At 35.4% G+C, this 57671-nt stretch carries 60 protein-coding genes and 3 other annotated features (2 of these 63 running past the window's edge); of the genes, 25 read left to right on the forward strand and 35 right to left on the reverse strand.

Annotation, left to right across the window (positions count from 1 at the left end):
- On the reverse strand, positions 1–811 hold the beginning of the coding sequence (locus MHB70_RS23600) for a methyl-accepting chemotaxis protein (protein WP_061530582.1). It extends 1190 nt beyond the left edge of the window; only the first 811 of its 2001 coding nucleotides appear in the window; it begins with the start codon at positions 809–811; the stop codon falls past the left edge of the window.
- A gap of 185 nt (positions 812–996) precedes the next feature.
- On the opposite strand from MHB70_RS23600, the gene MHB70_RS23605 reads away from it, so the two are divergent.
- Complete coding sequence (locus MHB70_RS23605) at positions 997–1755, forward strand: TrmB family transcriptional regulator (protein ID WP_000939466.1); 759 nt, start codon at positions 997–999, stop codon at positions 1753–1755.
- Between the two features lie 27 nt (positions 1756–1782).
- Here the strand turns inward: MHB70_RS23605 and MHB70_RS23610 are convergent, their stop codons facing one another.
- The 3 genes from MHB70_RS23610 to MHB70_RS23620 all read right to left on the reverse strand — a co-directional run bounded on the left by MHB70_RS23610 (position 1783) and on the right by MHB70_RS23620 (position 4647).
- Entirely contained in the window at positions 1783–1965 is a 183-nt protein-coding gene (locus MHB70_RS23610; protein WP_000287384.1) for a hypothetical protein, read from the reverse strand.
- Between the two features lie 79 nt (positions 1966–2044).
- A complete protein-coding gene (locus MHB70_RS23615) occupies positions 2045–3229 on the reverse strand; it encodes an MFS transporter (protein ID WP_154698718.1) in 1185 nt (394 codons plus the stop codon).
- Positions 3230–3336: 107 nt separating this feature from the next.
- Positions 3337–4647 carry an APC family permease gene (locus MHB70_RS23620; protein WP_000546326.1) on the reverse strand — a complete coding sequence of 437 codons (1311 nt, stop codon included), beginning with the start codon at positions 4645–4647 and terminating at the stop codon, positions 3337–3339.
- A gap of 65 nt (positions 4648–4712) precedes the next feature.
- Positions 4713–4949 (reverse strand) — a binding site (T-box leader).
- A gap of 165 nt (positions 4950–5114) precedes the next feature.
- On the opposite strand from MHB70_RS23620, the gene MHB70_RS23625 reads away from it, so the two are divergent.
- The gene (locus tag MHB70_RS23625) at positions 5115–5342 is read left to right on the forward strand and encodes a hypothetical protein (protein ID WP_000562240.1); all 228 of its coding nucleotides are present in this window, start codon (positions 5115–5117) and stop codon (positions 5340–5342) included.
- 78 nt (positions 5343–5420) lie between these two features.
- Here the strand turns inward: MHB70_RS23625 and MHB70_RS23630 are convergent, their stop codons facing one another.
- The 3 genes from MHB70_RS23630 to MHB70_RS23640 form a co-directional block, all read right to left on the reverse strand.
- Complete coding sequence (locus MHB70_RS23630) at positions 5421–6236, reverse strand: hypothetical protein (protein ID WP_000730876.1); 816 nt, start codon at positions 6234–6236, stop codon at positions 5421–5423.
- 129 nt (positions 6237–6365) lie between these two features.
- Positions 6366–7148: a membrane protein insertase YidC gene (yidC, locus tag MHB70_RS23635; RefSeq protein WP_000920530.1), complete on the reverse strand. Its 783-nt coding sequence runs from the start codon at positions 7146–7148 to the stop codon at positions 6366–6368.
- Positions 7149–7176: 28 nt separating this feature from the next.
- Positions 7177–7461 carry a hypothetical protein gene (locus tag MHB70_RS23640; protein WP_000394928.1) on the reverse strand — a complete coding sequence of 95 codons (285 nt, stop codon included), beginning with the start codon at positions 7459–7461 and terminating at the stop codon, positions 7177–7179.
- A gap of 277 nt (positions 7462–7738) precedes the next feature.
- Between MHB70_RS23640 and MHB70_RS23645 the strand changes: the two genes are divergently transcribed.
- Together MHB70_RS23645 and MHB70_RS23650 are read left to right on the forward strand one after the other, a co-directional pair.
- Positions 7739–8632 (forward strand): YitT family protein, encoded by an 894-nt coding sequence (locus tag MHB70_RS23645; protein ID WP_000530041.1) that lies wholly within the window; start codon positions 7739–7741, stop codon positions 8630–8632.
- 339 nt (positions 8633–8971) lie between these two features.
- Complete coding sequence (locus MHB70_RS23650; RefSeq protein ID WP_001077779.1) at positions 8972–9358, forward strand: DUF3938 domain-containing protein; 387 nt, start codon at positions 8972–8974, stop codon at positions 9356–9358.
- Positions 9359–9615: 257 nt separating this feature from the next.
- Here the strand turns inward: MHB70_RS23650 and MHB70_RS23655 are convergent, their stop codons facing one another.
- The 4 genes from MHB70_RS23655 to MHB70_RS23670 form a co-directional block, all read right to left on the reverse strand.
- Positions 9616–9756, reverse strand: a complete 141-nt coding sequence (locus MHB70_RS23655) for a DUF3985 family protein (protein ID WP_000404759.1) — start codon at positions 9754–9756, stop codon at positions 9616–9618.
- A 96-nt stretch (positions 9757–9852) separates the two neighbouring features.
- The gene (locus MHB70_RS23660) at positions 9853–10905 is read right to left on the reverse strand and encodes a site-2 protease family protein (RefSeq protein ID WP_002093078.1); all 1053 of its coding nucleotides are present in this window, start codon (positions 10903–10905) and stop codon (positions 9853–9855) included.
- 42 nt (positions 10906–10947) lie between these two features.
- Complete coding sequence (locus MHB70_RS23665) at positions 10948–11655, reverse strand: DUF3169 family protein (protein ID WP_061530583.1); 708 nt, start codon at positions 11653–11655, stop codon at positions 10948–10950.
- The gene (locus MHB70_RS23670) at positions 11645–11866 is read right to left on the reverse strand and encodes a helix-turn-helix transcriptional regulator (RefSeq protein ID WP_000776159.1); all 222 of its coding nucleotides are present in this window, start codon (positions 11864–11866) and stop codon (positions 11645–11647) included. Before MHB70_RS23670 ends, MHB70_RS23665 begins: the two co-directional genes overlap by 11 nt.
- Positions 11867–12030: 164 nt before the next feature.
- On the opposite strand from MHB70_RS23670, the gene MHB70_RS23675 reads away from it, so the two are divergent.
- A complete protein-coding gene (locus MHB70_RS23675; RefSeq protein WP_001044580.1) occupies positions 12031–12825 on the forward strand; it encodes a hypothetical protein in 795 nt (264 codons plus the stop codon).
- 154 nt (positions 12826–12979) lie between these two features.
- Here MHB70_RS23675 and MHB70_RS23680 read toward each other — a convergent pair whose 3' ends face one another.
- Positions 12980–13594: a DedA family protein gene (locus tag MHB70_RS23680; RefSeq protein ID WP_000455364.1), complete on the reverse strand. Its 615-nt coding sequence runs from the start codon at positions 13592–13594 to the stop codon at positions 12980–12982.
- A 414-nt stretch (positions 13595–14008) separates the two neighbouring features.
- Here MHB70_RS23680 and MHB70_RS23685 point away from each other — a divergent pair, with 414 nt between their 5' ends.
- From MHB70_RS23685 to MHB70_RS23705, 5 genes are all read left to right on the forward strand, one after another.
- Entirely contained in the window at positions 14009–14452 is a 444-nt protein-coding gene (locus MHB70_RS23685; protein ID WP_000388765.1) for a DUF3978 family protein, read from the forward strand.
- A gap of 30 nt (positions 14453–14482) precedes the next feature.
- A complete protein-coding gene (locus MHB70_RS23690) occupies positions 14483–14944 on the forward strand; it encodes a L,D-transpeptidase (RefSeq protein WP_000735064.1) in 462 nt (153 codons plus the stop codon).
- 364 nt (positions 14945–15308) lie between these two features.
- A complete protein-coding gene (locus tag MHB70_RS23695) occupies positions 15309–15974 on the forward strand; it encodes a response regulator transcription factor (RefSeq protein ID WP_000148831.1) in 666 nt (221 codons plus the stop codon).
- Positions 15952–17391: a sensor histidine kinase gene (locus tag MHB70_RS23700; RefSeq protein ID WP_000201947.1), complete on the forward strand. Its 1440-nt coding sequence runs from the start codon at positions 15952–15954 to the stop codon at positions 17389–17391. The genes MHB70_RS23695 and MHB70_RS23700 overlap by 23 nt, the downstream gene beginning before the upstream one ends.
- Before the next feature lie 136 nt (positions 17392–17527).
- Positions 17528–18430 carry an EamA family transporter gene (locus MHB70_RS23705; protein ID WP_000410523.1) on the forward strand — a complete coding sequence of 301 codons (903 nt, stop codon included), beginning with the start codon at positions 17528–17530 and terminating at the stop codon, positions 18428–18430.
- Between the two features lie 42 nt (positions 18431–18472).
- Here the strand turns inward: MHB70_RS23705 and metG are convergent, their stop codons facing one another.
- Complete coding sequence (gene metG / locus MHB70_RS23710; protein WP_000021595.1) at positions 18473–20107, reverse strand: methionine--tRNA ligase; 1635 nt, start codon at positions 20105–20107, stop codon at positions 18473–18475.
- A 50-nt stretch (positions 20108–20157) separates the two neighbouring features.
- Positions 20158–20428: a binding site (T-box leader), on the reverse strand.
- Between metG and MHB70_RS23715 the strand changes: the two genes are divergently transcribed.
- The 4 genes from MHB70_RS23715 to MHB70_RS23730 all read left to right on the forward strand — a co-directional run bounded on the left by MHB70_RS23715 (position 20392) and on the right by MHB70_RS23730 (position 25818).
- Positions 20392–21360: a class I SAM-dependent methyltransferase gene (locus MHB70_RS23715; protein WP_002049370.1), complete on the forward strand. Its 969-nt coding sequence runs from the start codon at positions 20392–20394 to the stop codon at positions 21358–21360. (Overlaps the previous feature by 37 nt.)
- A 412-nt stretch (positions 21361–21772) precedes the next feature.
- Positions 21773–23467 (forward strand): methyl-accepting chemotaxis protein, encoded by a 1695-nt coding sequence (locus MHB70_RS23720; RefSeq protein ID WP_000878427.1) that lies wholly within the window; start codon positions 21773–21775, stop codon positions 23465–23467.
- A gap of 225 nt (positions 23468–23692) precedes the next feature.
- A complete protein-coding gene (locus tag MHB70_RS23725; protein WP_001009246.1) occupies positions 23693–25384 on the forward strand; it encodes a methyl-accepting chemotaxis protein in 1692 nt (563 codons plus the stop codon).
- Positions 25385–25500: 116 nt separating this feature from the next.
- A complete protein-coding gene (locus MHB70_RS23730; RefSeq protein ID WP_000082520.1) occupies positions 25501–25818 on the forward strand; it encodes a metal-sulfur cluster assembly factor in 318 nt (105 codons plus the stop codon).
- An 88-nt stretch (positions 25819–25906) separates the two neighbouring features.
- Here MHB70_RS23730 and nprB read toward each other — a convergent pair whose 3' ends face one another.
- The 7 genes from nprB to MHB70_RS23765 form a co-directional block, all read right to left on the reverse strand.
- Entirely contained in the window at positions 25907–27556 is a 1650-nt protein-coding gene (gene nprB, locus MHB70_RS23735; protein WP_033657331.1) for a neutral protease NprB, read from the reverse strand.
- 158 nt (positions 27557–27714) lie between these two features.
- Positions 27715–28410, reverse strand: a complete 696-nt coding sequence (locus MHB70_RS23740; protein WP_053446237.1) for a pirin family protein — start codon at positions 28408–28410, stop codon at positions 27715–27717.
- A 51-nt stretch (positions 28411–28461) separates the two neighbouring features.
- Entirely contained in the window at positions 28462–28872 is a 411-nt protein-coding gene (locus MHB70_RS23745) for a MarR family winged helix-turn-helix transcriptional regulator (protein ID WP_000845485.1), read from the reverse strand.
- A 111-nt stretch (positions 28873–28983) separates the two neighbouring features.
- Complete coding sequence (locus MHB70_RS23750) at positions 28984–29418, reverse strand: DUF3920 family protein (RefSeq protein WP_000422813.1); 435 nt, start codon at positions 29416–29418, stop codon at positions 28984–28986.
- Positions 29419–29552: 134 nt separating this feature from the next.
- A complete protein-coding gene (locus tag MHB70_RS23755; protein WP_000900210.1) occupies positions 29553–30146 on the reverse strand; it encodes a DedA family protein in 594 nt (197 codons plus the stop codon).
- A gap of 80 nt (positions 30147–30226) precedes the next feature.
- Positions 30227–31426: a cation:proton antiporter gene (locus MHB70_RS23760; RefSeq protein ID WP_000380223.1), complete on the reverse strand. Its 1200-nt coding sequence runs from the start codon at positions 31424–31426 to the stop codon at positions 30227–30229.
- A complete protein-coding gene (locus tag MHB70_RS23765) occupies positions 31427–31924 on the reverse strand; it encodes a cation:proton antiporter regulatory subunit (RefSeq protein ID WP_001026079.1) in 498 nt (165 codons plus the stop codon).
- A 409-nt stretch (positions 31925–32333) separates the two neighbouring features.
- Between MHB70_RS23765 and MHB70_RS23770 the strand changes: the two genes are divergently transcribed.
- From MHB70_RS23770 to MHB70_RS23785, 4 genes are all read left to right on the forward strand, one after another.
- A complete protein-coding gene (locus MHB70_RS23770) occupies positions 32334–33767 on the forward strand; it encodes an alanine/glycine:cation symporter family protein (protein WP_000227598.1) in 1434 nt (477 codons plus the stop codon).
- Between the two features lie 169 nt (positions 33768–33936).
- The gene (locus MHB70_RS23775) at positions 33937–34377 is read left to right on the forward strand and encodes a Dps family protein (RefSeq protein ID WP_001041895.1); all 441 of its coding nucleotides are present in this window, start codon (positions 33937–33939) and stop codon (positions 34375–34377) included.
- On the forward strand, positions 34347–34712 hold the full coding sequence (locus MHB70_RS23780) for a hypothetical protein (protein WP_097927499.1): 366 nt from the start codon (positions 34347–34349) through the stop codon (positions 34710–34712). The genes MHB70_RS23775 and MHB70_RS23780 overlap by 31 nt, the downstream gene beginning before the upstream one ends.
- A 137-nt stretch (positions 34713–34849) precedes the next feature.
- Entirely contained in the window at positions 34850–35047 is a 198-nt protein-coding gene (locus MHB70_RS23785; protein WP_000656329.1) for a hypothetical protein, read from the forward strand.
- Positions 35048–35063: 16 nt separating this feature from the next.
- On the opposite strand, the gene MHB70_RS23790 is transcribed toward MHB70_RS23785, so the two are convergent.
- Positions 35064–35345, reverse strand: a complete 282-nt coding sequence (locus MHB70_RS23790; RefSeq protein WP_000390904.1) for a hypothetical protein — start codon at positions 35343–35345, stop codon at positions 35064–35066.
- A 119-nt stretch (positions 35346–35464) separates the two neighbouring features.
- Entirely contained in the window at positions 35465–36043 is a 579-nt protein-coding gene (locus MHB70_RS23795; RefSeq protein WP_061530584.1) for an LOG family protein, read from the reverse strand.
- Between the two features lie 73 nt (positions 36044–36116).
- On the opposite strand from MHB70_RS23795, the gene MHB70_RS23800 reads away from it, so the two are divergent.
- From MHB70_RS23800 to MHB70_RS23810, 3 genes are all read left to right on the forward strand, one after another.
- Positions 36117–36440, forward strand: a complete 324-nt coding sequence (locus MHB70_RS23800; RefSeq protein ID WP_000355745.1) for a MazG nucleotide pyrophosphohydrolase domain-containing protein — start codon at positions 36117–36119, stop codon at positions 36438–36440.
- 53 nt (positions 36441–36493) lie between these two features.
- Entirely contained in the window at positions 36494–37000 is a 507-nt protein-coding gene (locus MHB70_RS23805; protein WP_000949400.1) for a ferritin, read from the forward strand.
- 299 nt (positions 37001–37299) lie between these two features.
- A complete protein-coding gene (locus tag MHB70_RS23810; RefSeq protein ID WP_001076342.1) occupies positions 37300–38469 on the forward strand; it encodes a DUF418 domain-containing protein in 1170 nt (389 codons plus the stop codon).
- A gap of 44 nt (positions 38470–38513) precedes the next feature.
- Here MHB70_RS23810 and MHB70_RS23815 read toward each other — a convergent pair whose 3' ends face one another.
- The 4 genes from MHB70_RS23815 to MHB70_RS23830 all read right to left on the reverse strand — a co-directional run bounded on the left by MHB70_RS23815 (position 38514) and on the right by MHB70_RS23830 (position 44930).
- Positions 38514–39695, reverse strand: coding sequence for a NupC/NupG family nucleoside CNT transporter (locus tag MHB70_RS23815; protein WP_000706852.1), 1182 nt, complete (start codon positions 39693–39695; stop codon positions 38514–38516).
- A 492-nt stretch (positions 39696–40187) separates the two neighbouring features.
- Complete coding sequence (locus tag MHB70_RS23820; RefSeq protein ID WP_000673857.1) at positions 40188–41369, reverse strand: NupC/NupG family nucleoside CNT transporter; 1182 nt, start codon at positions 41367–41369, stop codon at positions 40188–40190.
- A 354-nt stretch (positions 41370–41723) separates the two neighbouring features.
- The gene (locus MHB70_RS23825) at positions 41724–43166 is read right to left on the reverse strand and encodes an alanine/glycine:cation symporter family protein (RefSeq protein WP_000346394.1); all 1443 of its coding nucleotides are present in this window, start codon (positions 43164–43166) and stop codon (positions 41724–41726) included.
- A 333-nt stretch (positions 43167–43499) separates the two neighbouring features.
- On the reverse strand, positions 43500–44930 hold the full coding sequence (locus MHB70_RS23830; protein ID WP_001022880.1) for an alanine/glycine:cation symporter family protein: 1431 nt from the start codon (positions 44928–44930) through the stop codon (positions 43500–43502).
- Positions 44931–45237: 307 nt separating this feature from the next.
- On the opposite strand from MHB70_RS23830, the gene MHB70_RS23835 reads away from it, so the two are divergent.
- Positions 45238–45876 carry an NAD(P)-dependent oxidoreductase gene (locus tag MHB70_RS23835; RefSeq protein ID WP_000689915.1) on the forward strand — a complete coding sequence of 213 codons (639 nt, stop codon included), beginning with the start codon at positions 45238–45240 and terminating at the stop codon, positions 45874–45876.
- 47 nt (positions 45877–45923) lie between these two features.
- Here MHB70_RS23835 and MHB70_RS23840 read toward each other — a convergent pair whose 3' ends face one another.
- The 4 genes from MHB70_RS23840 to MHB70_RS23855 all read right to left on the reverse strand — a co-directional run bounded on the left by MHB70_RS23840 (position 45924) and on the right by MHB70_RS23855 (position 49325).
- Positions 45924–46055, reverse strand: coding sequence for a hypothetical protein (locus tag MHB70_RS23840; protein WP_002093070.1), 132 nt, complete (start codon positions 46053–46055; stop codon positions 45924–45926).
- A 53-nt stretch (positions 46056–46108) separates the two neighbouring features.
- Positions 46109–47032 (reverse strand): thioester domain-containing protein, encoded by a 924-nt coding sequence (locus MHB70_RS23845; protein ID WP_061530585.1) that lies wholly within the window; start codon positions 47030–47032, stop codon positions 46109–46111.
- Positions 47033–47156: 124 nt separating this feature from the next.
- Positions 47157–47996 (reverse strand): aldo/keto reductase, encoded by an 840-nt coding sequence (locus MHB70_RS23850; RefSeq protein ID WP_000793554.1) that lies wholly within the window; start codon positions 47994–47996, stop codon positions 47157–47159.
- Positions 47997–48161: 165 nt separating this feature from the next.
- Positions 48162–49325: an MFS transporter gene (locus MHB70_RS23855; RefSeq protein WP_002049375.1), complete on the reverse strand. Its 1164-nt coding sequence runs from the start codon at positions 49323–49325 to the stop codon at positions 48162–48164.
- Positions 49326–49698: 373 nt separating this feature from the next.
- On the opposite strand from MHB70_RS23855, the gene MHB70_RS23860 reads away from it, so the two are divergent.
- From MHB70_RS23860 to MHB70_RS23870, 3 genes are all read left to right on the forward strand, one after another.
- On the forward strand, positions 49699–50043 hold the full coding sequence (locus MHB70_RS23860) for a winged helix-turn-helix transcriptional regulator (protein WP_000760481.1): 345 nt from the start codon (positions 49699–49701) through the stop codon (positions 50041–50043).
- A 435-nt stretch (positions 50044–50478) separates the two neighbouring features.
- Positions 50479–50919, forward strand: coding sequence for a DUF1641 domain-containing protein (locus tag MHB70_RS23865; protein WP_001115309.1), 441 nt, complete (start codon positions 50479–50481; stop codon positions 50917–50919).
- Between the two features lie 44 nt (positions 50920–50963).
- A complete protein-coding gene (locus MHB70_RS23870; RefSeq protein WP_000043190.1) occupies positions 50964–52142 on the forward strand; it encodes an NAD(P)/FAD-dependent oxidoreductase in 1179 nt (392 codons plus the stop codon).
- 196 nt (positions 52143–52338) lie between these two features.
- On the opposite strand, the gene tyrS is transcribed toward MHB70_RS23870, so the two are convergent.
- From tyrS to MHB70_RS23895, 5 genes are all read right to left on the reverse strand, one after another.
- Positions 52339–53598: a tyrosine--tRNA ligase gene (tyrS, locus tag MHB70_RS23875; RefSeq protein ID WP_001021114.1), complete on the reverse strand. Its 1260-nt coding sequence runs from the start codon at positions 53596–53598 to the stop codon at positions 52339–52341.
- 52 nt (positions 53599–53650) lie between these two features.
- Positions 53651–53867, reverse strand: a binding site (T-box leader).
- A 105-nt stretch (positions 53868–53972) separates the two neighbouring features.
- The gene (gene murB, locus MHB70_RS23880) at positions 53973–54890 is read right to left on the reverse strand and encodes a UDP-N-acetylmuramate dehydrogenase (protein WP_001057110.1); all 918 of its coding nucleotides are present in this window, start codon (positions 54888–54890) and stop codon (positions 53973–53975) included.
- A gap of 386 nt (positions 54891–55276) precedes the next feature.
- Positions 55277–55672 carry an SET domain-containing protein gene (locus MHB70_RS23885; RefSeq protein WP_000573656.1) on the reverse strand — a complete coding sequence of 132 codons (396 nt, stop codon included), beginning with the start codon at positions 55670–55672 and terminating at the stop codon, positions 55277–55279.
- A gap of 195 nt (positions 55673–55867) precedes the next feature.
- Positions 55868–57370: a DUF4077 domain-containing protein gene (locus tag MHB70_RS23890; RefSeq protein ID WP_000455098.1), complete on the reverse strand. Its 1503-nt coding sequence runs from the start codon at positions 57368–57370 to the stop codon at positions 55868–55870.
- A gap of 31 nt (positions 57371–57401) precedes the next feature.
- A protein-coding gene (locus MHB70_RS23895) for an endonuclease/exonuclease/phosphatase family protein (protein WP_061530586.1) crosses the window boundary here: on the reverse strand, positions 57402–57671 show its end. Its footprint extends 789 nt past the window's final position; 270 of the gene's 1059 nt are visible here — the last part of the coding sequence; its start codon lies beyond the right edge, outside the window; the stop codon is at positions 57402–57404.

The raw sequence follows: 57671 nt of genomic DNA on the forward strand, positions 1-57671 counted from the left end.
AAAAAATTCCTATCTTCCATTTCATCGCATCAAATAACTGACTATAGACAACTACATCTTCACCTTTTAATGTAGTTTCAGCATATTTTGTGACATCTTTATTTAAACTCTTCAGCAATGGCTCTTTAGAAATATCTTTCCCTATCTTTTCTGGGTAAACAAGAGCTATATTTTTATCATTTATAATAAACATTTCTCCGTCATTATTGTATTGAATATTATGAAGTAACTTCTGAATTGTTCCGAGCGATACATCCATCGCAACAACGCCTAATACAGATCCATCTTCAGACGTAATAGCTTTAGAAACCCCTACACTTAACTTTCCTGTCGCGATTTCATATGAAGGTTGTCCCCAATGAACCTTTTTCACATCAGCCTCTGAATCTTTATACCATGGTCTTGTCGTTGGATCATATCCTTCCGGCACTTTTCCACCTTCAGCAAGATTGGCACTTAATGTTTTTTTATCTCTCGTACCAATATATAAATCTAAAATACCAGGATGGTTCTTTTTATACTCCAAAAACTCTTTCGTCAAAAACGCTTCCTCTTCTGGAGTAATTCCATCTTGAATCATATTACGAATCATCTCACTGTTCGCATAATACCCCATATCTTCATCAGTTCTTTGAACAAATGTCGTAAGTTGCTCTGTCACAAGATCCATCGTATTTTGAGAATACTGGTCTAAGGAACTTACTTCTTTCTCTTTCTGTAATTGATACATAGCTGTACCCAATATTACGAACATCATAGAAATAAGAACTGAAAACACTACCGCAATTTTTAAACGTAAACTTCTTAACATCTTCCCCCAAGCATCCCCTTATCGTTGTATTGTAATAATATTAATCACTATATTAAGTATAATGGATAAAATTAAAAAATTGAAATTAATTCTCACCCCATTCACATAGGAATACTCCTAACACTTGTGCAAAAACAAATAGTTCATTATCCTTAAAATATAATCTCATTCGTTCGGAGGGAACTATGTTACAAAAATTCGGTTTCTCACAATATGAAAGCCAAGCTTATGAAGTTGTCGTATCAAGCAATGAACCGTTAGATGCTACAACAATTGTGAAGCACTCTGGTGTTCCAAAAGCAAAAATATATGAAGTGCTAGCACGCCTGATAGATAAAGGAATGGTAATGGATTCTGTTTCAGAAAAGAAAAAGTTGTATACAGCATTACCACTAAAACTAGCAATTGAAAAATTAACGACAGAATTCCAAGCAAATATTCAAGACTTAGAAACGAATATATCAAAAAAATCATTTACGGATGACCGTGTGTGGAGCTTAAAGATGCAATCTTCTATTCGAGTTCAAAGTAAAGAGCTCATTGAAAGTGCAAAAGAATCGATTCGTATTTCAGCTTGGAATGACACTCTTTCAGAATACCTTCCTTTACTAGAACAAAAAGCAAAACAAGGCGTCCAAATTGAGTCCCTTATAGTTGGAAAAGTAGAAACAGATTTAGAAAACATGCATTTTCTAATCCCAGCTGAAGAACCTAATGCATTAGAGCGCTACTTACTACTCATCGTTGACGACCGTGAAATTTTATTTGCTGGTGTAGAACAAGAGTCATGGCAAGCAATGAAAACAATGTCACAACCTTTCGTGAAGTTCTTTACAGAATTCTTCTATCATGACGTTGCACTTGCGAAAATTACCCAGAAACACCATGATCTCTTTATGGAAGATGAGGAAATTAAAAGTTTGTTGATGAAATTAAGATACTAATTAAATAATAAAAAGGAGTCTAGTTGTTCACTTAGACTCCTTTTCATTTTGTTCCTTTATATCCATCAACAGCTCAATGATTTTCTCATTTTGCTCCACTTGTTTCTCTGAATTTTGATAAATGAAACGAACCCATCTAAAGAGAAAAATTACAAGAAAGAATGGTATGATCGTAAATAAAAAACCAATGATTGAAAAACTTGAATACATATACTATCACCTCGCTATATATAACTTCTTCATTTTCCTACTAACCCCTTCCATTTTTTACAAATAAAAAAAGAACCTATCAAACGATAGATTCTTCTTTCACAAACTGAGTAGAACGTCCTCTCGTAATGGAGAAAATCGCACAAAGCAGTGCTAATATAATAAAGCCACCGCCTACCCAAGAGTTATATATAACAGATGATTTTTCAATAACAACTCCGCCTACTGTTGAACCGAGCGCAATTCCTAAGTGAAGGGCAGAGTTATTTAAACTTTGCTGAATACCAGCTGATTCTGGTGCAATTTCAATTAAGTAATTTTGTTGTGCTGGTGAAATAGCCCAGCTCAGCATACTCCAAAGTCCCATCATAATAATGAAGAGCGGGAATGAAAATGTCATCATTGGCAACATAAAGATTGCACATGCAAATACGATAATGATGGAAATAATACTTTTCTTCGATCCCCATTTATCAGCAAGCAAGCCCCCAAGGCCGCCTCCAAGTACCGCTGCGATTCCGAAAATGAAGTAAAACACACTAATCCAGTTCGCTTCCACATGCATCACATCTTTTAAAAATGGTGTTAAGTATGCATACAGTGTTAAATGACCTGTTAAAAATAAAAATGATGTTAACTGTGCACTCACAATTTTTTTATCTTTCAACGTAGCAATTTGTTCTCTTATTGATAACACCGATGTCGGCGGTACTTTCGTTAAGAATAATGAAATACAAGCGATTGCCATAACTGTTAATATCGAAATGAATACAAATGGTGCACGCCATCCATATTCATTGCCGAGCACAAGACCAAGTGGTACCCCAAGTACGAGAGAGCCACTAATCCCCATGAAAATAATTCCAATTGCACGCGCACGAAAATGCGGTTCTACAACGCTAGAAGCAAGTGTTACAGATAGCGCAATAATTAATGAACCACTTGCCGCACAAATTACCCTTGAGAACATTAACATTTCGTAATTTACACTAAATGCTGAAATAATATTTCCGATTAAGAAAATTGATAATGCCCCAATGTATAATGTTTTTCTTTCAAACTTTCCTGTTACCGCTAATAAAACTGGACCTGATAAAGCAAATACTACTGAAAATATTGTTATAAGCTGACCAGCTGCGCTAATAGATACTCCTAAATCATTGGCAACTAAATCAAGCGTTCCTCCTATAATTAGCTCAACCGTTCCGACTACGAAAGCCGCAATAGCTAAAATATATACACGAAAATTCAAGTCTTTCCCCACGCTTTCTATTTTGGTTACTACTATTATAGTAACCAAAATAGAAACTGTAAGCAAGTACAATTTTTTTACAATAAAAAAGGTAGGCGCATTATACACCTACCCCTCCATCATTCAGTTTCTTTCTTCTTATTTAAATACCAATACACCGGAAGTCCAGTAAAGACAATTCCAATTGATAAGAAACAACTTACCGGATCATTGATAATTGCACTACCAATTACAAAGAACGAACCTAAAATCGCTACGATTGGTACGATTGGGAATAAAGGTACACTATATGCACGCTCTTTATTCTTATTACGTTTTCTTAAAATGAAGACACCAATAAACGTCATTACATAGAAAATATAAATAATGAATACGGAAATCTCAGATAGCTTATTTGGATCACTAATAATCATTAAAATAATTCCTAAAATGATTTCAACAGTAATTGCATTTGCTGGTGTTTTAAATCTCGGACTTTCCTTTGCAATAAACTTAGCAAATGGAAGTTGTCCACGTTCTGCCATCGACATCGGGATACGTGGGAACGTTAAAATCTTTCCATTTAAACAACCGAAAATAGAAACGATAATACCGATACTAATAATTTTTCCGCCATATTCTCCAAGTAGCATGCCTGCAGCTGTCGCTGTTGCATTTTCTCCAAGGTCTACAATTTGTGTTGCTGGTAATACATTCAGTAACGCCAAGTTAATTAATACGTAAGCAGCAGTTACAATTAAAATACCAACTGTCATTGCCTTCGGTAATAACTTTGTTGGATTCTTCATTTCTCCGCCGATGGAAGCGAGTAAAATCCAACCGTCATAAGCAAATAAAGTTGCTAAAATTGCCATACCTATACTTTGATTTTCTGATATCGGCACTACTACGTTAAAAATATCACTATTTCCTTTCCAAAAGCCTAATACAACAATTAAAATGATCGGAATCATCTTCCCTATTGTCGTAACCGTTTGGACGATACCTCCATATTTTGTCCCCATACTATTTACAACGCCTAGGAACACAACGGTACCAATTGCGATTGGTAAATTCCATACTTTATCTAAATAGAAAAAATTGATCATTAAAGAACTAAAATACAACCCTAACGTTCCAATAATAGCTGGGCCATACACAATCGTTTGCATCCAGCCTGATAAATACCCCCAAAAACTTCCGTAAATCTCCTCTAAATACGTATACAACCCACCATTTTTCGGGATTTGCGCTCCAATTTCAGCTACTGTTAAACCACTTGCTAGTGTCAACAGACCACCAATTACCCAAGCAAGAATAGCCATATTAGAACTCCCTGAGTAATCTAATACGCTCCCTGGTTTCATAAACACACCAGATCCAATGATAGTCCCTACTACGATAGAAAGCGCTACTGTTAAACCAATTTTGTTTTTCTCATCATGATGCATGCTGCGTATCCTCCTTCCAATCCTAGTGTGATGCAAAAATGAAATAAAAAAACACTCCTCCCTAAAAAAGGGACGAGTGTTATATTCGTGGTTCCACCCTTGTTTCAATTCGCAAAGTTACATACTTCACCAATTTCTCAAGTCTAAATAACGGTTTTTGCCGGCAAGCAATTACTAGGTATCCGTTCACTGCTGCAGTTCAGAGGTGGTAATCTATTTTCCCGTACTAGGAAGCTCACAGCCAAAGGCTTCCCTCTCTGAGAATCGTAAAAAATTGATCATGTCCTCATCATCACTTCTTGATGTCGAATTTTGTAGTTATTGTTCATTATATTGAATTGTTAGAAAAAATCAATATATTTTTTATATAACATAAGAAATATTTCTCTTCTTATATTATAACAGAAGGTACGACACTTCTCCATTTCCCTAAAAATGGTACAATCTATTTAGGAGGTGCACCAATAATGATTGCTGTCTTTTGTATCATCGCTACGTTTCTCTCCGTTCTATTCGCTATCATGCATCGGCAAAAGTATCCTGGTTATAGCATTTTAGCGGTAGCTATTATGCCAGCTGTTTCCTTCTACGTATTGGGTAAATATCAATATACGGAAGTGTTTATCGGTTTTGCAATCTTCTACTGCATCTTTGGATACATACTAACAATGAAAAGAATTTTATTGAATCATTAAAAGAGACCGATTTCTATAAGTAGAAATCGGTCCTCGCATGTACCTTCCGGTTGCCCACACGAAAGATACATAACTCAATTATTTATCTTCTTTTTTCATAAAAAATTTATGATGTGGAAGATTCACATTTAATTCCTCTAATTGTTTCTTTTCATTTTCTAGAACTGCTTTTGCTTTTGCCTTTGTTGCTTCATCTAATCCCGCGAAGATGTCTTCATGCTTCTCTTTCCCTGGAAGTTTCACGCCTAACTTTGTTAATTCTTCTTTTGCTTGTTCACGTGTTAATTTTCCGGATTTCTCTTGCTCTAAAATCGATTTCGCTTTTTCTTTCGCCTGATCATCTAATCCTGCAAACATATCCTTATGTTTACCCTTCTCTGGCAATTTCACGCCTAGCTTTGTTAATTCTTCTTTTGCTTGTTCACGTGTTAATTTTCCGGATTTCTCTTGCTCTAAAATTGACTTTGCTTTTACTTTCGCCTGATCATCTAATCCTGCAAACATATCCTTGTGTTTACCCTTCTCCGGCAATTTCACACCTAGCTTTGTTAATTCTTCTTGCGCTTGTTCATGTGTTAACTTTCCAGATTTCTCTTGCTCTAAAATTGATTTTGCTTTTTCTTTCGTTTGATCATCTAATCCCGCAAGCATATCTTTACGTTTTTCTTTCTCTGGAAGCTTTACACCTAGCTCCTCTAATTGTTTCTTTGTATCGTCCATAATTGTTTTCACTTTTTGTTTTGTAGCGTCATCTAAATCTTTCTTCACCGTTTTTGTAGGCTGATCCACTGCTGGAGTATTCGTTGCCGCAAATGCTGGTACACCCACTCCTCCTATAATTCCAAATGATAAAGCACCTGCAATTGCTAAATACCCAACTGTTTTCTTCTTCATAGGAAATTTCCTCCTTCATATTTCTAAAGCATGTACACTTTCGTATACAATGCCTATAGTAATATTGGTTTCTTAAAATTCCCTTAACGACTTAACAAAAAAACACCGCTCATCACGAGCGGCGTTGTTCTAAGCTTTTTGTAATTGTAATTCTTCACGTTCCATTATTTTTCTTAATACAATTGTTTGTGTCATTGTAAATAGGTTACCTGTAATCCAATACAGTACAAGACCTGATGGCGCCGCAAATCCCATAAATAGAATCATTGCTGGCATCATAATTTGCTGCATTTTTAGCATTTGTACTTGTTCTCCAGGTGTGATATTAGATTGGAAAACTTTCATCTGAATAAATGTCGTTAACGCTGCAATAATCGGTAATATATGATATGGATCTGCATGTCCTAAGTTCACCCATAAAAATGAAGATGTGCGAATCTCTTCTGTTCGGCTAATCGCATAATACAAAGCAGAGAAAATCGGCATTTGTATAAAGATTGGCCAACAACCAGCAAGTGGATTCCAACCGCCTGATTTCATTAGTTCTGACATTTCTTTTTGATACTGCTTTTGTTTTTCAAGATCTTTGCTTACATCACCGTATTTTTTCTTTAGCTTCTGCAATTCAGGTTGCATTTTTTTCATTTTCGCTTGGCTACGGTATTGTGAAACAGCTAATGGAATCATTGCTGAACGAATAACGAGCGTCATGATAATGATCGCAATCCCGAAGCTAGCTCCAGGTATATGATGAGCAACAAATTGAATCATAAACGAGATTGGATATACAAAGTAATGATCCCAAATCCCAGTACTATGTGCATCAATTGGGGCCGCATTACTGCAACCAGATAAAACAAAAACAAGTAATAATGATAAACTAACGAGCACAGCTCGATATGATTTTAACATGTTCATTCCTCCAATGTTTCGTAATTATTTAGCGAAACATTGGTGTATACGGACCGACCTCGTCATTCTCTTCACTTGATTCTTGTCTGCGAACAGAACGAATCATTCCATATTTATAAAAAATAGAAAATAGCGTTACATTTCCTGCACTATCTTCACATGTATCAACTAACGCAAAAGCTCTTTGTTTACCGCTCGATGCTTGCTGACGCACAAAGCGAGAAACATTGGCAAGGAAGAAAACTTCTAATAAACAAAGCGCCGTTGTTACAAACGATATATATAGAATTGCATCCTGCAATAAAAATTCCATCGCTTCACATCCTTAATAAGCTCATTTTAGCACATCGGGCAAATATTCTCTATTTCCTTTTATTTTCAAAAAAAGTATTTTGCATATTTTCTCAAGAAAACAATAATTAAGAAACATTGTATTCGCTTTCTTTAGTATATTCACGCACATCAATGAATAGGCTTGATTTATTAGAAATTTATAAAATTTTTGCATTATAATAAAACTATTGCCAGTTTTTGAAAAAACCTTTATTCTCTTCTTGTAATCAAAAATGAATATGGAGATGAAACATACTATGGGTCAACTAGGAGACGCCGATTACGTTCCCGACACCGCCTTTTTATCTTTCCCAGCAGCTAAAACATTTCACTTAGAATTTATGATACAGTTGGTTGTTATTTTCATAGCTTCTATTTTGTATGCAATTTCTATGAACATGTTTTTTATCCCGCATAATATGATTAGCGGTGGATTTGCTGGTGTAGGGATGATTATCGGTTATTTAATGCATTACAATATCGGTGCACTTATCTTTTTACTAAACATTCCTCTTCTTATTTTAAGTCACTTTTACTTAGGCAAGAAGACAACCTTTTTAACAGCGTATTTTGTAGCTGTATCATCTTTAGCGATGAACATTATCCCAGTACATCAAGTTTCAGACGATATTTTACTTTCTTCTGTATTCGGTGGTGTAATTTGCGGAGCAGCTTCAGGAATCATATTCCGATTTGCTTCTTCAACAGGTGGTTTTGATGTCGTTGGATTGATTGTAGCAAAACATCGAGATATTTCGATTGGAGCAATCATCTTTGGATTCAACTTGATCTTACTTGTTGCAGCAGGATTTATTTTCGGATGGGATATTACGCTTTATACGTTAATTAGCCGGTTTGTAGTCAGCAAAGTAATTGATGCCGTGCATACAAAACATATTAAATTAACGATAATGACAGTTACAGAAAAAGGTGAGGAAATAAAAAGCGCACTATTACATCACGGCATACGCGGGGTGACAATGGTAGATGCTGTCGGCGGCTATACAAACCATAAGAAAAAAATGATTTACACTGTCGTGACTCGATATGAGTTAGGCGAAATGAAACGTATTATCCGTCAAGTGGATAACAAAGCATTCATGAACATTACTGAAACAGTTGAAATTGTCGGCCGTTTCAAACGCATATAAAAAAGCGCAAGGAACTAACATTCCTTGCGCTTTTTATTTTTTACACTTATTACAAAATCAGATAATTCTATTATTGTGTCCCTAAATGTGTTATAATGAAAACAGACTCACAAAAAAAGAGTATATAGACTTGGAAGTTTCTCATATTTTACAAACAAAAAGAAACGAGAAGTCGGGTATATTTCAGTCACCATACACGTAACGGTTTAAAAACCGATCATCTTAGTTATTCTTCACTAATCTTTTTATAAAAAGATACGTACAACTAAAATTCACTTCAATATACTATACCTACCTTTTTGACTTCCAAATCATCTTATTACATAAGGAGATGAACATATGAATCAATATATACGATATACAATAGCTGTCCTGTTTGCCATTATCGGCGGTGTGATTTGCTTCTGGACAAACACTCAGCTTGGAGAGAATATCATTTTTAATGGAATCGAAACACTTGTAAGCGCTTCAATTTTAGGCGGATACATTTATTTCCTCTTCAATCCAGAAGAAAATGCTCAAAAAACAATGTTATTAACAATGATCGGAATCGTTGGTGGATGTATTTCCTACTCAATGACAAACTATACATTACCACTTCAATTAAGCTCTGCTTTCTTCCACGGTCTATGGACTTGGTTTATCGCATTCTGCCTAGCAGATGTATTCAATCTTTTACAAGACACTGAAGAAGAAAATGGTCGTCAAATTGAAAGTAACTCGTAAGCTGGAAGAATATCTTCCGGCTTTTTTGTTTGCTATTCTTTCCTGTTCATACTCCATCACCAAAATAAAAAGAAGTTACCTCCACGGCAACTTCTTTTCCATATACCCCACTTAGTATTCACTTAAATATATCAACGATTTTTCAAATATATCGATCGTTTCTCCACTTATATCAACGATTTTTTCATTATATCGACGATTCGACACAAGATATCGATTTAACGACAATCTTCGACACTCGAAATACACAACATACCCTATCCCCCAAGCAACTTACTGCCGAACTCTACGATTAAAAAGATAATTAATAGGATCGCGAGTATCTTTAATGCTACATATGCTACTTTAAAAACAACATAAATGAGCAAGACTATCAAAACAATTGATAAAATTTCCATATTTACTTCCTCCAAGCTTTGCTCTTCTTATCTTATTTTACTCGTCCTAGGCTGTTTATGGAACGTTATAAGATGACATATAAAAAAGAGGATACCTCACCCATCGTAAGATACCCTCGCCTGTAGCTGCTCAAACCATTCTCTCTCTACTTGTAAATATCCCATTCCACTCTTCTCAGCACTCTCCAATTCTTTATCAGCTTTCTTCATATAAGTGCGGGAAGCTTCCATATCGTCCTCTAAATATTTAATAATTCCTTGTGTACGGTAATATCCGTTTAAATCCATTTTGGTAATGGCCTTTGCATGTTCCTTTGCTTCTTGCAGAGAAAGGCTATTTATCTGATAAAGAGCTTTATATAAAAGATACCAACTATGAAAACTACTAACGAAAAATTTATTTTCCTTCGTTACAGATAGTTGAACAATTTGTTCTATATACGGTATTGCTCTTTCCATTCCCCTTTGATCAGCTCGGGCATAAAAGACGAGCATAAGTCCGCTCATTATCTCTCTTATACTTTTATCCTCTTTTAATTTTTCCTCACTAAGTTCTACTAATCTCTCATCCCAATCTTTCGGTCTTTTATAACTAAATAACTCACTCGATATTTGAATCGTATATAAATGCTGCTTAGCTTTTTCATCATCTTTAATTAAAATGAGAAATTGCATACCATCACTCAGAAGCGTTCCTTTTATCGGCACGATTGTAACTGCAAAAATCACAAAGTGGAAAACGGAAAAATATAAAAGATATTGATAATAACTCACCATATATATGTAACCTGAAGTAATACCGAATAGTAAACTCATAATTGGCCCACCTAAAGTCATCCATGCCCATTTCTTTGAAAGGTTCGGTGTCTCTATAGAAGACGGCGCTAACATCACCACGCCACCAAAGTACGCCCATAATTTATTTTCTCGAATGCGTAATTTGCCTTTTTCCTTTTGAACAGTGATAGGTCCTACTGTCATAAATTTAAAATTCAAACCACCTATCAAGCCAAATAGTACGTGCCCTAGCTCATGAATGGCTAACACTAATAATACAATTCCAAATACTGCCCATATATTCAACATTACTTCTAATTTTCCAGTTCGGATTACTCCGTATAAAATGGACAAAACTAGCGCCGCCGTCATTGAACTAGCTGGCCTTCTTAAAATATCCACTCTTTTCTCTCCTTAATAAATCATTTTCCTCTGCATTTCGTACATGAATTTTCCGAGATGCAATATCCAAATAAATGAGATTAAGCCAATTAATACAAAATCGATATTACTAGCCGCTGTATATATAACGGCAGCCCACCATACATATGCTAATATTGTATTCGTAAATTCATACGCTTTATATCCAGCCTCATGCACAATGTGTTTTAATCCTTCATCTGCGTTTTTCGTCCACATTTTCATAGATTCCATATATGTTACACCTTGTTCAGGATATAGCTTATTATAACGATTTTTTGTTATGAACCCGATAATCACTACAGTAGTTAAACAGACAATAGAAGCTACTAAATTCCACACCGCAAATGAAACATTTGTATCCTGCACCAGTGCACGTCTGCATGTAATAACTGCATATACAAACCATGCCTGCGTAACTATATCACCTACACGTAAATATATACTTATAATGCCTAATTTTCTGCCTTGTACGCTCTCTTCTTCATCGCGTGCTTCCGCTAACATACGTGTATTCTTCCAAGTGTAGTACATCATTAAAATTCCAAAAATAGTACATACACCTATAAATAGATTAGATGATAATTTTCTCGGTTCATCCGAGAGTAAATCTAAAGCTATATAAGATGTTAAAAAACCACCCATCATACTTAATGCTATTTTCCCCACAAAATCAAATTGTTTTTTTCGTTTACTCTTCATCTTCCTCTTCCCCCTCCACTAACGTGAATATTTCCTCCACCGGTACATTGAAAATTTTTGCGATTTTTAACGACAATACAATAGATGGTGCATAATCCCCACGCTCAATTAAACTAATCGTTTGCCGTGATGAGCCAATCGCTTTCCCTAAATCCCCTTGTGATAAACGATGCTTTGCTCGCAATTCCCTCACTCGATTTTGAAGCTTCATATCTTCCCTCTTTTTCATTTATTTAATTAAAATTGTAAATAATATCCTTATTTTTGTCAATTATAATTGTCATTACGACTATAATAATTGACAAAAATAAGGATATATTATGATGAAAATAACCTATATAATGAATGTGAAATATTAAACAAAGGAAGTGACATATGAATAAAACATCTACTTTTTCCTATATTCTTACTAAGCTTACAGCGACTTTCCTATTATTATTATTATTTATTAGCACGCTTCTCTTAACAACTAGTCAACAAACATTATATAGTTTCTTAGCTGGATTACGAGAACTGCTATATGTTCCCTTCGTTCCTATTCTTGCTGCATATGCATTTTTTTGTTCTATTTGCATCGATAAATTGAAATTAAAAACACATACAAGACTGAAGACATTATTACTTTATATTTTTTGCGGCTATTTATTTTTTCTTCCCTTCCTAACATTTAAAGAAGCTAGTCTAATACAGTTCTTGTTCCTCGGATCAATTGGTGCATTATGTTCTCTTTCTTTCTATTTATGTACAGTTATAGCAACAAAATTTAAGTGGCTACAATATTTCGTACCAAGCATTGTGTTTATTATATTTATCACAATTAACTTAGTAGATTTAGAAAGGTTTGGAACATCAAAAGAACAATGGGTCGAAACAAAAACAGATAACTCTTTCGAAGCATCTTTTCAACATTTTAGTGGTAAACATAAAGTCCCAATTGAACTAAAACGAGGGGACATATTAGAATTCACCATTGAATCACGAGCTGAAAATTCGAATGGCTACATGGGGGACATAAAAATGGCTAGTGAATTTCAAGAGGAAGAAAATTATTTAGCTCCAGCTGGACCTAATACATACCAGTTCGCGGCAATTAAGACAGGAACTTATTACATTATAGTTAGCGGAAATCAGCTAAAAGGAAAGTTAAAAATAGATTGGAACATAAAATGAAACTTTAATCAGTGGGGGTTTTGTTCATCCCCCACTGATTATCAACCCTCACCAATCGGACTTTTACGGGCAGCCCGACAAATAGCGGGATAAAATAAAAAAGGCAGTGCTTTTGCACCGCCTTCCTAAATTTTGACATAGAATGGATTCCATATTAACTTGCGTTTTGTAACAATACTCGTTTTAACTGTTTACGGAAACGAATGCCTAGCGTAATTGCTACGATTACGATAACTCCAAAAATGATTTTACCAATATGACCTTCTAACACCCCAAAAATATCATGTAAGTTTCCACCTAACCAATAACCACCGATTAAGAAGAATGACACCCAAAACAGAGCACCTGAATAAATTGTAATCGCAAAACGACGGAATGGTAGATTAATAATTCCTGCAAAGTATCCTGTAAAATGGCGTACACCAGGAATAAAGAAACCGATAAAGATCAGGAAGTACCCATACTTATCAAACCACATTCTTGTTAAGTCGATTTTTCTTTGTGTTAAAAATACGTATTTCCCATATTTTTGAACGAAAGGCATACCTAATTTATTTCCTAAAAAGTATTGAATCGTCATTCCTACACTTGTCCCAATAAAGGATAAGATAATTAAAATTGGTAAACTTAAATCACCCTTCTGTGCTAAAAATCCCGCATATGCTAATGTTGGCTCTCCCGGAAACGGAAGCGCAATATATTCTAACAGCAACCCGACAAGTACAACATAATACCCGTATTGCTGAAATAATTCATGAACCCATTCCATGTCATCTCTCCTTTCAGTCACGTACAACTTCTTACTATTATTGTATAAAAAAAATGTCGAAATAACTATCACAATAGCTTACATTTTTATTACATTTTTGTAAGGCTCACACTAAATTTTTTTGTTCTCTATTTACTTATATCTATTAGCATTTAAAAACAAGCTAACAACTATATATCACGCGAATGAAATCCATTAATATACATTTTTTATCCAATTTTTAACACTAAAAAACTATCTTATTTTGTTCTCTATAAAAAACCACCACAAACTCATACGAACTTCATATTAGCTTCATATACGTATTGTAAGATTATATCGGAATTTGTTGAAAAATTTAGCTAATATATGACTAAACATTAAATTGAATAAATATAAGTCGCTTTTCGAAATTGAAAAAAGGGTGAATAAGAAATGGAAGCTTATAAAATGCACGATTTTATTAATACGAATGTTGAATCTCATCAAAATGAAACCGTTTTTAATTTACAAATATGTGAAACAAATGAATTTGACGTAAGTTTAACAAAATCTACTACGCTGTCTTTTATCGTTTCAAAAAAGAACATTAAGATTGTCACTAGAAAATGGGTGAATTCAAATCCAGAAAGCATGATTGGCAAAAGCTACATCATTCCAACGAAAGCTTTTCACTATTTCTTACCAATTATTTCTGAAACTGAAGATGAACTAAATATTCAAGTTCAAAGTTTTGGACTACATGGTGAGCTTTTATTAAACGAAAGATTACTTATTGATAAAAACAACAAATGCAATCCAAAGATTACTACCTTCTTTGAAACATTAGATGAAAATGTTAATCAAGCATTACGAGGATTACAAATTCATTGTATGTAAGACTACTACAAGAAGTAAAAGGAGAATATAATGAAAAAATTATTATTAAGTGCGCTATTATCATTAGGATTTTTAACTCTTCCATTCACTACTGCAGAAGCAGCTACAACGAAAGATCAGCTTATCGTAAACACACAACTAAATAAAATGGATTATTATCAAAATGGAAAATTCATAAAAAGTTTCACTGTCGCTACTGGAAAAGCAGCAACACCTACACCTAAGGGTACTTTTCAAATTGTAAATAAAATTAAAAACCGTCCTTACTATACAGGAAAAATTAAAGGCGGCGATCCACGTAATCCACTTGGGGACCGCTGGCTCGGATTAAATATGGCAGGAACTTACGGAACAACGTATGCGATTCATGGAACTAACAATAATCAAGCAATCGGGAAAGCAACAACACTTGGTTGTATTCGTATGTTTAACAATGATATTCACTGGTTATTTGAGCGCATTCAGCAGCAAGCTACTGTCACTGTAAATTAACCTAAGAACAAGATTTACGTGTAGCCAAGAATTTTATGTCTTGGCTTATTTTATTTATTCATTTACAGTAGCAAAACAACTGTATTTACATATATAATAAAAATAGATTGCGTTCAACATCATCGTAACATTGATAAACATGGATATTAAAATTATACAGTTATAATATTTTATAAATTTTACAATACATACTATAATAGAACTACTGTAATTCTGAAATATTCAGTGACACTAAACAATCCCCCTTGCTACTTTCATTACTATTTTATAGCGGGGGCTTATTATATGTATAGACAATCTGAGTCATCCGAAAAATGATGAATTCGAATATTGCAGTAAAAAGCGTTATTTAGGAGGTGTTACTATGACGCATATACTGGTGATTGAAGACAACCCAGATATACAAGAACTTATTCGTGAATTTCTAATGGCACAAAACTTTACTGTTGATGTAGTTGGTGCTGGTACAGAAGGCATTCTTCTTTTCCAAAAAAATTCATACGACCTTGTCCTCCTCGATGTAATGTTACCAGATATAGATGGCTATAGTATTTGTAAAATTATGCGAGGACAATCTGATGTACCAATCATTATGCTAACAGGCTTACATAATGAAGAAAGTGAAATTAAAGGATTTGAGTTAGGTATTGATGACTATATTACAAAACCGTTCCATTACACCGTATTTATAAAACGTGTAGAAGCTGTATTGAGAAGGGCAGCAACGAAGGAAGCAGAAGCTGCAACTATACTACAATTCCATGAATTGATGTTAAATTCTACAGCATATGCCGCTTATGTTCATGGTAATCAAATTGAATTGACTACAAAAGAATTTGAAATTATATATACTTTACTGCAAAATCGGGGAAAAGTACTATCAAGAAGTGATTTGTTGAATAAGGTATGGGGCTATGAACATTTTGGTGATGTGAGAGTTATAGATACACATATTAAAAACTTACGAAAAAAATTAGAAATTCCTTATATTAAAACGGTGAAAGGCATTGGCTACAAAATCGAATCGTAGCAAAGACAACATCACCAAAAATATATTCATCAAAACCTTATTATTTTGTATTTTGTTATCACTTTGTCTTTATCAAATTATTTATTTTCTAGCCTCAAATTACGATAAAGATCGTTTGAGAGCGTCTGGAACACAAACTGCGGAACAAGCGGAATCAGACAAACAAAACGACCAAAGTAAAACAAAGCAAAATAAAGCTGTGTCAGAGAGTAGCATCTCTAATTTTCAATCTTCTCAAATAGACATGAATACACTCTCTACAGCCATCAATCATCTTTTGCAGCCTAGCCAAACTGCAAAAGCAAAAGAACATGCACAAAATATTCCGGGGAAAAGTAACACAACGTCTTCACTTACAGAAGCGGAAAAGCAAGTTACTAACAATGATGCCTTACATACACAAAATGCAGCAAGTAAAACAAATGATACACATGATAATCCATCGTTAACAGATGTGTTGCAGCAATTAGCTCCACATATTGGGGCGACAATGCTTGCATTATCTCTGCTTGGATCTTTAATCTACGCAAAAATAATCGCCAAACCTTTCCAATATATGAGCGATGCTTTAAAAGATATTATGAATCTTGATTTCTCAGATAAAAAGCTACTTAACAAAAATACAGATCAAACAGATTTTAATTTGCAAGTAGCTGCCTCACAAGTACCTACTATTGTGAAAAATTTACATGAAAGCAATCAAGATTTAAGAAATGAAATCAAGAAGGAACAACAATTAGAACAATCTCGTAAAGAATTTATGTCTATGATATCCCATGAATTAAAAACACCAATCGCAGCCGTTATGGGACAACTCGATGGCATGATTCACGGAATTGGCGCTTATAAAGATAGAGATAAATATTTAAAACGTTCATATGAGATGATGCAAGATATTAACATATTAACGGAAAAGGTGTCAGAATTATCCAAAATACAAAACCCTCAATTTAAACCCAATTTAAAAGTTATCTCATTGACTAATATTATTGAGGACGTTATAAAGAAAGTAGATTATTTTGTATCTGTAAAACAATTAAATGTTCAATCTAACATTAAACAAGATGTACAAATTTTAGCTGATCCTAAATTTATGCAAACTGCTATTTTTAACATTATTTCAAACGCAATTCATTATACAATTGACCATCAGCATGTATATATAAAGCTTTATGAAAAGCCAAACGGTTACGCATTAGAAGTATTAAATACAGGTTCTCAAATTGATGAAGATAAACTTGCCCATTTATTTGAGCCATTCTATCGCGCAAATCCTGACAAACATGGCTTAGTACAAGGTAGTGGTCTTGGGTTATATATTGTAAAACAAATATTAGATAAACATCAGTTTCCTTATGGAATACAAAACACACCTCAAGGTGTAAAATGCTCCATTGTATTCCCAAAGGCAATGTAAAACCTATTGTAATTTCATACCCCAAATTCATACTTTGTATGAATGGCGGAATTTTGTAGAGTATGTTACTCTGTTTCGTTCGCCCGTTGTCCTTATTTGGATAGCGGGCGTTTTTTATTTTAAAAGGAGGATTTTTATGGAGAAGTTTAAGTATTCACTACTCGTTTTACTCGGTGCTTGTAGCTACGGCGTGCTTTCAACTATTTTCAAACTCGGATTTATTAACGGATTTTCAGCACATCAACTATTAGGGGGACAATATGTCTTCGGATGGATTGGACTACTTCTGCTCGTTCTTTTCTTTTCACGCCATAAAGTAACAAAAAAGCAATTCTTGTCATTATTAACAGTCGGCACAACAATGAGTATGACTGGTATTTTCTATGCTATTTCTGTAGAAGAACTGCCAGCATCTATCGCTGTCGTTCTACTCTTCCAGTTCACATGGATCGGAGTAGTCATCGAAGCTATTGCAAATCGAACGTTTCCAAGCCGTGAAAAAGTTATATCTATCATCATTTTATTCACTGGTACATTGTTTGCTGGCGGTGTCTTTGAAGGTCTAGGAGAAAGTTTTTCTACGAAAGGTATTATCTTTGGATTATTAGCTGCTGTCTCTTTTTCATTCTATGTTTTTGCAAGTGGACGCGTTGCTACAGATGTTCCGCCTTATACGAAAAGCTTTCTCATGACAACAAGTGCTACCCTTATCGTCTGCCTATTCTTCCCGCCAACCTTTTTAACAGATGGTGCCCTGCAAGCCGGTCTATGGAAATATGCTTTCTTCCTCGGATTGTTCGGCGTTGTCGTACCTGTCGTTTGTTTTTCAATTGGTGTACCGAAAGTCGGAATAGGACTTGGTACAATATTAGGAGCAGCTGAATTACCAACGGCCATTATCGCTTCTATTACACTTGTACATGAAGTTGTAACGCTTATGCAGTGGATTGGAATTATATTTATATTGTTTGGTATTTTCACTCCTCAGCTCCTTACGTATAGAAAAGAAAACAAACATAATCGTGTGCATAGTGCATAACAAAAGACCTTTCATTTACTTGAAAGGTCTTTTCTCTCTCGTTCACTTTACCGCTCCATACAGTTTCTCTATCTCATGCTCAATTTGTTTTACATCGATTCGCTCAAATAATGGCTGTACGCTATCAATTCTATTGGGCAACGTATTTTGCGGTTCCCAATTTCGTTTAACAATCGACAATGTGTTTCGAACTCTTTCACTTGAAAATGGTAAAAATGGTTCAAGGAGATTTGCAAAATTAGCGATAAGATAAACACAATTATAAATCGTTTCTTCACATGAAACTGGATCATCTTCTCTTTGTTTCCAAGGCTGCTTTTCGTCAAAGTATTTATTTGCAAAACGTACTGCATCAAATATTGTCTCTAACGCCACCTTAAATTTAGTTTGTTCAATAGCCGCTCCTACATATTTATATAATCCTTCTACTTTATCTTTCAGCTCTACATGAATAGTTCCCTTCGGTACAACGCCATCATAATACTTTTCAATAAACCTTAATGTCCGATTCACAAAGTTCCCATATGCACCTAACAATTCACTATTATGACTGTAAATAAACTCACGCCACGAAAAATCAGTATCACGATTTTCTGGTGCATTTACTGTTAAAAAGTAACGGATCGAATCTGGATCATAGCTTTCTAATATATCAGGTACCCATACTGCCCAGTTTTTACTTGTCGATAATTTTCTTTTTTCTACCGTTAAATACTCATTTGAAACGATATGACGAGGAATCGCTTCTTCTCCTACTCCAAGTAATACCGCTGGCCAGATGATAGAGTGAAATGGAATATTATCCTTTCCGTGTACATAATACGTTTTCGTTTCTTTATCCCAAAACTCTTGGTCATCTTTCCCTGTTTTTTCAGCCCAATGTTTACTTGCAGAATAATATCCTGTCACTGCTTCAATCCATACGTAAATTTTCTTATCTTCGTATCCTGCCACTGGAATTGGAACCCCGACTGGTAAATCACGCGATACTGCCCTATCTTGCAACCCTTCTTTTACATATCTTTCTGTTAGCTGAATTGCATTGTCACGCCATGTTCCTTTTTGTTTTGCAATTTCTACGACTCCTTTAATTTGCTCCTGAAATGTATGCAGTGCGAAATAGAAATGCTCTGTTTCCTGTACGGATGGCGTACTACCACATAACTTACATTTCTTTTCTAACAAATCGAGTGGATCTAAAATGGCCGAACAAGCATCACATTGATCTCCTCTTGCTGCTTCATGGCAATGAGGACAAATTCCTTCTACGTAACGATCTGGTAAAAACTGTGTACACGTTTCGCAATATGCTTGTTCCACTGTTTTTTTATAAATATAACCTTCTTCTAATAAACGCAAAAAAACTTTTTGAACTGTTTCATGATGATACTCGCTATCTGTACGTGTATAGCAATCATAAGTAAAACCAAGGCTATGAAAACATCGCTCAAACTCTTCGTGGTACTTATCAGCAATTTCTACCACCGTCACACCTTCTTGTTTTGCTCTAATTGTAATGGGTGTTCCATTACAATCACTTCCTGAAACATACAACACATTCTCACCTTTTGCCCTGTAATAACGTGCTAAAATATCTCCCGGTAACAAACTAGCAATATGCCCAAGATGTAACGAACCATTTGCATACGGCCAAGCGCCTCCAATAAAAATACTCATCCTATATTCCTCCTTTAAAATATAAAAAGCCCCGCCCTTATCTTAAAAAAGATAAGGGCGGGGCTGTATAAACAGTCGCGGTACCACCTTATTTCGCCAATCACTCACATAATTAGCCTTAACAAGTACGGAGCTATATGCTCTTATACTGTGGTTTTGATAACGAGTACCAACTCTCGTCGCCGCCTACTATTATCATTTGATAAGTTCAGGACGAAGCTCAAAGGCCATTGTTCAAATGAATATTCTTGCTTCTTCTCACCTACCGAAGCTCTCTGGAAAGAATGGTTTCATCCTACTTTTCCTTTTCAACGCTTTTACGTATAACACGTATTTTACGATTTAATTATAGAAAAATCAAACTTTATTTAAAAAGAAAAGGAAATCCCATCTTCCTGCCGAATAACTATACGTTCGTAAAAGGAGTGATAACATTGAATCAAAAGCAACTAAGCATGATGAATGAAAAAAGCTGGAATGCAGCTGCTTATGAAGCTTGGACGAATCGCCACGGGGCGCCAGTTGATTATGCGAAAAAGATTATGGAAGAGCCCACACGCGAAGTAGCACATTATTTACCTTACATACAATCGCCAAAAGGAAAACGTATTATTAATTTACTCGGGTCAAAAGGAAACAAAGCCGTCGCTCTTTCCCTATTAGGATCTGACGTAACAGTTGTTGATATTTCAGCGAGTAATGCCAAATATGCAAATGAACTTGCAGAAGCCGCTGGTGTCTCTATCCAATACATCGTCTCTGATGTACTGGATGTAAATCTTTCCGAATCATTTGATGTCGTCTTGCTGGAACTTGGTGTACTTCATTACTTTTTAGATTTAAAACCACTCTTTCAAAAGATTGCTAACTTACTTAAACAAGATGGAATGCTTATCCTTCGTGACTATCATCCTGTTTACACTAAATTATTAGGTGTAGATCATCCATCATTTCGGGCCAATGGAAATTATTTCGATAAAGAATTGATTGAAGATGATGTTGCTTATAGCATTCTTCTTACAGAATCGCAGAAAGAGGCTTTACCGAAAACAAACGTACGCCGCTGGACATTAGGAGAAATTGTTACAACACTTGCGGAAGAACGTTTTAAAATTGAAAAGCTAGTTGAAGAACACGGATCTCATCAAAGGTGGGTTTTCCCTTCTACTTCACCTGAAGGAATTGAAGAACGTATACCAGGTCTATATACATTAATTGCGACAACATGCAAAAAAGGATCCCTTCACGGATAGGATCCTTTTTTGCATGCTTACGCATATAAGTTGAGGTTGGAGATTACCATAATTCTGTAGAATAGGACACAAGATATTTCAACATTTTGTCTCTGACTTACGTCGTCAAAAAGGGGTATGACCAACATAACGAAGAGTAATGTTTCAGTTGATACTGATAATCGTTATCAACTAATTAGAAGTATACATGATGTTATTTCAAATTACAATACCATTTCTAATTTTTATTTATGAATTTTTTGATATACAAATGTATACATTTTAAGAACATTTACTCACATTAATCTGCCATATTCCATTATCTGCTATAATTTTCATGGAACAGATTAATAACTTCTTAATCATGTTTTTATTAATTTCGTTCTAGATATTTATAAATTATAATAAACAGTTTTAAAAGGTAGGGGTAACGATGAAATATGTTAGCATTCGAAAAAAACTACTGTTCACACTCTTAAGCATTTCTTCCTTATTTAGCATTGCTCTTATTGTTATTCTTTCATTTGCGATGCATCAAGCAAGTGAAATCGAAACGTTAAAGAATGATGTATCGAAAAGAGCAACGATTTTAAAAGAACGTGGCGATTGGTTCCAAGCACAGGTCGCTGGTTTACAAGAATATTTACTATCACATGACCAAAAAGGATTGAATAAATTCAACCGGGAAGGAAAAAAACTAGCTGATACTAGGGAGAAAGTAACAAGTGATAAAAAACTCCCAGAAGGAATGAAAGAGGCCATTTTAATGGGAGCAAAATGGCGCAGCGTCGTAGATAATGAAGTCCTCCCTCTTGCGCGTGAAGGAAAATGGGATGAAGCATCCAAAATTGCTCTTGCTCAAACAGATTATGTAAATGACCTTTTAAGTCGTTTTACTAAATATACAAATGAAGAAAATGACAAACGGGATGTATTAATTGCTGACGTAGAGTCTTCTTCATCCCTTATTCAATATATTATTTTCTTCTCACTCATTACATGTACATTAACATCTATTCTATTGGCATGGTGGTTCTCTGGTAAACTCGTTAAACCGATTCGACAAATTGATGCGAAGTTAAAAGAATTAGCTTCGCAAGATGGCGATTTAACCGCTAGATTACACGTAACGAGTAAAGATGAAATTGGTGACATTGCAAATTCCTTTAATCAAATGCTTGCTAACTTACAGCGTATAATAAAGCAAGTTCAACAAACATCAACAAGTGTAAAAGAAGCTTCTGAAAATGTATTTATCGAAACAACTGCTTCTATGGAAAATACCACAAAATCGAAAGAGACTATGAATGCTCTTGTGCACAATATTCGTTCCCAAGTTTCTAGCATCGAAGAAAGTTCAACCGCAATGGATGATATCGCAACGGGTGTTCAGCGTATTGCAGAAACTGCATCTTCTGTCGCTAGCCTAGCTGTTACAACTTCTGAAAAAGCAGATGATGGAAATAAAGTCATTGAGAAGTCTATTACACAAATGCATACAATTAACGAAGCTGTTAACGCTACATCACAAGTGGTAGAGCGACTTATTACACATACGAATCATATTGATACTGCACTTCAATCTATTTCTAATATTGCCGAGCAGACGAATTTACTCGCTTTAAATGCTTCTATTGAAGCGGCCCGTGCTGGTGAACATGGAAAAGGATTCGCTGTTGTTGCCGATGAAGTACGAAAACTTGCTGAACAATCTCAGCTAGCAGCAACTGATATTAACCATTTACTTCATCAAATTCAAGCGGACACAAAAATAGCAAATGACATGATGACACAAGGTCAGTCAGAAGCTTCTGAAGGAATTACAGTCATTCGTACCGCTGGATCTTCATTCTCAGAAATTGTTAATCACATTAACAATGTATCTACACAAATACAAGAAATGTCTGCAACTACTGAAGAAATGGCCGCAAGTTCTGAAGAAATGAATGCAGCTTTAAATAATATCGCTTCTATTTCAAATGAAGTTGCTGCCGAAACATCACAAACAGCAACTTCAGCTGGTGACCAAGTAAACAAAATGAGTATCGTTGCTAAAAAATCATCAGAAATGAAAACAATTGTACAAGAACTTGAAGTGCTCGTTTCTCATTTCAAAACAAATGGTTAAAATGAAAATTCCATTTATACTTCTACGAACTCTAAATTGTTAGAAAGAGCGATTTAGAGCCTCTCTTTTTTCACGCTAAAATATCTCTTTCTATCTCCCATTCTGTCTGCTATAATTCCTAAAGGAAAGAGGAAAGCTTTATTCCTACTGGAATAAAGCTTTCTTTCAATTTTTTACATTAATTAATTCTAATACTAAGATTTTAAAAAGGAGGCTTTTTATCATATGAATTTTATAGGTATCAGAAAAAAACTAATGTTCATGATGGGAACGATTTGTGCTTTATTCGGCATTGCCTTAGCTTTTATTTTATTCTTTACCATGGATCAGTCTCATAAAGCTGAAACATTACAAAAAGAAATTTCTCCTCTTGCAACAGAATTGAAAGAGCGCGGAGACGCTTATCAAGTACAACTTTCTGCTTTAAGAGGTTATTTACTACAACATGATCAAGTCGAATTAGACAAGTTTAATGAGATGAGTAAACGTCTTGAAGATACAAAAGGGCAACTTCTTTCTAACCCTAACACTTCTCAGTCCGTGAAAAGCACAATGGAATTAGGATCCACTTGGAGAAAGTTCATTGAAGAGAAAGTATTCACTCTTGCAAAAGAACAAAAATGGGAAGAAGCTTTACAAGTAGCTTCTACAGAAAATGGTACTGTTTATAAAGTAATTGGTGATTTCACAAATTACAGTAATGAACAAGCTAAATTACGCGAACAATCTATTGAAAAAATCGATCAATCTTCACTACGAATTGAATATGTTGTCTTCTTATCACTTGTTATTTGTATTGTAACTGCAATTATTCTTGCATGGTGGTTCTCTGGTAAGCTTGTAAAACCAATTCAACAAATTGATATTAAGCTAAAAGAATTAGCCTCTCAAGAAGGCGACTTAACAGCCCGTCTACAAGTAAATAGCAATGATGAAATCGGTGCAATTGCATCATCGTTTAATAAAATGTTAGAAAACCTGCAACATATCATTAATCGTGTTCAAAAAACATCTGTAGAAGTACAAACAGCTTCTGAAAATATGCTAGAAAAGACTAATACATCACGCGAGGCAACAATACGAGTTCAAAGCTCGATGTCCAACTTAAATTCAAGTATTCAATCGCAAACTTCTAGTATGGAAGAAAGCTCAACTGCGATGGATGATATGGCAATAAGCGTTCAACGCATCGCTGAATCTGCTTCATCTGTAGCCGAACTTGCTGTAGCTACATCTGAACATGCTAACGATGGAAGTACTGTTATCCAAAAATCTGTTTCACAAATGACAACGATACATGAAGCTGTAAATGCTACATCAGAAGTAGTCGAACGTCTAATCACCCATACGAAATATATTGATACGGCTGTACAATCTATTTCTAATATCGCTGAGCAAACAAACTTACTTGCTTTAAACGCTTCTATTGAAGCAGCTCGTGCTGGTGAGCAAGGAAAAGGATTTGCTGTCGTAGCTGATGAAGTCCGTAAACTTGCGGAACAATCTAAAACTGCTGCAACAGATATTAACCAATTACTAAATCAAATTCAAAATGATACAGAAACAGCTAGTTCTATGATGTCTAAAGGTCGTTCTGAAGCATTTGAAGGCATTACTGTCGTTCGTGAGGCTGGTACTTCTTTCACAACAATTGTTGAACAAGTAAATAAAGTATCAACTCAAATGCAAGACATATCAGCAACTGCTGAAGAAATGGCTGCAAGCGCCGAAGAAATGAACGCTTCACTTAATAACATCGCTTCTATTTCAAATGAAGTATCTAGTGAAACAGCCGCAACGGCACAATCTGCTGAGCAGAAAGTTATTGTTATGAATGAAATGACAGTAACTGCAAAACAAATGAAACAAACGGTTGAAGAATTAGATCAACTCGTATCTCATTTTAAAACTGAATAGCTCAAAAAAATATTCCTCTTTCAAGAGGAATATTTTTTTGAGCTCATTCCCTGCACATTATACATATATCCGTTATAATGAGAATCGATATCATTAATCTGTAGGGGGTGCTACACATGTCACAACAAGCATTTGAAGAAAAATTATATGCAAACTTAGAAGCTGTTATTGATCCTGAACTAGGTGTTGATATTATCAATCTTGGATTAGTTTATGACGTTACAGCGGATGAAAATAATAATGCTATCATTACAATGACGATGACTTCTATCGGCTGCCCAATGGCTGGTCAAATCGTATCAGACGTTAAAAAAGTACTATCAACGAACGTACCTGAAGTAAACGAAATAGAAGTAAATGTCGTTTGGAATCCACCATGGTCGAAAGAACGTATGTCACGTATGGCGAAAATCGCATTAGGTATTCGTGACTAAATAAAGTGAAACTTTAATCAGCCTACACCAATCCAGTGCTTGCTGGATAAAGAAAGACCTGACGTCATAGTCAGGTCTTTTTCTCTTATTATTTAACGCCTACTGCATCATAAGCTTTCGTTACAGCTTGTAACTCTTTAGAGTTTTTACCATATAAATCTTCTGCTGACTGAAGTGCTGCTTGACGCATCATTTTAAAGTCAGAGTTTGCAGTTAAATATTTAGTAAGAGCACGGTAGTAAATTTTTTCTGTCGCTTCACGGCCCACTCCAGTTACTTTCACGCCGTAATGCGTGCCACCGTCAGATACTAAGTACGCAGCTTTATTGTTAATACTACTGTTAATATGAACGCCGCCATTATCAGCTGTTCCAGTATAGCGTTTATTGTAATGATCTGGGTAACCTTCACCTGGTTTTAATGGGTTTGGAATAGATGCTGGATCTTTCAGAGAACGAAGCGCATCACCAGGTTTACCAGGTGTATAAATATCAGCACCTAAATCCCAGCTCTTCTTCTCAACCATGACACCCATAATATCAGATAACGATTCATTTAACGCACCTGATTCATTTTTATAAACAAGGTTTGCTGTATGCTCAGTTACAGCATGTGTTAATTCGTGCCCGATAACATCTAGGCCAGCAGATAATGGAATAAATGTCTTGCCATCTCCATCACCATACATCATTTGGATACCGTTCCAAGCTGCGTTATTCCAGCTTTCTCCTACGTGAACAGAGGAGATCAGCTTCGCGCCTTTATCATCGAAAGAGTTACGGTTAAATGTCTTTTTGTAGTAATCGTATACTTTCCCTGCATTTACATGCGCATCAACCGCTGCTTTGTCATCAAAGAACTTATTTTTACTTTCTACTTCGACACCTGTATATCCAAACCATTGTGAGAATATGTTAAACCAGTTTTCATCCATATTCTCTGCATCAAACGTATGAACACCTTGTCCACGCTTACCATCAAATAAATGGAATGCTCCTGTCTTCTCATTTTGAGCAATTTCAAATGATTGTCTAGCACCTAATACTCCGTAACCAAATCCTGTAATGTTATCTACAGCATTATATTTCTCAATCACATTTCCATTTGTTGCATCAACAAAGTAATGCCAATAGCCTGGAGCTGGTTTTGAAATCGATGCCTTAACTAAGTATGCAAGATAGTAGTTTCCATCTTTTTCATACACAAATAAATCTTTTTTCACACCATCATAATTCTTTACTTTACCAACTTCTTTTTCAATATCTGCCTTTGCAATTGTTTCTGCTTGCTCTGCACTAATACTTGCAAAGGTAGGAATATTTTTATCCTCTAAATTCGGAATAACTTGTCCGAAGAATGCTTTTACATTATTCTCTTTATCTAGTGTAACAGTTTGGTCTGAACCATACACAGGAATGTTATTATGTTTCTCAACTAACTTCACATGTGTCGTACCAGATTCAGCATCTTTTTCTTCCCCAACGACATTAAAATGTGTTTCAATATTTCCTGCTAGTTTAAACATATCTTTTTTACTCTCTAAATATTGAAAGACCGTCTCTTTTTTATCTAGTCCTTCCGGTGCTTTCCATTCTTCACCTATGTATGCAGGTGTTTTAAATTCTTGATGATATTGAATTTTTTGTTCTTCTGCTTTCGTTGTCGTTGCTCCAAACGTTCCAAATCCCCCGGCGATAACAGTTAACGCTAATGCTGATGAAATGACTTGCTTTTTCACTATAACATTCCCCATTCCCATAAAGATTTTTGACACTTTTATAAAATTCTGAATTTTTAACCCGATACCTCTTCCAAAAATTTGAGAAACATTTTTCAGATAATTCCACACAAAAAGAGGACACCCTATCAGGTGTCCTCTTTTTTATAAACATTTTGTTATTTTTTTAGCTCAATTGCTAAATAGTGTGATTGCTCTTTCGCTTGAATATGAATATCTTCTTCTACTGCTTCTGCCGCATCGCGCATAACAAGTATCTCACCATTTATCACACTACTTCCTTCAATTTGTACAAGGTACGATTGACGGCCTTCTTTCACAGGAAAATGAATTTCTTTTCCTGCCTCTAACGATAAAGAATATAAATTCGCGTCTTGGTGAATTTGAATTGGCGCATCACCTTCCACTGGGGAAACCATATGGAACCACTCATTTTCACGTTTACTCCAATCAAATTTAAACTCACCATAGTTTGGTTTATGATCAGCACGGTCTGGTAAAATCCAAATTTGTAATAAACGCAATGTTTCATTTCCTAAATTATGTTCACTATGAAATACACCAGTACCAGCACTCATATATTGAACATGTCCACGCTCAATTGTTCCTCTATTCCCCATGCTATCTTCATGTGTTAAGGCACCATCTACAACGTAAGAAATGATTTCCATATCGCGGTGCGGATGCATATCAAACCCAGTTTGTGCCGCTACTAAATCATCGTTAATAACACGTAACGCTCCAAAACTCATATTATTTGGATTGTAATAATTAGCAAAGGAAAAATGAAAATGTGTATTTAACCAACCGTGATTTGCTCTACCCATATTTTTATGATCAACTTTTCTAAACATATCCTTCACCTCATATTATCTCGAATTCAAGATTTACTTTAAAATTGTTTCTTACTGTAATTTTTTTAGTAATTTTAATAATTGATTTTGTTCTTCTATATTTAATTTATGAAACTGCTCCGCTTGGAACGTTTCCTGGGGCGGGACGATCTCCTCATATAAAGCTCTTCCCGTTTCTGTTAACGAAATATATTTCGTAGTACCTTCTTGTTCACGCCCAATCCAGTCCAGCTGCTCCATTTTATTTAAAAGCTGCGTGACATTTCCTTTCGTAACAAATAGCTTCTTCCCAAGCTCTTGCTGCGTTAAACGATTATGTCCTCCAACTTGAGCTAGTACATCAAACTGAGCGGCAGATACATTCCATTTTTTCAAATGCTGATTCGTCTCACGAATACTCTTGTTATAAAAACGTGATAAACGAAACCATAATAGTAGTCCTAATCTATCTTCTGTTTTCATTTCATCACCTCGCTCGTTTCATACTATTAGTTTAGAACTAAACTTTATAGAAGTCAATTACTTATTTTTAGTAAGTAACAAAGGAAGCATAGCGCTATTTCTCCACTATGCTTACATCAATTTTCTATTTTTATATTCATCTAATTTCCTCTCCGCGAACTTCTTCGCATCTTTCTCAATCCATCTCTCTTCATACGATTTACTTCCAACATACAATACTTCTCTCTTATGCTGCATCGCATGGCGAAATTCATGCAGTAGTGTTTTAAGCACTTGCTCATACTCATCCCACATACAAACGAAAATTAATTGTTTTTCTTTATGATAAAAACCACCTACGGGGAATAAAAACTCCTCTTCCTCTTCCCCTAATGATAGAAGTACATGATTTGCATCACACGTATCACAAAAAATAACTGGCGTTTTACATACTTCAATAAGAGAAAATAAATCCTCTCTAATCCTTTTGACATCCCAAGGAAGCTCCGAATCCAACACATACCAATTCTCCACCTGTTGATATACATTTTGAAACTGGAGTTCCATTTCTTTTTATTCCCCTTTCCAAGCTCTCTTTTTCTATATGTATGCCACAATATGGTAAATATTAAACATACTCTTTCCCCCTTTGAAAAATGACAATAAAAAGAACCTATATTAGTATAGGTTCTTTTCCATAATTACTTTTTTTTCATAATTTTTTTTAGTACAAAATAACCAATTGCGCAAACAATAGCAGCAAGTGCAAAATATTTCACATATGGCCCAGCTACTTTATTAATGCTTTCCCACTCTGAACCTAATTTAAATCCTAAATATACAAACACAATTGACCATGGAATAACAGCTAATGTAGTTAGCGTAATAAACTTAGCATGTGACATTTTCGCAATACCCGCTGGTATGGAAATAGCATGACGCACAACAGGAATAAAACGTGCCGTAAAGATAACGCCAGTTCCGTAACGATTAAACCAATCTTCTGCATAATCAATATGCTTCTTCTGAATTAAAATATATTTTCCATATCGCTCAAGAACAGGTCTTCCTCCGTATCGACCAATCCAATAAATAAATAGTTGTGCGATTACACCGCCAATTGTCCCGAACGCAACAGCTCCCCAAAATGTAATGCTTCCTGTTGATACTAAATAGCCTGCATAAGACAATACGATTTCACTCGGAATAACTTCTAACATCAATCCAAGCATAATTCCCCAATAACCAAGTCCTTCTAGAAAAACTAAAACTGAATGAATCAACTCTCCTAACATCATTTACCTCTCTTTACTGTTTTCGTTACCAAAAATAAAAGTACAAGCAGTAAGTATCTTGTACTTTTACTTTTTAAAATTTAGTTAGTCTTCGTATCCCACTTAAAGATTTTATTTAAAAATTTATATACATTCTTTGACTCTTTTGTCAGAAGTGGACCTAAGATGGATAGTATAAGCACGTATAGTGCTGAGAATGGTTTTAACACTGACATTAAACCACCAGCGATACCGATATTAGCCATAATGATGGAGAATTCTCCCCTTGAAACGATTGTTAATCCAATATTTGTAGAAGCTTTATGAGATAATCCAGCTTGTCTTCCTGCAATCATCCCTGCTACAAAGTTACCGATTATCGTAAGAAGTACCGCACCTAGCGTTAACCATATTGCTCCGCCTAACGAGAACGGATCGATACTTAACCCGAAGCTGAAGAAGAAAATTGCTCCGAAAAAGTCTCTAAATGGAACAACAAGATGTTCAATTCGATCACTATGCTCTGTCTCAGAGAAAACTAATCCTAAAAGAAGTGCTCCGATTGCTTCTGCAACGTGAATTGTTTCTGAAAAACCAGCGATGAAGAATAACGAAGCAAATACTACAATAATAAAGATTTCATCTGAACTAATATTGAGCAATTTATTTAATAACGGCGTTGCTTTTCTAGCCACAATAAAGAATAGAAGCATATATCCTAAAGCAATTCCAATTGAAGTAAGAGCACCTAAGAAGGAAGCATGATCCCCAAGTACTAAACCAGAAACGACTGATAAATATACAGCAAGGAATATATCTTCAAACATAATAATTCCTAAAATTAGTTCGGTTTCATTATTACCAGTTCTTCTTAAATCCACTAATACTTTCGCAACGATGGCACTAGAAGAAATCGTAATAATACCCGCAATAATTAAAATTTCTAGTAATGGGAATCCCATGATAAACCCGTATAATAATCCAAGTGAAAAGTTAATTAGAATATAGATTGTTCCACCAATCGCAATAGAACGTCCGGATTTAATTAGTTTCTTCATCGAAAATTCTAGCCCTAGATAGAAGAGAAGGAACAGAACGCCAATTCTTCCAAGGAAGGATATTACACTTGCACTTTCAATAAATTTGAGATCGATTACACCTATTGTCGGCGCGTGCGGCCCTACTAACATGCCAAGAACAATTAGAAAAGGAATTACTGAGAACTTAAACTTTCCAGCGATTACTGCTGCAATTGCCACTAGAACTAAAGCTGTACCAACTTCAAAAATTAAAGTATCCATCTAGTCAGTCCCCCTATTCGAAAGTAACTCATTAATAATTTTTTTAATTTCTTCTCTCTCACCTGAAACTACTAGCATATCGCCTTCTTCAATTACTGTTTCTGGTCCTGGATTAAATAGCTTTTTCATATTCTTTTTCATAACTGCAATTATCGTTACGCTATACGTTTTTCTTATTTCAAGATCACCAATTGTTTTTCCGATTGCTGGAGCTGCATTCTCCACTTTAAACCACTCAATCGCTAAACCTTCAAAGACCATCTCAACATTTTCTAATGCCCTAGGCTTATATACCATTCCACCTAATATTGCTGCAACTTGTCTTGCTTCTGAGTCACGTAATGAAATACTAGAAATACTTTCTTCATGATCTGAATCAAAATGATACATTTCTCTACGTCCGTCATCATGAATCACAATCACCATTTTTTCGTTACCTTTCGTAACGATTTGAAATTTATACCCAATACCTGGAAGTTCACTTTCTCTAATATTCATATTTAGCTCCTCCTTAACAATTTTATTTGAATTTTCTGTTTTTCAGTCTTTTGTTCATCCAACCAATTTTAGAAATTCTAACCACTCCGGATACTTATGATTTGGAAATCTTTTATTGTAATAATAAGTGGCCCCTAGAAAAATACTTGAAGATGTAACGATAAAAAATACATTGCTTCTCATTTTTAAACTCTCAAGGCTTACTTTCAATAAAGTTTCTTCTTTCAAATTATCCCCACTTTCTCGCTTTACATTTAGTTTTTTAAAATGTAAATAATTCTAAAAATATTACGATGTAACATAATCATAACATAAAACGCATTTAAGTAACATCATTTTTTAGAAAAATTGATTCTAGTATATTTTTTGCATATAATTTTCTTATTACAGAAAAAAGGAAGTGTATTATATGGTTGATATCTTTAGCAGATTCCTTGAGGTAACGAATAATATTTTATGGTCATATATTCTTATTGCAATGCTAATCGGCTTCGGTCTTTATTTCTCTTTCAAATTAAAATTTGTCCAAATTACTCATTTCAGTGAGATGGTCAGTTTAATTAGTAAAGGATTTAATCGAAAAGAAAAAAAGAAAGATAGCATCTCTCCATTCCAAGCATTTTGCTTAAGTGCAGCCGCTCGCATTGGTATCGGGAACTTAGCTGGTGTAGCATTAGCAATTTCAATGGGAGGACCTGGTGCAATATTTTGGATGTGGTTTATCGCGATTCTCGGAGCAGCTACTAGTTTTGTAGAATGTACGCTCGCGCAAATTTATAAAGTAAAAGATGGACGCAGGTTCCGTGGTGGCCCAGCATATTACATGGAAAAAGGGTTAAACAAACGCTGGATGGGTGTCTGGTTTTCACTTCTTATTACAGTTGCGTACGGATTAATTTTCAATTCAGTACAAGCAAATACAGTAACAATAGCGTTTGAAAATGCTTTCGGATTAGAGCGAACGATCGTAGGAGCTATACTAGCTTTACTAGTTGCAGTTATTATTTTCGGCGGTATTAAGAGCATTTCACGCATTACAGAAATGATTGTTCCCCCAATGGCAATTGTTTATATTGGTGTGGCTATTTTTGTCGTGATTAACAACTTCAATATGTTACCAAGCATTTTCATGGAAATCTTTAACGGTGCATTCGGTTTAGACCAAGCCATCGCTGGTGGTATTGGAGCAGCTATCAAGTTCGGAATCCAACGCGGTTTATTCGCGACAGAAGCAGGTATGGGGAGCTCTCCTAATGCAGCAGCAACATCTGATGTATCTCATCCTGTAAAACAAGGACTTGTTCAAGCATTAGGTGTTTTCGTAGATACATTCTTAGTATGTACATCAACAGCGTTTATCGTATTATGTTCTGGACTTTACAAAGGATCAAATTTAGAAGGTATTGAATTAACACAGCAAGCATTAAGTTCACAAATTGGACCGTGGGCAAGCACTTTCTTAGCGATTATTATTTTCCTCTTCGCTTTCAGCTCCTTACTAGGAAACTACTATTATGGTGAAACAAATATCGCATTCATTAAAGAAAGCAAAACATGGTTAATGATTTATCGCGTTGCAGTTGTCGGAATGGTGTTCTTCGGATCAATCGCTGCCCTTCAAACTGTTTGGAGTTTAGCTGATTTATTCATGGGACTAATGGTATTCACAAACTTAATTGCCATCTCATTCCTTAGCAAATTTGCCTATGCAGCATTAGTAGACTACATTAAGCAAAAGAAACAAGGTAAAGATCCTGTCTTCCTTGCAAGTTCTATCCCTGGCTTAAAGAATACAGAGTGTTGGGATGGGCAGGATGTAGAAGAAAAACAAAAGGCTGTTTAACAAACAAAGGCCCTATTACTTCACCGTAATAGGGCCTTTTATTTACAACAGTTCATAATTTGTTCAAATTAATTCCAGCAAAAGGGTTGATTTATACAAATTACTAGATTATAATAATTATAAATTAGTAATTGATATAACATAACAACTCAAAAGGAGATTGATCATAATGAACAAACAAGTAATCGAAGTATTAAACAAACAAGTAGCAGACTGGAGCGTTTTATTTACAAAATTACACAACTTCCATTGGTACGTAAAAGGACCTCAATTCTTCACATTACACGAGAAATTCGAAGAACTTTACACAGAATCAGCTACTCACATCGATGAAATTGCAGAACGCATTTTAGCAATTGGCGGCAAACCAGTAGCAACAATGAAAGAATACTTAGAACTATCTTCTATTCAAGAAGCAGCTTACGGAGAAACTGCAGAAGGGATGGTCGAGGCAATCATGAAAGACTACGAAATGATGCTAGTCGAACTGAAAAAAGGCATGGAAATCGCTCAAGACTCTGACGATGAAATGACATCTGACCTACTACTAGGCATCTACACAGAACTAGAAAAACACGCTTGGATGCTACGTGCGTTCTTGAATCAATAATAGATTTTAAAGCGGAGGTAGCTTGCTCAGAATGTGAGGGGGATGGAGCTTTTGACGTAGAGGCGCTCTTTGCCTCGCAGGAAAAAGCGAAGCCACCGAACATTCTAGCTACCGGAGCTGGATATTATGTAAAAGCGGAAGCGACTCTTTCAGAGTCGCTTTTTTATGTAATGGTTGCATTTAACGGTACACGAAATTATATCAACGATTTTTCAAATATATCGATCATAACTCGCAATATATCAACGATTTTTTCATTATATCGATCATTACAAGCAATATATCAACGATTCGACAAAGGATATCAATTTATCGACAAATCACGACAATATTAACACCCCCCTCGCCCTACTTTTATCAATATATTACAATCTCATCTATGTTAAAATATAGGAAACACCTTTTAGTAAAATAGATCCAAAAAGCTTTTCCAAATTCATCATTTACTACTTAAATGGCGGGAGTGGTTCAGTTGAAAGACTACTTAATTAGAGCATTTTTTGCGTTAATAACAGTTGGAATCGTCTTACTTATAGCTAATATTTTCAATATACGTGTCGAGGTGAAAGACTATGCTTTCCTCGTTGTCGTAGCAATTGGTGGCGGCTGGGGTGGCTGGTACCTGTATAAAAAACAAAGTAATCAAAATGATAAAGGCATTCCAAAGTAATATGGAATGCCTTCTTTTATTTCCGTCTATAATAAATAACAAAATTCAAACCACTGATACAACCAATCGCAATAAACATAGAAAACGATTGTCCATCTCCACCTAGACTATATTCATCAATGATAAATCCAGACATAAACAATGTTATCGCTGAAACACCAACACACAATATCGAAATAAACCAAAGCGAAAACTCATTAATCAGCTCTTTCTTCTGTCTTAAAACAATTAGCATAACAAGAATAGACGCTGCTAAAATACTTTTAAAAACAGGACGTAAATACACAAACTCCTCCATCTATTCCTCCTTTCCGAAAAACTATATATTCTAACATTAATATATTTAACTAAATTAAAAACACATGTCTTTTTACGATAAAAAAGACATGTGTTTCTATAAATCGCTATAAAAACGTACTATGATAATTGCTTCCACTTCGTCCCCAAGACAGGACGCTCGTAATTTTGGATTTCATGAATTAGTTTATCTGCCGTCTCAGCGGAAACAATTAACTCTTTATTCGATGGATTCATAAAGCCTTCTTCTGCTGCCCGTTCAACCATTTGCAAAATTGGTCCGTAAAAGTCTTTTATGTTCAATAAACCAACCGGCTTATTATGTATACCAATTTGTGACCAACATACTACTTCAAAGAGCTCTTCAAACGTTCCATATCCGCCTGGTAATGCAATGAAAGCATCCGCAAGCTCTGCCATTTTCGCCTTGCGCTCATGCATCGTTTCTACCTCAATTAATTCTGTTAATCCTGTATGTACGATTTCTCCTCGAAATAGACCACGCGGCATAACACCTGTTACACGTCCGCCTAAACGAAGAACTTCGTTTGCTACTTCTCCCATTAATCCAACGCATGAACCACCGTATACGAGCTCATAGTCGTTCTCAACAAACATTTTTCCTAACTGGATTGCCTGCTCTTTAAACTCTGGTCTCTCCCCAAAATTGGAACCTGCAAACACACAAATCTTTCTCATTCCTACACCCCGAAACTATATATTGTTATGATACAATTGACATTGTACAACATATTGAGGAGATGAGGAAGAAATGGATATCGTTGCATTTCAAAGATGGGTTGAGGAATTTTACGAAAAACGAAGCTGGTCACAGTATAATGCCTTTATTCGCTTAAATTTCTTAACTGAAGAAGTTGGAGAAGTTTCACGAGTTGTTCGCGCTATTGAAATCGGCCGCGATCGTCCCGATGAAGATGCGAAAACAGAAGAAGAGCTAAAACAAGAACTAAAAGAAGAACTTGGTGATGTACTATCTAACCTTATTATTCTTTCGCAAAAATATGATTTGGATTTACAAGACATTATGGACGCACACGTCACAAAGCTTTCGAAAAGGTTCGAAGCACTCAAATGAGAATATTATCAATTATGGTATAATATTCTTGTCACAATAATAAGGGGGATTTTATGTTATCTAAAAAATTGCACGACGCATTAAATGAACAAATGAACTTTGAATTTTACTCTGCCCACGCTTATATGGCAATGGCTGCTTACTGTACAGCTGAGAGCTATGATGGATTCGCTAACTTTTTCCTTGTACAAGCTGAAGAAGAGCGTTTCCACGCAATGAAGCTTTACAACTATATTAACGACCGCGGTGAGCGCGCTATTATTACTGGATTCGATAATCCAAATAACGAATATGAATCTGTATTGAACGCTTTTGAAGTCGCACTTGAGCACGAGCGTGAAGTAACGAAACGTATTTATCACTTATCTGATATTGCTTGGGATGAGCGTGAGCATGCAACAATTACATTCTTAAAATGGTTCGTTGATGAGCAAGTAGAAGAAGAAGCTTCATTCGATAGCATCATTCAAAAATTAAAACGTATTACAAGCGATTCAAACGCACTATTTATGCTAGATGCTGAATTAGAGAAACGTACATTTACGCCTCCAGCTGAGTAATATTTTAATCACCTTAATGAGTGTATTAAGGTGATTTTTTTATTTGCTTTCTATCTTAAAATCACCTTAAATTTCCTAGCATTTGACATAGAACTAGTTAAAAAATGGTATTATTTTCAATATAAAGTGAAACTTTGGTCCGTGGGGGGTCGTTCATCCACCACGGATTATTAGTTGAACTAATCGGGTCTTTACAGGCAGTTGATCTCCCACCTAACCTCTTTGCCCCCGCCAAATTTTGAGGTGGGAGTCTTACTGCTCGTTAATGCGGGATAAAACAATATGTGAGGAGAGAAAAAATGAATCAACGTGTAGAAGCTGTTGATGCAATTCGTGGTTTCGCTTTATTTGGCATTTTACTTGTTAATATAACATTAATTCAATTCGGGTTATTCGCTAATGAAAAACCCACTTATATTTTCGGAAAACTCGATGAAAGTGCTAATTGGTTTATTCAATTTTTCGGCACACAAAATTTCATTTCCCTATTCTCTTTTTTATTTGGGCTTAGCATTATTTTGTTACAAAAAAGTATTATCGCAAAAGGAAAAAAGTTTTTCCCCACATATATAAGACGTATTAGCATTCTTTTACTACTAGGTTTCATTCACGGTACCTTTATTTGGTCCGGAGATATTTTATTTGCATACGGACTTATCGGGATTTTCTTAATGATGTTTATAAATAGAAAACCAAAAACATTATTGATTTGGGCAACTATTCTACTCGCACTCATTACACTTATGTCTTATCAAACTGATCCAAATACAAATATTAATGATTTTGCTCCTTATATTGAAAAAGAGCATAAAGTTCATGAAACTGGAAGCTATATGGATCATGTCAACTTTAGGTTAACTGAAAGTCCTTTCGATTATATTGGGATTAACGGTTTCTTCGGACTAGTTTTCATATCAATTTTCGCAATAATTTTTATGTCCCCACTTTTCTTACTCGGAATGTATGTAGGAAAAAAGGGCTGGCTATTTGAGATTGATAAACACATACCTTCTATCAAAAAGATTTGGCTTATCACTGGTATTTTCTCTTTTACAATTAAAATCTTAGCCGTGTTCGTAAAGCATCCAATTTTAATTATGTTACACGATGGCCTTACATCAGTAACCATGACATTCTTTTACGGAAGCACCATTATTTTATTATTCCATTACAAAAAAGCATCGCGCTTACTAACATATATGGCGAATATGGGGAAAATGTCGGTTAGTAATTACTTAGCTCAATCCATTATCACAACAACAATTTTTTACGCATACGGCTTTGGCTTATTCGGTAAAATCGGATATTTCTTCGGTATTCTTTTGACCATTGGAATTTATACAATTCAATTATTCGTTAGCACCTATTGGCTACAGAAATACCGAATGGGCCCTATAGAATATGCGTGGAGAATGGGAACTTATTTAGAGAGACCACGATTTAAAAAAGACTTGGATAAAGCAAGTTAAACAAAAAAAGCAATGAGCCTACGCTCATTGCTTTTCTTAATTTATTAAAGCATAACCCCAACAATAATCGCTGATAATATACTTACTAACGTTGCACCGTATACAAGTTTTAGTCCGAATGATGATACAACATTTGCTTGTTTGCCATCGATACTCTTTGTTGCACCTGCGATAATTCCGATAGATGAGAAGTTCGCAAATGATACAAGGAAGATAGATAAAATACCTACTGTACGAGTTGATAAATCACCAGCTACTTTTCCAAGGTCAAGCATTGCAACGAATTCGTTCGTTACTAATTTTGTTGCCATAATTTGTCCCGCTGCTAGCATCTCTGATGTTGGAATACCCATTACGAATGCTAATGGTGAGAAGATATATCCTAAAATGCTTTGGAATGTGATTCCGAAAATTGAATCGAATACACCGTTAATTGCTGTAATTAATGCTACGAAACCGATTAACATCGCCGCTACTGTTACAGCGATAGAGAAACCAAGCATAATATATTCGCCTAACATTTCAAAGAATGTTTGTTTCTTATCTTCTTGTAATTCTAAAATATCGTCTTCTTCTTTCACTTCATATGGATTGATAATATGAACGATAATGAATCCACTAAATAAGTTTAATACAAGTGCTGTTACTACATATTTTGGATCAATCATTTTCATATAAGAACCGACGATTGACATTGATACTGTTGACATTGAAGATGCACAAAGTGTGTATAAACGATTTTTCGGTAATTTGCTTAATTGATCTTTTACTGTAATAAATACTTCACCTTGACCAACAATTGCAGCTGCTACTGCATTATATGATTCTAGTTTTCCTAAACCGTTAATTTTACTTAGTACGAAACCGACTGCACGAATGATAATCGGTAAAACTTTAATATGTTGCAAGATCCCAATTAATACCGCTAAGAAAATAATCGGTAATAATACTGTTAAGAAGAATGGTGCTTGTCCATCGTTCGCTAAACCACCAAATACGAAATTAACCCCAGCTTCCGCAAATTTTAAAATAGCGCCAAATCCATCTGCAATCCCTTTTACTAATACAAATCCGACCTTTGTATTTAATAAGAAATACGCAAGTACCAATTGAATGACAAGCATAAGTGCAATTGGCTTATATTTAATTTTCTTACGATCTGAACTTATAAGGAAACCTAGTACAAACACTACAAGTAAACCAACTAGAAACATTACTATTTTCATATGTGAATCCTCCACTTCTCCCACGAGTTATTGGTCGTATAACGAATGACGTCTGACCATTGATGTTAAAAAAATTTAAAACCCCTAAATACTATTCAACTGTTATCTAAAATCAGTAAGCGTTTACATAAATTGCAATTTATAAAAGGTAGCCTCTTCTCTCCTACCGTATTAAAAGTCTGAAATTGATACCACCTACAAATCAAATTGTAAGCGTTATCTAGAAGAAATGCAATATAAATTTTAAAAGATTTTCATATGTTAATATATTCCTAATTAATTGGTTTTTTTATGTAATTTAACCATAAAAAACGGCCCTAGCTATGAGCTAGAACCATCCTTTTTTATCCCGCATTAACTGGCAGTAAGATCCCACCTCAAAATGCAGCGAAAGCAAAGAAGTTAGGTGAGGGATCAACTGCCCGTAAATGCCCGATTGGTTCAACTAATAATCACTGGGGGATGAAGCCCCCCGCTGATTAAAGTTTCACTTTATAGCATAACACCAACGATAATCGCTGATAATATACTTACTAATGTCGCACCATACACAAGACGTAAACCGAATGATGATACAACATTTGATTGGTTTTCATCGATACCTTTCGTTGCACCTGCGATAATTCCAATTGATGAGAAGTTCGCAAATGATACAAGGAATACAGAAAGAATACCTACTGTACGAGCTGATAAATCACCAGCTACTTTGCCAAGATCAAGCATCGCAACAAACTCGTTTGATACTAATTTTGTTGCCATAATTTGTCCCGCTGTTACCATCTCTGCTTGCGGGATACCCATTACGAATGCTAATGGTGAGAAAATATATCCTAAAATAGCTTGGAATGTAATACCGAACACTGAATCAAACAAGCTATTGATTGCTGTAATTAATGCTACGAAACCAAGTAACATTGCTGCTACCGTAATTGCAATCGTGAAACCAAGCATAATATATTCGCTTAACATTTCAAAGAATGATTGCTTTTTCTTATTTTCTAACTTCAGTGTATCTTCTTCTTCCGTAATATCGTACGGGTTAATAATATGAATAATAATGAAACCACTAAATAAATTTAATACAAGTGCTGTTACTACATATTTTGGCTCGATCATTTTCATATAAGAACCAACGATTGACATTGATACTGTCGACATTGAAGATGCACATAATGTATATAAACGATGTTTTGGGATTTTACTTAATTGATCTTTTACTGTAATAAATACTTCCGCTTGTCCAACAATTGCAGCTGCTACTGCATTATATGATTCTAATTTCCCTAAACCATTTACTTTACTTAACAAAGTACCAATAGCACGAATAAATATCGGTAAAATCTTAAAGTGTTGTAAAATTCCGATTAATACTGCGAAGAATACGATTGGTAATAATGCAGTTAAGAAGAATGAAACTTCTCCTTTATTAACAAGGCCACCAAATACGAAAACGATTCCAGCTTCCGCATACCCAAGAAGTGCGCCAAATCCATCTGAAATTCCTTTTACTAAAATATAACCCACTTGCGTATTTAATAAGAAATACGATAATGCTAACTGAATTACAAGCATGAGTGCGATTGGTTTATACTTAATCTTCTTTCGATCGGCACTTATAAGAAAACCGAGTACGAATACAACGAGTAATCCTACAAGAAACATAACAAACTTCATTAATAAAATCCTCCATTTAACTCTTCATTAACGTTGAACGTCTGACCATTCAAAACAAGAAATAATCCGAACTTTCCATTTCTCCACCAAAACACTTAACTGGATATGAAAAATCATAAAACCTCTTGTCTCAAAGGCATTTTCCATTCTATCATAAATCCCAACTCATATCCGCACTTTTCTAAAAAAAATTACATTTTATTATAAAAACCTCATTAATGTTCGTCTTTTGCCCCTTTCTCCTGTTTTATAACTACACAAAAAACGAGCATCAAATTTCACTGATGCTCGTTCTATCTTTTATCCCGCTATTTGCCGGGCAGTAAAACTCCCACTGATTAAAGTTTCACTTTATTATACAGCTTTTTCTTTATCTGCTACTTCCGGCTTATCCCAACACTCTGTATTGTTCAACCCTGGAATAGACTCCGCATAAAAGACTGGATCTTTTCCTTGTTTCTTTTGCTTTACGTAATCTGATAACGCTGCGAAAGCGTACTTAGAAAGGAATACAATTGCCACTAAGTTAATAACAGCCATAATCCCCATAAATAAATCTGCTAAGTCCCAAACGATTTGAATTGTTGCTACAGATCCTAACATAACCATACCAAGTACAGCAATGCGGTATGCCGTTAATAACACTTTACTTCCATTTAAGAACTCAATATTTGTTTCACCATAGTAGTAGTTACCTACTAATGAGCTGAATGCAAATAAGAAGATTGCAACCGCTACAAATACAGATGCCCACGGTCCGATATGTTGGCTTAACGCTTGTTGCGTCAATTGAATTCCATTTAAATCAGCTGCACCAGGTACATCAGATAATAAAATGATGAACGCTGTACAACTACAAATTAATAATGTATCTGTAAATACCCCTAAAGTTTGAATGAAACCTTGTTTAACTGGGTGCGTTACGTTCGCAGTCGCTGCTGCGTTCGGTGCACTACCCATACCAGCTTCATTTGAGAATAATCCACGTTTTACTCCTAGTAAAATCGCAGCTCCTAATCCCCCACCAACTACTTCTTTAATTCCGAATGCATGTAAGAAGATTTCTTTAAATACATACGGAATTGCCGTAATGTTTGTTACAACAACGAATAATGCAACTGCTACATATATAATTGCCATTACCGGAACAATCATTTCAACCGCACGCGCAATTCGCTTAACCCCACCGAAAATAATGATTGCAAGTAAACCAGCCATAAACAGACCTACAAGTCTACTATCCATTTTAAATGCGCCATCAAAAGCTGCCGCTACTGTGTTTGACTGTACTGCATTAAAAATCAATCCGAAACTCACTGTTATTAGAACAGAGAAAACAACACCTAACCAGCGTTTCTTTAAACCCTTTTCCATATAATACGCTGGGCCCCCACGGAATGCGTTCCCATCTTTTACTTTATAAATTTGCGCTAATGTGCTCTCTACAAACGCAGAAGCACCCCCAATTACCGCAATTAACCACATCCAAAATACAGCACCTGGACCACCTGCTGAGATTGCAATAGCTACACCAGCTAAGTTACCAGTACCTACACGAGAAGCTGTACTCATACAAAATGCTTGGAATGATGATACACCGCTTTTTTCTTTTTGCGCTTTTCTTGTCTTTGAACTCGCCCCGTCCCCAAGTAGGCGAATCATTTCTCCAAAGTAGCGAATTTGGACGAATTTCACACGAAATGAAAAATAGAGTCCTAATCCAATTAACATCGCGATAATGATATATGACCAAAGGACATTATTTACATCCCCAATTACTTTAGCTAAAAAATCCATAATCGAATTGCCCCCTCTTCCTAACAATAAGAAAATTATATTCTAAAAACTTTTAGTAATCAAGAACTTTATGTTAGGTTTTATGACATGATTAAGTTAGATTTCTTAACATACATATGTTTTTCACTTAAAACTATAACCAATACGTGCATTTATCCACTACTCAATCACTCATCCTATTCGACCAATCATACTTTTAAGACAGTACGTTGCCTACAAATAACGAGAGAAATGAACAAACAAAAATTATATTAATAATTACCTTTCACCCTTCTCATCATTTACTACAACAAAAAAGGCGAGCATCAAATTCCTCTCGATGCTCGCCTTTTCTTATACTGCTTTTTCTTTATCCGTTACCGCTGGCTTATCCCAACACTCTGTATTCGTTAAACCAGGAATAGAATCTGCACTGAAGACTGGATCTTTTCCTTGTTTCTTTTGCTTTACATAGTCTGCCAACGCAGCATACGCAAATCGTCCAAGAAGTGTAATCGCAATTAAGTTTGTAATTACCATTAGACCCATAAATAAATCCGCCATATTCCATACGACTTTAAGCGTCGCAACAGAACCGAATAATACCATTGCAACTACCGCAATACGGTAAATTGTTAACCAAGCTTTACTTTGTTTAATGAATTCAATATTCGTTTCACCATAATAGTAGTTTCCTAGAAGTGAACTAAATGCAAATAAGAAAATAATAATCGCTAAGAAGCTACTTGCCCATGGGCCGATTTGTGAACTTAATGCGTTTTGTGTTAATTCAATACCTTCTAAATTTGTTGCTTTATATGCACCAGAACATAATACGATAAACGCTGTTGATGTACATACTAAAAATGTATCTACTAAAACCCCGATTGTTTGAATAAAACCTTGTTTCGCTGGATGCGTTACATCAGCTGTTGCTGCCGCGTTCGGCGCACTACCCATACCTGCTTCATTCGCAAATAACCCGCGCTGAATACCAAATTTCATTGCAGCACCGATACCGCCACCTACAGCTGAATCTAAACCGAATGCACCTTTAAAGATTTCTGTAAATACATCTGGTATTAAATAGAAGTTTTTAATAACAACGAAAATAGCTACTGCAATATAAATAAGTGCCATTGGCGGAACAATCATTTCTGACATACGCGCAATACTTTTCACACCACCAAAAATAATAACTGCAACTAATGCCGCTAATACAATCCCAACAATATAACGCTCTAAACCGAATGCATTTTCAAATGCTAACGTAACTGTATTCGCTTGTACTGAGTTGAAAATTAAACCGTAACTAATTGTGATTAGAATAGAGAACCAAATTCCCATCCAACGTTTATTTAAACCTTTTTCCATATAATAAGCAGGACCACCACGGAAGCCACTGCCATCTTTTATTTTATAAATTTGCGCAAGTGTACTTTCCACGAAACTTGAAGACGCCCCGATAATTGCAATAACCCACATCCAAAATACAGCTCCTGGTCCTCCCATAGAAATAGCTAGCGCTACACCAGCTAAGTTTCCGATACCGATACGAGCTGCTGAACTCATACAGAACGCTTGGAAAGAAGATACGCTACCCTTTTTACGTGTCTTACCAGTTAGTCCATCACTCATTAATCGAACCATTTCTCCTAAATGAGTAATTTGTACGAATTTTAATTTAATAGAAAAATAAAGCCCTAAACCAATTAGCATTGCAATAAGAACATATGACCAAAGAATCGTATTCGTTGATGAAACGAATTGATCTAAAATATTCATACAATTAACCCCTCCTTTTCTCCATAAATCGAATTATATTCAAAAAATATTCAAAAATCAACATTTTTCGACATCTTATAACTTCCAAATATTAGGTTTCTCTACGTAAATACATCCTTCTTTTATGACTCCACTTTCAGTAGCTGTGCATACTAAAACAAAAAATAATTTCATAAACAACACCATTGACAAAAATATATAACTGTAACTATAATAGTTACATCAGGTTGTAACTAACCTAATTACATTACATTCATTCATTCATTTCAGATATACACTTTAACAAAACACTTTGGAGGGATTTATTATGAAAATCGGAATCATCGGAGCAACTGGTAAAGCTGGAAGCCGTATTTTAAAAGAAGCATTAGATCGTGGACATGAAGTTACTGCAATTGTAAGAAATGCTGCGAAAATTACAGAAAAAAATGTAAAAGTTTTAGAGAAAGATGTATTCGCTCTTACATCTAACGATCTACAAGCATTCGATGTAGTTGTAAATGCTTTCGGTGCTCCAGCAGGACAAGAGCATCTTCACGTAGATGCAGGAAATGTACTGATTGAAGCTGTGAAAGGTGCACCACATACAAAATTACTTGTAGTTGGTGGAGCTGGAAGCTTATTTGTAGACGAAGAGAAAACAACACGTGTATTTGATACACCAGGTTTCCCGGGCGAATACCTTGCAACAGCTCAAAACCAAGGTAAAAACTTAGAAATCTTACAACAAACAAATGACATCACTTGGACATTCATCAGCCCTTCTGCACTATTCGCATTAGGAAAACGCACTGGCTCTTACACAGCTGGTAAAGACAATCTTCTTGTTAACTCAAAAGGCGATAGCTATGTAAGTTACGAAGACTTCGCAGTAGCAGCACTTGATGAAATCGAAAATCCAAAACATGTGAACGAACGCTTCACAGTAGTTTCTGAAGCTGAATAATACGAAAAAGCTCGTAAAACATTATGTTTTACGAGCTTTTTTATTTTTTAAGCTTTTACCTCTTGTATACCTTCTGTTCTTTCGAAACCTTGTTTCGTAATTTTAAAGAATACGTCATGTATACCATACTCAAATAACATACCATTAAATTGTTCTGTCAATGCTTTCGTATTTTCCATTCCTTCTAATCCATGTATATAAAAAGCATCGGCAAATGCCAATGCTTTTTATACTATCTTTTAATTTGATTTGGTTTATGTGGTTCGTTTGGAGTATACGGTTTATTCGGTTTCTGTGGTCCTTCAGACTTTTTCCAACTCACCGCTAATTCCGGACTTGTTTTCTCTTCACTACGTTCTAATAATACAACCGCATTTTGAATCGTCGGTGTTCCTTTATGCGCAATCCCTTGTAATTTCGTTAAATTTCCTGATACTTTAAAGCTAAATCCACCTGCTGGTGTTTGTTTTGGAATTAAAATGCGGAACTTTTCTCCTACATTAAATTCATTTCTTGCTTCGCCTTTTTCATTTACAAATTTCACACCAGCTGGTGCACCTGTTGCTTGCACTTTATACGTTCCGCTTTTTGCATTCGTTTCTACTGTATATAAACCTGTTTCAAAGAAATCATTTTTTAATACTGCTTCTTGTTCTTCTGTAGGAGTTACACTCATCGTAATTTCTTGTAACTCTTCACTCGCATTTGCCTTTGCAACTATGTCTTTCGTTACTTTCTCTACGTTTTTATTACGGAAATCTAAATCGTTAATATCGATTTGTTTTAATGCATTCCATACTGCAAGCTGTGTTGCGTAATGTGCTTCTCTCCAATCGGAAACGCCTAATTCTTGCGGACTCTTTTGTGGATATCCATTTAATAGTACACGGTACACGTTAATATCCACTTTTCCCATTTCCGGTAAATCTTGACCACTTGGAGATTTCAAATCTACATTTAAGCAAAATGCAATTTTTCCATCTGCCGTTTTAATAAGCTCTGTTCGGATTGGTCTTTTCTTTGACTTACTATAACTCCAATCCATTTCATACTTTGTATGGTCCATAACTTCTGCAAATGCTTTTTGAAGTGGGAATAATACAAATAAAACACTTAAAAAAACAGCTAAAAGTTTGAACGATTGCTTTATATTCATGTTTTACAACCCCTTATGAAATAACAAATTTACTAATAAGTAGTATTTAGTTAGAATTTTTTTTTATACATAAACACAACAAAAAGAGTGCAAATAATTTGCACTCTTTTTCTCTACTTTAATCTTAGAAATCGAAGTTATCAGGATCTGGACCAACGCGGTGATTTTGGTTTAATGCATCGATTTTTTCCATATCTTCTTTTGTTAATTCAAAGTTAAATACATCAGCATTTGCAATAATACGGTGTTCTTTCGTTGATTTTGGAATTGTAATAACTCCATTTTGTAAGTCCCAACGTAAGATAACTTGCGCTGTTGTTTTACCGTGTTTATCAGCAATTTCTTGTAATGTTTCGTTATCTAATAATTGACCTTGCATAAGTGGTGACCATGCTTCCATTTGAATACCTTGTTCTTTACAGAAAGCTTGTAATTCTTTTTGTGTTAAACGAGGGTGATATTCTACTTGGTTAATCATTGGCTTAATTTCTGCATCTTTCATTACATCTTGTAAGTGATGAATTTGGAAGTTACTTACGCCAATTGCACGTACACGCTCTTCTTTATAAAGTGTTTCTAGCGCTTTCCATGTATCTTTATATTTTCCTTCTACAGGCCAGTGAACAAGGTATAAATCTAAATAATCTAGTTCTAATTTTTTTAAGCTCTCTTCATATGCAGCAATTGTTTCGTCATATCCTTGATCTGCGTTCCATACTTTTGAAGTGATAAATAATTCTTCTCTTGAAATACCAGTCGCTTCAATACCTGCACGGATTCCTTCACCTACAGCTTTTTCATTTCCGTAAATTGCAGCTGTATCGATGCTACGGTATCCTGCTTTAATCGCTGATTTAATTGCTTCTACAAGTTCTGGTCCTTCTTCTACTTTAAATACACCTAAACCGAACCAAGGCATTTCTACACCATTATTTAATACTGTTTTACTTTGTAAGTTTTTCATTTTATTTTCTCTCCTTTTATCCCGCATTAACGGGCAGTAAAATTCCCACTTCAAAATTCGGCTGAAGCAAAGACGTTAGGTGGGAGATAAACTGCCCGTAAACGCCCGATTGGTTCAACTAATAATCATTGGTGGAAGAACACCCCCACTGATTAAAGTTTCACTTTATTTTACTTGATCTCTTTTTTCTAATGTCATACTCCATGCTGTTAAAATAACAGCACCTACTACCATAAGGCCGCCTACCCAAGCAGTATGGATTAACCCTAACGAATTCGTTACAAGGCCACCTATATAAGAACCTAAAGCGATTCCTCCGTTAAATGCGGCAATATTAATTGCTGAAGCAACATCAACCGCACTTGGAACAAAGCGCTCTGCCAATATAACTACATATACTTGTAGCCCCGGAACATTCATAAACGCAAATAGTCCCATGAAAATAATTGTGATTAATCCAGCTACTTTAAACGGCGCTGTAAATGTTAAAACAAATAATATAATCGCTTGAATAAGGAACATGTAGAATAGCGCTCGAATTGGATTATGATTCGATAATTTTCCGCCGACCATATTCCCTATCGCAATGGCGATTCCATACACTAATAAAATGATGGTAACGGTACTTGCTTCAAATCCTGTTACTTCTTGTAATAACGGTGATAAATACGTAAATGTTACGAATGTACCGCCGTATCCAAGTGCAGTAATAATGAAAACAAGTAACAGTCTTCCATTTTTAATTAGTTTAAATTGATCACGAAACGATACAGGTACACCATTTTTTAAATTAGATGGGACGAGTATACTATTTGCGATGAAAGCAATAATTCCAATTACAACGATCGCCATAAATGACACTCTCCAGCCAAACTCTTGACCGATAAATGTTCCAATTGGCACACCAGTAATAGTCGCGACTGTTAATCCAGTAAACATAATCGCAATTGCGCTAGCACGTTTATTCTCTGGTACGATTGCAGCCGCAATTGTAGATCCTATCGACATAAACACACCGTGTGCAAATGCAGCTACAATCCTTGCGATAATTAATACAGTGAAGCTTGTTGCTACCGCCGCAATGCCATTACCAATAATGAAAACAACCATAATCCACATTAATAATGTCTTTCGCGACATACTAGCCGTTAACGCTGTTAAAACAGGAGCTCCTACTGCCGCTCCTAACGCATATAAGGAAACCGTTAAACCAGCTGTTGTAACCGAGACATTTAAATCTTTTGAAATAGATGGTAGTAAACCGACACTAATAAACTCGGTCGTACCAATCCCAAACGCACTAATTGCTAGTGCTAATAAAGCAAACATACTTCTTCGATTCGTCTGAACTTCCGAAGATGGTACTGTATATGAACTCAATTGAATTCCTCCTTATTACAAGAAATCCAATCATAATAGTATGATAAAAGGGCCCTTCTATCTTCTAAAACATATATTTCATACTTACAAATGCTATTATGAATGGTTTCATCCTTTTTTTGAAGAACGCACTTTAAAGTACGATAGGCACCAAAAAGTAACATAGTCACTTTTCAGTACCGTACTACTCATTTGCCTCTTACATGTGCTATTATGAAACATATTTAACATAATAAAAAGTACGTACTTTAAAGTGCTATAGGTACTAAAAAGTAACATTTATATTATTTAACTTACTTCGCTCACAAAAGGAGGGTTTCATATGAAGAAATACAATATTCCTGTAGAGGCGACTTTAGAAGTTATCGGCGGCAAATGGAAAGTTGTTATTCTTTGTCACTTAACGAAAGGTACAAAGAGAACGAGTGAACTAAAACGCTCAATGCCTGGTATTACACAAAAAATGTTAACGCAGCAATTACGTGAATTAGAAGACGACGGCGTTATTCAAAGAAAAGTATACAATCAAGTCCCACCAAAAGTAGAATATTCTCTTACTGATTACGGTTGGTCTTTAGAATCGATTCTTGATTCTCTTTGTTCTTGGGGCGAATGCCATCTTGAAAAAGAAGGTAACACATCGATGCTAATTGCGGAAGGTGAATAATAGGAAAAAGGAAAAAACGAACATGAATTTGTTCGTTTTTTCCTTTTTTTCTATATATATATGTACATTTCTAACTGAAACAAAATATTTTATACGCTTTCATACCTTGTCAGCACTACGTTATACACTCAATATCAAATAATTAGGAATCATTTTTATGTTAACATAGGTGTATATAGTATATAATATAGGATATATATTATATACACTTTCCGGTAACGGAGCTTTTCCATTATGCGGACAAGCCATATATCGGACAGTTCATAAATAATAAGTAAGACGTTATGGTTTTAGATTTATGTTTGCAGCTTAGTTGCTGTCATAAATTTAAAGGCATTTTATTGTGTTTTGTGAAACTTTGTATAAAGTTTCGTAAACGGTTACTATCTTACTTATAAAAAATAAGAGTATTGCTATCGTAAAGGAGAATTGGAGATGCCAGAAACTATGACTCAAACAAAGCCAGAACAAGAAACTGTACAAATTTCTGCTAGCCAAGGACAACTTGATGTACTTGATCAGTTGTTAAAACCTGAGGTACAAGAATCATTAACAACACTAGTAGAACAGCTTCCAAAATTAACTGAGCTTGTTAACATTTTAACTAAGTCTTATGACTTCGCTCAAACTGTTGCTACTGATGAAGTATTAAAAAGCGACACTGTTGGTGCAATCACAGAGCTTGTAGAGCCTGTAAAAGATACAGTGAAAAGCATGGCTGCAACTGCAATCGAAGCGAAAGATCGTGCTGACGAAAGCAACGAAGTTATCGGCCTATTCGGTCTATTAAAATTACTAAAAGACCCACAAGCACAAAAAATGTTCCGCTTTGTGAACGCATATCTTCAAATTAGTGCAGAACGTAACAATAAATAATTTAACTTATAACAACAATTAGTAAAGACGGGGGATATCATACTATGTCAAAACAAATTGTCATCTTAGGCGCTGGTTATGGCGGTCTTCTTGCCGCTTTAAACGTACGTAAATTTTACAGCAAATCAGAAGCACAAGTTACAGTGATTAACCAATACCCAACACACCAAATCATCACTGAACTACATCGCCTTGCAGCTGGTAACGTTGCTGAGCAAGCAATTGCAATGCCACTTACAAAGCTTTTCAAAGGTAAAGATATCGATCTTAAAATCGCAACAGTTGAGTCATTCTCAGTTGATAGCAAAGAAATCAAACTAGCTGGTGGCACTACATTATCTTACGATGCACTTGTAGTTGCTTTAGGAAGTAAAACTGCTTACTTCGGTATTCCAGGACTAGAAGAAAACAGCATGGTATTAAAATCTGCTGCTGATGCAAACAAAATCTACAAACACGTTGAAGACCGTATTCGTGAATACGCGAAAACGAAAAACGAAGCGGATGCTACAATCGTAATCGGTGGTGGCGGATTAACTGGCGTTGAGCTAGTTGGTGAGCTTGCTGACATTATGCCTAAACTTGCAAAAAGCCACGGCGTAAATCCAAAAGAAGTTAAACTTCTTCTTGTTGAAGCAGGTCCAAAAATCCTTCCAGTATTACCAGACCACTTAATCGAACGTGCAACTACTAGCCTAGAAGCACGCGGTGTTACATTCTTAACTGGTCTTCCTGTAACAAACGTTGCTGGCAATGAAATCGACTTAAAAGACGGTCAAAAACTTGTTGCTAACACATTCGTTTGGACAGGCGGCGTACAAGGTAACCCATTAATCGGTGAATCAGGTCTTGAAGTAAACCGTGGTCGTGCAACAGTTGATGCATACCTACAATCTACTTCTCATAAAGACGTATTCGTTGCTGGAGACAGCGCTGTTGTCTTCGCTCCAGACGGACGTCCATACCCACCAACTGCACAAATCGCTTGGCAAATGGGTGAGTTAATTGGATACAACTTATACGCAGCACTAGAAGGCAAAGCATTCGAAGAGTTCGCACCTGTAAACTCTGGAACACTTGCTAGTCTAGGACGTAAAGATGCTGTTGCTACAATTGGAGCAAGCAATACTCCACTTAAAGGCTTACCAGCATCATTAATGAAAGAAGCAAGTAACGTTCGTTACTTATCACACATTAAAGGTCTATTCAGCTTAGCTTACTAATCTGAATATAAGCCCGAATCATGCCCGGCATGGTTCGGGCTATTTTTATCCGTAATATTCTCTACTTACTTATATTCGGCAAAGAGATACTATAACCCTTTTTAATTATCTAAATATACTGACTTTTTTGTGTCGGAATTGTGTATATGAAAAGAGTGAAAGCATCTTTCTTACTTCCACTCTTCCACAAAAATTATTATCCCAATTTCACTAAGCTGTAGTTCTTCTTCCCTTTACGAATAATAATAAATCTTCCATCAAATGAATTTTCTACAGTAACATCCGTACCTACATCCGTTACTTTCTCACCATTCATAGAAATCGCACCGTTATTAATGTCTTCACGAGCTTGACGTCTAGATGGTTCAATCCCTAAATCAACTAGCCACTCTACAATATTTTTCGTCTCTTTGGAAGACTGGAATGTCGGCATCTCTTTAAAGCCTTGTTCAATTTCATCAGCTGTTAACGATTTAATATCTCCGCTAAATAATGCCGAGGTAATTTTCACAGCTTGCAATAATGCCTCTTCTCCATGAACGAATTTCGTCATTTCTTCGCCTAACACTTTTTGCGCTTCACGTTTATGAGGCTCGGCTTCTACCTTCGTTGCCAATTCATCAATTCGCTCTTTCGCTAAGAATGTAAAGTATTTCAAGTATTTAATTACATCACGATCATCTGTATTCACCCAGAACTGGTAAAATTCAAATGGCGTTGTTTTTTCAGCATCAAGCCAAACCGCACCACTTGCTGATTTTCCAAATTTCGTACCGTCTGATTTTAATAATAACGGAATTGTTAGTCCAAATACTTTCGCCTCATGTCCTTCTAACTTACGAATTAAATCTAACCCGCTCGTAATATTTCCCCATTGGTCACTACCACCAATTTGCAGTTGAACATCTTCTTTCGTGTATAAATGATGGAAATCCATCGCTTGCAAGATTTGGTACGTGAATTCTGTAAAAGAAATGCCTGTATCTAAACGACTTGCTACAATATCCTTCGCTAACATGCTATTGATGCTAAAGTTTTTCCCGTAATCACGTAAAAACTCAATAATGTTTATTTCATGTGTCCAGTCGTAGTTATTTACCATCTTCACTTCGCTATTTCCACCGAAATCAAATAGCTTTTTCATTTGCGCTGTTAACGCATCTACATTATGCTGCACTACTTCTAAAGTTTGCAGTTGACGCTCTGATTGACGTCCACTTGGATCACCAATTGTTCCTGTTGCCCCGCCAATTAAAATAACCGGATGATGACCAGCTAATTGGAATCTCTTCATCATCATAAACGGAATCAAATGTCCGATATGCATACTATCACCAGTTGGATCTACTCCGCAGTATAGTGAAATCTTTTTCTCTTCTACTAACTTACGTAAACCTTCTTCATCCGTCTGTTGATTCACAGCACCGCGCCATTCTAATTCATCAATAATATTCATCTTTTGTCATCCCCTTTATTTTTTTAAAACAAAAAAGCCCCTATGTCTATGACATAGGGACGATTATTCACCGTGTTACCACCCAGTTTGCATAAATAGCATAGCTATTCATACCACTCTTAGCAATAATATCGATTGCTACTCCGCTTAGCGTTACCTAAGATACTCCAGAGTGTAATTCACAAGTTTGTTTGTGCTAGGTTCCAGCAACCCCTAGCTCTCTTTGATAACAGTGACAAACTGCTACTGGGCTCTTTCAACGTATGTTATTTGTTAAATTATTAGCCATTATATTGAATTGAAAACAAATTGTCAACAATACCCAAATGTTATTTTAAAATAATTCATACTTTTATACGCTTTTAATTCAAAAATTATTGTAGATCTTCTCCAATAATCCTTACTTCTCTCTCTAACTTCACACCGAATTTTTCTTCAACTGTCTTTTGTACGAAGTGAATTAAATCGATGTAGTCTTGTGCTGTTCCATTATCAACATTCACCATAAATCCAGCATGTTTTAATGAAACTTCTACTCCGCCAATTCGCTTTCCTTGTAGTCCTGATTCTTGAATCAACTTACCAGCAAAGTTATTTGGTGGGCGCTTAAATACACTACCGCATGACGGATATTCTAAAGGTTGTTTTGATTCACGCTTATACGTTAAATCATCCATTTTTTCTTTAATCTCTTCATGTACACCTTCTTCAAGTTCAAATCTCGCTTCAAGAATAATGTAATGATTGTTCGCAAATACACTCTTACGATATCCAAATTCAAATGCTTCTTTCGTTAAAGTGCGTAACTCTCCATCACCTGTCATTACGACAGCTTCTGTTAATACAAACGATACTTCACCACCGTAGGCACCAGCATTCATATATAATGCTCCGCCAACTGAACCTGGAATGCCACAAGCAAACTCAAGCCCTGTTAAATTGTGGTCTAATGCAATACGTGATACATCAATAATTGCTGCACCGCACTGTGCTACAATCGTTGTTCCTGTTACAGTAACACCTGTAATATGAATTAAACTGACCGTAATTCCGCGAATCCCACCATCTTTAATAATGACATTTGATCCATTTCCTAAAAACGTAACTGGAATATTATATTGGTTAGCATACTTAATAACTTCTTGAATTTCATCATAATTCGTAGGCGCAACGAACACATCTGCTTTTCCGCCAACTTTAATATGCGTATGATTCTTTAACATTTCATCTTGTGTAACATGACCTTCAGGCAATACCGTACTTAAATATTTATAAACCTCTTGCATATTCATTTTACGATTCCTCTATTTCTATATTCTTTTTATCCCGCTATACGGGCCCATAATATCCCCACATACATGAAATGAAACTAAAGTGGTGGATACAGTGTACCCAAAATCAATTCGAGACACCTATAAACCTCTTAAATTATAAGAGGTGCCACTCATATTAAAATATATATTGCATAATAAAGCAACCCAAATGGACTACTAAACTTGACATGTCATCAGAAAGACAACAATTTGTAAAATATATAACTTTTATAAAACACTATCCTTCAGTATCTTACTATACCACACGAAAATAAAGTGGTATTTTTTTGTAATCTTTACTTTATTTTCTTCAATATAAAAAAAGAGCACATCCCACAGAATGCGCTCTTTCTATACTCTTTATATTACTTTTCGTTCTCTTCTTTTTCCTTATCAAACCATAATAGTTCATCGTCATCAACTTCACCATTATAATTGATTAAAATCTCTTCTCCAGCTTTTATATCCTTATAAGCAAAGAAGTTAAACGTATGGTTCTCGAAGACGATATCATACGTTGCATTCGGCTTATATGAATGATTAAATAACATGCCGTATCCTAAAAGGAATGCCGTATGATTTACCCCATACTCAAATGCGTAGTCAGCAAGTAACGTTTTCTCAATATGTTCATGCTGTTCATTCGGATAAGAGATAACTGGTGCTGAATGTATCAACTCACCCTTTTTAATATCACGAGTTGCAAATACACCTCTATTAAATTCTCCATCACTAAGTTCAGAAGTCTTAACTTCGATCATATGCGTCACCTATATAATTCTTTCTTTGAAGTATTTTATCTCGCTATCCGCGAGATTTAACTAATAATCAGTAGCTATTAGTTAAATTTTATCTCCTTAAGCTTGGCAGAAAACTCATAGAAAAGCAATTAAATTCCTATCAAGTATTCGTTCAACTGAAAAAGAGCACATCATTTGTGCTCTTTTTCAGCGATATTATTTTTCTAAAATATCTTCTAGCAACTTCACTTGCTCACTAACAGTATGTAGCGTCTTCACCGACGTATCATTTCGATTCTTCTCTTCTTCAATACTTGCTAACACTTCTTCCGTAGCTGCAGAAGTTTGCTGAATTACGTTAGAAGCATGTGTCACATCTTTAACGATATTCGTCGTTTTAACTTGGAAATTTTCTTGATGACCAACAATCTCTCTCATTACATCATTAATCGTATCAATAAACTTCCCTAAATCCGTTACATTCGTTAAAACACTTGCTAACATTTCGTTACACTCTTCTTGTACTCTTTCTGACTTCTCTACCTGCACTTCTACTTTACTTGCTTGATTACTAAACTCCTTCAAAATTCCTTGAATTCTCCCCGCAGAACGATTCGATTCTTCAGCAAGCTTTAACACTTCATTCGCTACAATAGCAAAACCTTTTCCATGTTCTCCTGCCCTTGCAGCTTCAATATTTGCATTTAAAGCTAGCAAACTCGTTTGACTTGAAATATTCGTTATTACATCTACAATTTCATTAATTTGTTTCGATTGTTTCATCAATTCTCTAAATATCGTTCCTGATTGTGAAACAACATCATTTAAACTTCTCATGTTAGCTTCAAAATTTCTTAAAGTGTTTACACTACCCTTTGAGATTTCCAAACTTTTATCAACACGCATCGAAGCATTTCTTACTTGAGAGATGATTTGGTCAATATTTCCCTCCATATCATTCAATACTTCTACTGAACGTGACATCATCTCTGATTGTGATTGAGTACCAACTGCCACTTCTTCAAAAGCAAAATTAATTTCACTCATCGACTCCATCGAAGTGTTCATATTCTGTCTTAAATGATTGAAATTACTATCTAACTTCACAACAGTTTCCTCAATAAGCCTTTGCGTTTCTTCTAACTCCTGAGCTTTCTTCATCACTGCTTGCTTCTCATCACTTAAACGAGCCAAAAGATTAGAACCAATCTTTGTGACACCCCACATTGCGATCGTTACAATCGCTAACAAGCTTGCAAAATTTGCAGCTTCAGATGATGCTGTATAAGCAAAAAATTGATTTGGCCAATAACTACAAAGTATAAATGTAACAACAACTGCTACCCCACCAAGAATTAAAATAAGACGTTCACTCAAATAAATAAGTGAAACTGCTAATGTAAAATAGACCATTTGAAATACAGCTGGGCTTTCATTAAATGCTTGTACCATAATGAAAGACATAATAAGTAGCATACATGTCATGATGTATTTATACATTGCTTCCATACTTTCTATAAAAGTAAGTAGCGTTCCAAATACTACGATAGAAATACCACACATCCAAAATGCTACTGCTCTCTCTGTAAAAATATATCCGTAATACCCAATTGCGAGTACCCCGAGGAAGAAACTGCAAATCGTGATAAACAGCAATAAATGATTTTTCTGTGATTCTTTCTCAAGGTTAGAAAAACAAGTTCTCTTTAACCACTCCATATATGAAGCCCCACCTTCTCATACGTATCGATTACTTCAGCTTGAATACCGCACTCACTGGGTTATGATCGCTATTTTCAAACTTCAAATCTTTCCCTTGTACATTTACAATTTCAACATTCGGTGAAACGATAAAGCCATCAATAATCGTGACAAAGTTTTCACCTTCCACGTATTTCTTTACATCATCTCTCACAGTCATAACAGACGGATCTACAGCCCACTTAAAGCCACCATCGGTAAAGTCCTTCGGTAACTCTACTAACCACTCAGGACGCTCCTTCACGAACTTCGGATCACT

It is taken from the genome of Bacillus sp. FSL M7-1020, assembly GCF_038050415.1.
Taxonomy (GTDB): domain Bacteria; phylum Bacillota; class Bacilli; order Bacillales; family Bacillaceae_G; genus Bacillus_A; species Bacillus_A toyonensis.

Excerpts from the sequence above, each read along its gene's own strand:
- yidC (WP_000920530.1), bottom strand. The coding sequence starts at position 7,148 with ATGTTAAAATCATATCGAGCTGTGCTCGTTAGTTTATCATTATTACTT.
- MHB70_RS23650 (WP_001077779.1), top strand. The coding sequence starts at position 8,972 with ATGAATCAATATATACGATATACAATAGCTGTCCTGTTTGCCATTATC.
- MHB70_RS23660 (WP_002093078.1), bottom strand. The coding sequence starts at position 10,905 with ATGACGGCGGCGCTAGTTTTGTCCATTTTATACGGAGTAATCCGAACT.
- metG (WP_000021595.1), bottom strand. The coding sequence starts at position 20,107 with ATGAGTATTTTTATTGGAGGCGCTTGGCCGTATGCAAATGGTTCGTTA.
- MHB70_RS23865 (WP_001115309.1), top strand. The coding sequence starts at position 50,479 with ATGCCAGAAACTATGACTCAAACAAAGCCAGAACAAGAAACTGTACAA.
- MHB70_RS23745 (WP_000845485.1), bottom strand. The coding sequence starts at position 28,872 with ATGAAAACAGAAGATAGATTAGGACTACTATTATGGTTTCGTTTATCA.
- MHB70_RS23855 (WP_002049375.1), bottom strand. The coding sequence starts at position 49,325 with ATGTTTGCTTTATTAGCACTAGCAATTAGTGCGTTTGGGATTGGTACG.
- MHB70_RS23685 (WP_000388765.1), top strand. The coding sequence starts at position 14,009 with ATGGAAGCTTATAAAATGCACGATTTTATTAATACGAATGTTGAATCT.
- MHB70_RS23885 (WP_000573656.1), bottom strand. The coding sequence starts at position 55,672 with ATGATCGAAGTTAAGACTTCTGAACTTAGTGATGGAGAATTTAATAGA.
- MHB70_RS23750 (WP_000422813.1), bottom strand. The coding sequence starts at position 29,418 with ATGGAACTCCAGTTTCAAAATGTATATCAACAGGTGGAGAATTGGTAT.
- MHB70_RS23690 (WP_000735064.1), top strand. The coding sequence starts at position 14,483 with ATGAAAAAATTATTATTAAGTGCGCTATTATCATTAGGATTTTTAACT.
- murB (WP_001057110.1), bottom strand. The coding sequence starts at position 54,890 with ATGAATATGCAAGAGGTTTATAAATATTTAAGTACGGTATTGCCTGAA.
- MHB70_RS23760 (WP_000380223.1), bottom strand. The coding sequence starts at position 31,426 with ATGGATACTTTAATTTTTGAAGTTGGTACAGCTTTAGTTCTAGTGGCA.
- MHB70_RS23680 (WP_000455364.1), bottom strand. The coding sequence starts at position 13,594 with ATGGAATGGGTTCATGAATTATTTCAGCAATACGGGTATTATGTTGTA.
- MHB70_RS23815 (WP_000706852.1), bottom strand. The coding sequence starts at position 39,695 with ATGAAAATAGTAATGTTTCTAGTTGGTTTACTTGTAGTGTTTGTACTA.
- MHB70_RS23870 (WP_000043190.1), top strand. The coding sequence starts at position 50,964 with ATGTCAAAACAAATTGTCATCTTAGGCGCTGGTTATGGCGGTCTTCTT.
- MHB70_RS23770 (WP_000227598.1), top strand. The coding sequence starts at position 32,334 with ATGGTTGATATCTTTAGCAGATTCCTTGAGGTAACGAATAATATTTTA.
- MHB70_RS23830 (WP_001022880.1), bottom strand. The coding sequence starts at position 44,930 with ATGAATATTTTAGATCAATTCGTTTCATCAACGAATACGATTCTTTGG.
- MHB70_RS23670 (WP_000776159.1), bottom strand. The coding sequence starts at position 11,866 with ATGAAGCTTCAAAATCGAGTGAGGGAATTGCGAGCAAAGCATCGTTTA.
- MHB70_RS23630 (WP_000730876.1), bottom strand. The coding sequence starts at position 6,236 with ATGAAGAAGAAAACAGTTGGGTATTTAGCAATTGCAGGTGCTTTATCA.
- MHB70_RS23715 (WP_002049370.1), top strand. The coding sequence starts at position 20,392 with ATGGTTTCATCCTACTTTTCCTTTTCAACGCTTTTACGTATAACACGT.
- MHB70_RS23665 (WP_061530583.1), bottom strand. The coding sequence starts at position 11,655 with ATGAAGAGTAAACGAAAAAAACAATTTGATTTTGTGGGGAAAATAGCA.
- MHB70_RS23695 (WP_000148831.1), top strand. The coding sequence starts at position 15,309 with ATGACGCATATACTGGTGATTGAAGACAACCCAGATATACAAGAACTT.
- MHB70_RS23725 (WP_001009246.1), top strand. The coding sequence starts at position 23,693 with ATGAATTTTATAGGTATCAGAAAAAAACTAATGTTCATGATGGGAACG.
- MHB70_RS23730 (WP_000082520.1), top strand. The coding sequence starts at position 25,501 with ATGTCACAACAAGCATTTGAAGAAAAATTATATGCAAACTTAGAAGCT.
- MHB70_RS23800 (WP_000355745.1), top strand. The coding sequence starts at position 36,117 with ATGGATATCGTTGCATTTCAAAGATGGGTTGAGGAATTTTACGAAAAA.
- MHB70_RS23850 (WP_000793554.1), bottom strand. The coding sequence starts at position 47,996 with ATGAAAAACTTACAAAGTAAAACAGTATTAAATAATGGTGTAGAAATG.
- MHB70_RS23620 (WP_000546326.1), bottom strand. The coding sequence starts at position 4,647 with ATGCATCATGATGAGAAAAACAAAATTGGTTTAACAGTAGCGCTTTCT.
- tyrS (WP_001021114.1), bottom strand. The coding sequence starts at position 53,598 with ATGAATATTATTGATGAATTAGAATGGCGCGGTGCTGTGAATCAACAG.
- MHB70_RS23810 (WP_001076342.1), top strand. The coding sequence starts at position 37,300 with ATGAATCAACGTGTAGAAGCTGTTGATGCAATTCGTGGTTTCGCTTTA.
- MHB70_RS23805 (WP_000949400.1), top strand. The coding sequence starts at position 36,494 with ATGTTATCTAAAAAATTGCACGACGCATTAAATGAACAAATGAACTTT.
- MHB70_RS23605 (WP_000939466.1), top strand. The coding sequence starts at position 997 with ATGTTACAAAAATTCGGTTTCTCACAATATGAAAGCCAAGCTTATGAA.
- MHB70_RS23610 (WP_000287384.1), bottom strand. The coding sequence starts at position 1,965 with ATGTATTCAAGTTTTTCAATCATTGGTTTTTTATTTACGATCATACCA.
- MHB70_RS23845 (WP_061530585.1), bottom strand. The coding sequence starts at position 47,032 with ATGAATATAAAGCAATCGTTCAAACTTTTAGCTGTTTTTTTAAGTGTT.
- MHB70_RS23825 (WP_000346394.1), bottom strand. The coding sequence starts at position 43,166 with ATGGATTTTTTAGCTAAAGTAATTGGGGATGTAAATAATGTCCTTTGG.
- MHB70_RS23820 (WP_000673857.1), bottom strand. The coding sequence starts at position 41,369 with ATGAAGTTTGTTATGTTTCTTGTAGGATTACTCGTTGTATTCGTACTC.
- MHB70_RS23860 (WP_000760481.1), top strand. The coding sequence starts at position 49,699 with ATGAAGAAATACAATATTCCTGTAGAGGCGACTTTAGAAGTTATCGGC.
- MHB70_RS23795 (WP_061530584.1), bottom strand. The coding sequence starts at position 36,043 with ATGAGAAAGATTTGTGTGTTTGCAGGTTCCAATTTTGGGGAGAGACCA.
- MHB70_RS23790 (WP_000390904.1), bottom strand. The coding sequence starts at position 35,345 with ATGGAGGAGTTTGTGTATTTACGTCCTGTTTTTAAAAGTATTTTAGCA.
- MHB70_RS23765 (WP_001026079.1), bottom strand. The coding sequence starts at position 31,924 with ATGAATATTAGAGAAAGTGAACTTCCAGGTATTGGGTATAAATTTCAA.
- MHB70_RS23655 (WP_000404759.1), bottom strand. The coding sequence starts at position 9,756 with ATGGAAATTTTATCAATTGTTTTGATAGTCTTGCTCATTTATGTTGTT.
- MHB70_RS23645 (WP_000530041.1), top strand. The coding sequence starts at position 7,739 with ATGGGTCAACTAGGAGACGCCGATTACGTTCCCGACACCGCCTTTTTA.
- MHB70_RS23775 (WP_001041895.1), top strand. The coding sequence starts at position 33,937 with ATGAACAAACAAGTAATCGAAGTATTAAACAAACAAGTAGCAGACTGG.
- MHB70_RS23720 (WP_000878427.1), top strand. The coding sequence starts at position 21,773 with ATGAAATATGTTAGCATTCGAAAAAAACTACTGTTCACACTCTTAAGC.
- MHB70_RS23835 (WP_000689915.1), top strand. The coding sequence starts at position 45,238 with ATGAAAATCGGAATCATCGGAGCAACTGGTAAAGCTGGAAGCCGTATT.
- MHB70_RS23755 (WP_000900210.1), bottom strand. The coding sequence starts at position 30,146 with ATGTTAGGAGAGTTGATTCATTCAGTTTTAGTTTTTCTAGAAGGACTT.
- MHB70_RS23625 (WP_000562240.1), top strand. The coding sequence starts at position 5,115 with ATGATTGCTGTCTTTTGTATCATCGCTACGTTTCTCTCCGTTCTATTC.
- MHB70_RS23640 (WP_000394928.1), bottom strand. The coding sequence starts at position 7,461 with ATGGAATTTTTATTGCAGGATGCAATTCTATATATATCGTTTGTAACA.
- MHB70_RS23675 (WP_001044580.1), top strand. The coding sequence starts at position 12,031 with ATGAATAAAACATCTACTTTTTCCTATATTCTTACTAAGCTTACAGCG.
- MHB70_RS23890 (WP_000455098.1), bottom strand. The coding sequence starts at position 57,370 with ATGGAGTGGTTAAAGAGAACTTGTTTTTCTAACCTTGAGAAAGAATCA.
- MHB70_RS23705 (WP_000410523.1), top strand. The coding sequence starts at position 17,528 with ATGGAGAAGTTTAAGTATTCACTACTCGTTTTACTCGGTGCTTGTAGC.
- MHB70_RS23740 (WP_053446237.1), bottom strand. The coding sequence starts at position 28,410 with ATGTTTAGAAAAGTTGATCATAAAAATATGGGTAGAGCAAATCACGGT.
- MHB70_RS23840 (WP_002093070.1), bottom strand. The coding sequence starts at position 46,055 with ATGGAAAATACGAAAGCATTGACAGAACAATTTAATGGTATGTTATTT.